The 50840-nt window shown below is 73.1% G+C and carries 54 protein-coding genes (1 of these 54 cut by a window edge); 24 read left to right on the top strand and 30 right to left on the bottom strand.

Annotated features, from left to right (window positions below; translation table 11 throughout):
* Positions 1 to 84: 84 nt before the first annotated feature.
* A complete protein-coding gene (locus ABZ459_RS37560; protein ID WP_357980864.1) occupies positions 85 to 189 on the bottom strand; it encodes a hypothetical protein in 105 nt (34 codons plus the stop codon).
* A 76-nt stretch (positions 190 to 265) separates the two neighbouring features.
* Between ABZ459_RS37560 and ABZ459_RS37555 the strand changes: the two genes are divergently transcribed.
* The gene (locus ABZ459_RS37555; RefSeq protein WP_357980861.1) at positions 266 to 1213 is read left to right on the top strand and encodes a HupE/UreJ family protein; all 948 of its coding nucleotides are present in this window, start codon (positions 266 to 268) and stop codon (positions 1211 to 1213) included.
* Here ABZ459_RS37555 and ABZ459_RS37550 read toward each other — a convergent pair.
* The gene (locus ABZ459_RS37550; RefSeq protein WP_357980855.1) at positions 1170 to 2144 is read right to left on the bottom strand and encodes a hypothetical protein; all 975 of its coding nucleotides are present in this window, start codon (positions 2142 to 2144) and stop codon (positions 1170 to 1172) included. The genes ABZ459_RS37555 and ABZ459_RS37550 overlap by 44 nt on opposite strands.
* Positions 2145 to 2234: 90 nt before the next feature.
* Between ABZ459_RS37550 and ABZ459_RS37545 the strand changes: the two genes are divergently transcribed.
* Both ABZ459_RS37545 and ABZ459_RS37540 read left to right on the top strand, forming a co-directional pair.
* Complete coding sequence (locus tag ABZ459_RS37545; protein ID WP_357980852.1) at positions 2235 to 2687, top strand: MarR family transcriptional regulator; 453 nt, start codon at positions 2235 to 2237, stop codon at positions 2685 to 2687.
* Positions 2684 to 3433, top strand: coding sequence for an SDR family oxidoreductase (locus ABZ459_RS37540; RefSeq protein WP_357980849.1), 750 nt, complete (start codon positions 2684 to 2686; stop codon positions 3431 to 3433). The genes ABZ459_RS37545 and ABZ459_RS37540 overlap by 4 nt, the downstream gene beginning before the upstream one ends.
* 14 nt (positions 3434 to 3447) lie before the next feature.
* On the opposite strand, the gene ABZ459_RS37535 is transcribed toward ABZ459_RS37540, so the two are convergent.
* Positions 3448 to 3912 (bottom strand): ATP-binding protein, encoded by a 465-nt coding sequence (locus ABZ459_RS37535; RefSeq protein WP_357980846.1) that lies wholly within the window; start codon positions 3910 to 3912, stop codon positions 3448 to 3450.
* Positions 3913 to 3994: 82 nt separating this feature from the next.
* On the opposite strand from ABZ459_RS37535, the gene ABZ459_RS37530 reads away from it, so the two are divergent.
* Both ABZ459_RS37530 and ABZ459_RS37525 read left to right on the top strand, forming a co-directional pair.
* Positions 3995 to 4333 (top strand): hypothetical protein, encoded by a 339-nt coding sequence (locus tag ABZ459_RS37530; protein ID WP_357980843.1) that lies wholly within the window; start codon positions 3995 to 3997, stop codon positions 4331 to 4333.
* Positions 4326 to 4856 (top strand): TetR/AcrR family transcriptional regulator, encoded by a 531-nt coding sequence (locus ABZ459_RS37525; protein WP_357980840.1) that lies wholly within the window; start codon positions 4326 to 4328, stop codon positions 4854 to 4856. The genes ABZ459_RS37530 and ABZ459_RS37525 overlap by 8 nt, the downstream gene beginning before the upstream one ends.
* 23 nt (positions 4857 to 4879) lie before the next feature.
* Here the strand turns inward: ABZ459_RS37525 and ABZ459_RS37520 are convergent, their stop codons facing one another.
* Complete coding sequence (locus ABZ459_RS37520) at positions 4880 to 5425, bottom strand: helix-turn-helix domain-containing protein (RefSeq protein ID WP_357980836.1); 546 nt, start codon at positions 5423 to 5425, stop codon at positions 4880 to 4882.
* Between the two features lie 92 nt (positions 5426 to 5517).
* Here ABZ459_RS37520 and ABZ459_RS37515 point away from each other — a divergent pair, with 92 nt between their 5' ends.
* Entirely contained in the window at positions 5518 to 6441 is a 924-nt protein-coding gene (locus ABZ459_RS37515; protein ID WP_357980833.1) for a TIGR03620 family F420-dependent LLM class oxidoreductase, read from the top strand.
* Between the two features lie 94 nt (positions 6442 to 6535).
* On the opposite strand, the gene ABZ459_RS37510 is transcribed toward ABZ459_RS37515, so the two are convergent.
* The gene (locus ABZ459_RS37510; protein WP_357980830.1) at positions 6536 to 7105 is read right to left on the bottom strand and encodes a DUF1707 domain-containing protein; all 570 of its coding nucleotides are present in this window, start codon (positions 7103 to 7105) and stop codon (positions 6536 to 6538) included.
* A 61-nt stretch (positions 7106 to 7166) separates the two neighbouring features.
* On the bottom strand, positions 7167 to 8048 hold the full coding sequence (locus ABZ459_RS37505) for a hypothetical protein (RefSeq protein WP_357980827.1): 882 nt from the start codon (positions 8046 to 8048) through the stop codon (positions 7167 to 7169).
* Positions 8049 to 8135: 87 nt separating this feature from the next.
* Between ABZ459_RS37505 and ABZ459_RS37500 the strand changes: the two genes are divergently transcribed.
* Positions 8136 to 8312 (top strand): DUF6203 family protein, encoded by a 177-nt coding sequence (locus ABZ459_RS37500; RefSeq protein ID WP_357980824.1) that lies wholly within the window; start codon positions 8136 to 8138, stop codon positions 8310 to 8312.
* On the opposite strand, the gene ABZ459_RS37495 is transcribed toward ABZ459_RS37500, so the two are convergent.
* The 3 genes from ABZ459_RS37495 to ABZ459_RS37485 are packed head-to-tail and all read right to left on the bottom strand — an operon-like array spanning position 8309 to position 11278.
* Entirely contained in the window at positions 8309 to 9007 is a 699-nt protein-coding gene (locus tag ABZ459_RS37495; protein ID WP_357980821.1) for a phosphatase PAP2 family protein, read from the bottom strand. The two genes, ABZ459_RS37500 and ABZ459_RS37495, sit on opposite strands and share 4 nt — an antisense overlap.
* A complete protein-coding gene (locus tag ABZ459_RS37490; RefSeq protein ID WP_357980818.1) occupies positions 8994 to 9719 on the bottom strand; it encodes a phosphatase PAP2 family protein in 726 nt (241 codons plus the stop codon). The genes ABZ459_RS37495 and ABZ459_RS37490 overlap by 14 nt, the downstream gene beginning before the upstream one ends.
* Positions 9719 to 11278 (bottom strand): phospholipase D family protein, encoded by a 1560-nt coding sequence (locus ABZ459_RS37485; protein ID WP_357980815.1) that lies wholly within the window; start codon positions 11276 to 11278, stop codon positions 9719 to 9721. The genes ABZ459_RS37490 and ABZ459_RS37485 overlap by 1 nt, the downstream gene beginning before the upstream one ends.
* A gap of 64 nt (positions 11279 to 11342) precedes the next feature.
* On the opposite strand from ABZ459_RS37485, the gene ABZ459_RS37480 reads away from it, so the two are divergent.
* On the top strand, positions 11343 to 12221 hold the full coding sequence (locus tag ABZ459_RS37480) for a diacylglycerol kinase family protein (RefSeq protein WP_357980812.1): 879 nt from the start codon (positions 11343 to 11345) through the stop codon (positions 12219 to 12221).
* Here ABZ459_RS37480 and ABZ459_RS37475 read toward each other — a convergent pair.
* The gene (locus tag ABZ459_RS37475; RefSeq protein ID WP_357980809.1) at positions 12218 to 13546 is read right to left on the bottom strand and encodes an MFS transporter; all 1329 of its coding nucleotides are present in this window, start codon (positions 13544 to 13546) and stop codon (positions 12218 to 12220) included. The genes ABZ459_RS37480 and ABZ459_RS37475 overlap by 4 nt on opposite strands.
* 135 nt (positions 13547 to 13681) lie before the next feature.
* Here ABZ459_RS37475 and ABZ459_RS37470 point away from each other — a divergent pair, with 135 nt between their 5' ends.
* Complete coding sequence (locus tag ABZ459_RS37470) at positions 13682 to 15181, top strand: cobyric acid synthase (RefSeq protein WP_357980806.1); 1500 nt, start codon at positions 13682 to 13684, stop codon at positions 15179 to 15181.
* Here the strand turns inward: ABZ459_RS37470 and ABZ459_RS37465 are convergent.
* Together ABZ459_RS37465 and ABZ459_RS37460 are read right to left on the bottom strand one after the other, a co-directional pair.
* A complete protein-coding gene (locus ABZ459_RS37465) occupies positions 15151 to 16200 on the bottom strand; it encodes a 1-acyl-sn-glycerol-3-phosphate acyltransferase (RefSeq protein ID WP_357980804.1) in 1050 nt (349 codons plus the stop codon). The genes ABZ459_RS37470 and ABZ459_RS37465 overlap by 31 nt on opposite strands.
* A gap of 40 nt (positions 16201 to 16240) precedes the next feature.
* Positions 16241 to 17062 carry a patatin-like phospholipase family protein gene (locus ABZ459_RS37460; protein ID WP_357980801.1) on the bottom strand — a complete coding sequence of 274 codons (822 nt, stop codon included), beginning with the start codon at positions 17060 to 17062 and terminating at the stop codon, positions 16241 to 16243.
* A gap of 99 nt (positions 17063 to 17161) precedes the next feature.
* On the opposite strand from ABZ459_RS37460, the gene ABZ459_RS37455 reads away from it, so the two are divergent.
* The 3 genes from ABZ459_RS37455 to ABZ459_RS37445 are packed head-to-tail and all read left to right on the top strand — an operon-like array spanning position 17162 to position 19855.
* Positions 17162 to 18073: an ABC transporter ATP-binding protein gene (locus tag ABZ459_RS37455; protein ID WP_357980798.1), complete on the top strand. Its 912-nt coding sequence runs from the start codon at positions 17162 to 17164 to the stop codon at positions 18071 to 18073.
* On the top strand, positions 18051 to 18842 hold the full coding sequence (locus tag ABZ459_RS37450; protein ID WP_357980795.1) for an ABC transporter permease subunit: 792 nt from the start codon (positions 18051 to 18053) through the stop codon (positions 18840 to 18842). Before ABZ459_RS37455 ends, ABZ459_RS37450 begins: the two co-directional genes overlap by 23 nt.
* The gene (locus tag ABZ459_RS37445; RefSeq protein ID WP_357980792.1) at positions 18842 to 19855 is read left to right on the top strand and encodes a helix-turn-helix domain-containing protein; all 1014 of its coding nucleotides are present in this window, start codon (positions 18842 to 18844) and stop codon (positions 19853 to 19855) included. The genes ABZ459_RS37450 and ABZ459_RS37445 overlap by 1 nt, the downstream gene beginning before the upstream one ends.
* On the opposite strand, the gene ABZ459_RS37440 is transcribed toward ABZ459_RS37445, so the two are convergent.
* From ABZ459_RS37440 to ABZ459_RS37425, 4 genes are all read right to left on the bottom strand, one after another.
* Positions 19846 to 20466: a LysE family translocator gene (locus tag ABZ459_RS37440; protein ID WP_357980789.1), complete on the bottom strand. Its 621-nt coding sequence runs from the start codon at positions 20464 to 20466 to the stop codon at positions 19846 to 19848. The two genes, ABZ459_RS37445 and ABZ459_RS37440, sit on opposite strands and share 10 nt — an antisense overlap.
* Before the next feature lie 17 nt (positions 20467 to 20483).
* On the bottom strand, positions 20484 to 21431 hold the full coding sequence (locus ABZ459_RS37435; RefSeq protein WP_357980787.1) for a quinone oxidoreductase: 948 nt from the start codon (positions 21429 to 21431) through the stop codon (positions 20484 to 20486).
* 176 nt (positions 21432 to 21607) lie between these two features.
* Entirely contained in the window at positions 21608 to 22546 is a 939-nt protein-coding gene (locus ABZ459_RS37430; RefSeq protein WP_357980784.1) for a virginiamycin B lyase, read from the bottom strand.
* The gene (locus ABZ459_RS37425) at positions 22540 to 24192 is read right to left on the bottom strand and encodes an ABC-F family ATP-binding cassette domain-containing protein (RefSeq protein ID WP_357980781.1); all 1653 of its coding nucleotides are present in this window, start codon (positions 24190 to 24192) and stop codon (positions 22540 to 22542) included. Before ABZ459_RS37425 ends, ABZ459_RS37430 begins: the two co-directional genes overlap by 7 nt.
* 170 nt (positions 24193 to 24362) lie before the next feature.
* Between ABZ459_RS37425 and ABZ459_RS37420 the strand changes: the two genes are divergently transcribed.
* The gene (locus ABZ459_RS37420) at positions 24363 to 24899 is read left to right on the top strand and encodes a TetR/AcrR family transcriptional regulator (protein WP_357980779.1); all 537 of its coding nucleotides are present in this window, start codon (positions 24363 to 24365) and stop codon (positions 24897 to 24899) included.
* A 203-nt stretch (positions 24900 to 25102) separates the two neighbouring features.
* Here ABZ459_RS37420 and ABZ459_RS37415 read toward each other — a convergent pair whose 3' ends face one another.
* Genes ABZ459_RS37415 through ABZ459_RS37380 form a run of 8 tightly spaced genes read right to left on the bottom strand, consistent with a single transcriptional unit; the run spans position 25103 to position 32452 of the window.
* Positions 25103 to 25252 (bottom strand): hypothetical protein, encoded by a 150-nt coding sequence (locus ABZ459_RS37415; RefSeq protein ID WP_352360647.1) that lies wholly within the window; start codon positions 25250 to 25252, stop codon positions 25103 to 25105.
* A 46-nt stretch (positions 25253 to 25298) separates the two neighbouring features.
* Positions 25299 to 26924 (bottom strand): serine/threonine-protein kinase, encoded by a 1626-nt coding sequence (locus ABZ459_RS37410; protein WP_357980776.1) that lies wholly within the window; start codon positions 26922 to 26924, stop codon positions 25299 to 25301.
* A 25-nt stretch (positions 26925 to 26949) separates the two neighbouring features.
* Positions 26950 to 27900: a hypothetical protein gene (locus ABZ459_RS37405; RefSeq protein ID WP_357980773.1), complete on the bottom strand. Its 951-nt coding sequence runs from the start codon at positions 27898 to 27900 to the stop codon at positions 26950 to 26952.
* Positions 27901 to 27954: 54 nt separating this feature from the next.
* Complete coding sequence (locus ABZ459_RS37400; RefSeq protein WP_357980769.1) at positions 27955 to 28575, bottom strand: HAD family phosphatase; 621 nt, start codon at positions 28573 to 28575, stop codon at positions 27955 to 27957.
* Complete coding sequence (locus ABZ459_RS37395; protein ID WP_357980766.1) at positions 28568 to 29638, bottom strand: ABC transporter ATP-binding protein; 1071 nt, start codon at positions 29636 to 29638, stop codon at positions 28568 to 28570. The genes ABZ459_RS37400 and ABZ459_RS37395 overlap by 8 nt, the downstream gene beginning before the upstream one ends.
* On the bottom strand, positions 29635 to 30489 hold the full coding sequence (locus ABZ459_RS37390; RefSeq protein ID WP_357980763.1) for an ABC transporter permease subunit: 855 nt from the start codon (positions 30487 to 30489) through the stop codon (positions 29635 to 29637). Before ABZ459_RS37390 ends, ABZ459_RS37395 begins: the two co-directional genes overlap by 4 nt.
* Positions 30477 to 31301: an ABC transporter permease gene (locus ABZ459_RS37385; protein ID WP_357980760.1), complete on the bottom strand. Its 825-nt coding sequence runs from the start codon at positions 31299 to 31301 to the stop codon at positions 30477 to 30479. The genes ABZ459_RS37390 and ABZ459_RS37385 overlap by 13 nt, the downstream gene beginning before the upstream one ends.
* Positions 31298 to 32452, bottom strand: a complete 1155-nt coding sequence (locus ABZ459_RS37380) for an ABC transporter substrate-binding protein (protein WP_357980757.1) — start codon at positions 32450 to 32452, stop codon at positions 31298 to 31300. Before ABZ459_RS37380 ends, ABZ459_RS37385 begins: the two co-directional genes overlap by 4 nt.
* A 112-nt stretch (positions 32453 to 32564) precedes the next feature.
* Between ABZ459_RS37380 and ABZ459_RS37375 the strand changes: the two genes are divergently transcribed.
* The 3 genes from ABZ459_RS37375 to dnaE all read left to right on the top strand — a co-directional run bounded on the left by ABZ459_RS37375 (position 32565) and on the right by dnaE (position 37310).
* On the top strand, positions 32565 to 33311 hold the full coding sequence (locus ABZ459_RS37375) for a GntR family transcriptional regulator (RefSeq protein ID WP_357980754.1): 747 nt from the start codon (positions 32565 to 32567) through the stop codon (positions 33309 to 33311).
* 79 nt (positions 33312 to 33390) lie between these two features.
* Positions 33391 to 33657: a DUF6504 family protein gene (locus ABZ459_RS37370; RefSeq protein WP_357980751.1), complete on the top strand. Its 267-nt coding sequence runs from the start codon at positions 33391 to 33393 to the stop codon at positions 33655 to 33657.
* Complete coding sequence (dnaE, locus tag ABZ459_RS37365) at positions 33657 to 37310, top strand: DNA polymerase III subunit alpha (protein ID WP_357980748.1); 3654 nt, start codon at positions 33657 to 33659, stop codon at positions 37308 to 37310. Before ABZ459_RS37370 ends, dnaE begins: the two co-directional genes overlap by 1 nt.
* A 26-nt stretch (positions 37311 to 37336) precedes the next feature.
* Here the strand turns inward: dnaE and ABZ459_RS37360 are convergent, their stop codons facing one another.
* Together ABZ459_RS37360 and ABZ459_RS37355 are read right to left on the bottom strand one after the other, a co-directional pair.
* The gene (locus tag ABZ459_RS37360; protein ID WP_357980745.1) at positions 37337 to 38008 is read right to left on the bottom strand and encodes a DUF4328 domain-containing protein; all 672 of its coding nucleotides are present in this window, start codon (positions 38006 to 38008) and stop codon (positions 37337 to 37339) included.
* A gap of 115 nt (positions 38009 to 38123) precedes the next feature.
* Positions 38124 to 38771, bottom strand: coding sequence for a response regulator transcription factor (locus ABZ459_RS37355; protein WP_352323489.1), 648 nt, complete (start codon positions 38769 to 38771; stop codon positions 38124 to 38126).
* A gap of 91 nt (positions 38772 to 38862) precedes the next feature.
* On the opposite strand from ABZ459_RS37355, the gene ABZ459_RS37350 reads away from it, so the two are divergent.
* The gene (locus ABZ459_RS37350) at positions 38863 to 39540 is read left to right on the top strand and encodes an ABC transporter ATP-binding protein (protein WP_357980742.1); all 678 of its coding nucleotides are present in this window, start codon (positions 38863 to 38865) and stop codon (positions 39538 to 39540) included.
* The gene (locus ABZ459_RS37345) at positions 39537 to 41474 is read left to right on the top strand and encodes an FtsX-like permease family protein (protein WP_357980739.1); all 1938 of its coding nucleotides are present in this window, start codon (positions 39537 to 39539) and stop codon (positions 41472 to 41474) included. Before ABZ459_RS37350 ends, ABZ459_RS37345 begins: the two co-directional genes overlap by 4 nt.
* A gap of 34 nt (positions 41475 to 41508) precedes the next feature.
* Here ABZ459_RS37345 and ABZ459_RS37340 read toward each other — a convergent pair whose 3' ends face one another.
* Positions 41509 to 42510 carry an LLM class F420-dependent oxidoreductase gene (locus ABZ459_RS37340; RefSeq protein WP_357980736.1) on the bottom strand — a complete coding sequence of 334 codons (1002 nt, stop codon included), beginning with the start codon at positions 42508 to 42510 and terminating at the stop codon, positions 41509 to 41511.
* Between the two features lie 74 nt (positions 42511 to 42584).
* Here ABZ459_RS37340 and ABZ459_RS37335 point away from each other — a divergent pair, with 74 nt between their 5' ends.
* On the top strand, positions 42585 to 44015 hold the full coding sequence (locus tag ABZ459_RS37335; protein ID WP_357980733.1) for a sulfatase: 1431 nt from the start codon (positions 42585 to 42587) through the stop codon (positions 44013 to 44015).
* Here ABZ459_RS37335 and ABZ459_RS37330 read toward each other — a convergent pair.
* Positions 44009 to 44698, bottom strand: a complete 690-nt coding sequence (locus tag ABZ459_RS37330; protein WP_357980731.1) for a FadR/GntR family transcriptional regulator — start codon at positions 44696 to 44698, stop codon at positions 44009 to 44011. The genes ABZ459_RS37335 and ABZ459_RS37330 overlap by 7 nt on opposite strands.
* 84 nt (positions 44699 to 44782) lie before the next feature.
* Here ABZ459_RS37330 and ABZ459_RS37325 point away from each other — a divergent pair, with 84 nt between their 5' ends.
* The 3 genes from ABZ459_RS37325 to ABZ459_RS37315 are packed head-to-tail and all read left to right on the top strand — an operon-like array spanning position 44783 to position 47482.
* A complete protein-coding gene (locus ABZ459_RS37325; protein ID WP_357980728.1) occupies positions 44783 to 45514 on the top strand; it encodes a (Fe-S)-binding protein in 732 nt (243 codons plus the stop codon).
* Positions 45511 to 46908 carry a lactate utilization protein B gene (locus tag ABZ459_RS37320; protein ID WP_357980725.1) on the top strand — a complete coding sequence of 466 codons (1398 nt, stop codon included), beginning with the start codon at positions 45511 to 45513 and terminating at the stop codon, positions 46906 to 46908. The genes ABZ459_RS37325 and ABZ459_RS37320 overlap by 4 nt, the downstream gene beginning before the upstream one ends.
* Positions 46895 to 47482 carry an LUD domain-containing protein gene (locus tag ABZ459_RS37315; protein WP_357980723.1) on the top strand — a complete coding sequence of 196 codons (588 nt, stop codon included), beginning with the start codon at positions 46895 to 46897 and terminating at the stop codon, positions 47480 to 47482. Before ABZ459_RS37320 ends, ABZ459_RS37315 begins: the two co-directional genes overlap by 14 nt.
* 21 nt (positions 47483 to 47503) lie before the next feature.
* On the opposite strand, the gene ABZ459_RS37310 is transcribed toward ABZ459_RS37315, so the two are convergent.
* Positions 47504 to 48514: a Vms1/Ankzf1 family peptidyl-tRNA hydrolase gene (locus ABZ459_RS37310; protein ID WP_357980720.1), complete on the bottom strand. Its 1011-nt coding sequence runs from the start codon at positions 48512 to 48514 to the stop codon at positions 47504 to 47506.
* Between the two features lie 3 nt (positions 48515 to 48517).
* Positions 48518 to 48925, bottom strand: a complete 408-nt coding sequence (locus ABZ459_RS37305) for a DUF2795 domain-containing protein (RefSeq protein ID WP_357980717.1) — start codon at positions 48923 to 48925, stop codon at positions 48518 to 48520.
* Positions 48926 to 49001: 76 nt separating this feature from the next.
* Between ABZ459_RS37305 and ABZ459_RS37300 the strand changes: the two genes are divergently transcribed.
* Complete coding sequence (locus tag ABZ459_RS37300) at positions 49002 to 50090, top strand: GNAT family N-acetyltransferase (protein WP_357980714.1); 1089 nt, start codon at positions 49002 to 49004, stop codon at positions 50088 to 50090.
* A gap of 81 nt (positions 50091 to 50171) precedes the next feature.
* Positions 50172 to 50840, top strand: the 5' portion of a protein-coding gene (locus tag ABZ459_RS37295) for an SAM-dependent methyltransferase (RefSeq protein ID WP_357980712.1). The gene runs 507 nt beyond the window's last position; 669 of the gene's 1176 nt are visible here — the first part of the coding sequence; it begins with the start codon at positions 50172 to 50174; its stop codon lies off the right edge, out of view.

Raw genomic sequence — 50840 nt, 5'->3', positions numbered from 1 at the left:
ACCACCGCTCACCCCCCCCCCCGCCGCCCCGGCCCCGCGCCGGGGGCGGCCCTCCCCCCCGACCCTGGAGAGACCGGACATGCCTCACCGGCGCTGGCGCTGGCCGTACGCCGTCGTCCTGGCCGTCATCCTCTGCGCAGCGCTGGCCGACCTGCTGCACCCCGCCCCCGCGGCGGCGCACGACGCCACCACGAAGGCCCACGCCGAGGTGACCGGCACCGCCACCGACGTCAGGGTCGTGCTCGACCTGGAGTACGACCTGCTGATGAAGTCCGCCTGGCTCTACGCCGAGGCGTACGAGGCCAAGGAGCGCGCCGAGCAGCTGCGGCAGCTCGCGGTCAACCGCGACGCCGTGTTCGGCTACGTCACCCGCCGCTTCGCCGTCGCCCGCGCCGACCGGCCGTGCGTCCCCCGGCAGGTGGGCGGGGCGGATGTGCACCCGCGCGGCAAGGCCGCCTTCGCGACGCTGACCCTCGCCTACGCCTGCCCGGCGGTGGACGGCGGCGAGCACACGATCTCCAGCGCCCTGTTCCCCGACGCCGAGACGTTCGTCCACAGCACCCGGACGCTCCTGCGCTACGACCTCGCCGGCGAGCGGGGCTCGGCCGTCCTGACCGCCGCGAGCCCGACCCTGCGCCTGGCCGAACGCGCGGCGGCCGGCCAGATCGGGGAGTTCTTCCTGCTCGGCGTCGAGCACCTCGTGCTCGGGCTGGACCACGTCTTCTTCCTGCTCACCCTGATCATCGGCGCCCGCGGCGCGCGTGACGTCGTGGTCACCGCCTCCGCCTTCACGGTCGCCCACAGCATCACGTTCCTGCTGGCCGCCATGGGCGTGGTGAACGTGCCGGCGGCGGTGGTCGAGCCGGTCATCGCCGCCTCGATCGTCGTCGTCGCGCTCGCGAACCTGCTGGGCCGTGACCGGCCGGGCGCCTGGCGGCTGCCCGTCGTCTTCGCCTTCGGCCTGATGCACGGGCTCGGGTTCGCGGGCGCGCTCGACATCCGCGAGAGCGGGTCGTGGGAGCTGCTGCTGTCGCTGCTGAGCTTCAACGTCGGGATCGAGGTGACCCAGCTCGCGATCATCGCCGTGCTCTTCCCGCTGCTGGTGCTGCTGCGGCGGACGGCCGCGGCCCGCTGGACGGTGGCCGCGGTGTCGCTGTCCATCGTGGCGGTCAGCCTGTACTGGTTCCTCGACCGGATCCCGCTCCCGCTCTGAGCGCCCACAGGCGGCCGGCTCCCCAGGCGAGCAGGGCCAGCACGCCGACCAGCAGGTATTCGATGGCCGGGATCCTGATCGCCTCGTTCGTGCCGGCCAGGTCGCCGCGCACGGCGTACACGGCGATCAGGGCCACCGCGTAGCAGCCGGTCAGCGCCCAGCGGGCGGCGCGGGACAGGCCCAGGCCGTGCATCTGGGTGATCACGAAGACGCCGAGGAAACCGAACAGGAACATCGGCCACAATCCGTCCGGGCCCGAGGTCATGACGGCCACCAGGGTGCCGTGGACCACGACGGCCAGCTCCAGCGTCACCGTCCAGTAGCGGTTGGTGTGCGCCCTGGTGAGGAAGAGGCTGCCCTGGAGCAGCAGCAGGAACATGTAGAAGAAGCCGATCAGGTGGCCGGGCGTGGACTCGGCCGGGTGGTACCAGAAGGTGTAGACCGCCGCCCAGCTGAACAGGTAGCCGTGGTACCGGCGGGCGAAGTCGACGATCTCCCGCCTGATGGGCGCCGGCCGGCTGAGGAACAGGCCGCGCCGCCGGTTCTCCATGATCAGGACGACGACCAGCAGAAGGACGACCGAGCCCTGGGAGCTGTAGATCGACACGTCCTGGGCCAGGCCGTCGTAGAACAGATGGGTCTGCACGGTGTGCAGGGCGACGAACCCGGCGTTCACCGCCAGCGCGACGACGTTCACCGGGTGGAGACCGGCGGAGTAGCGGCGGACCCGGGTCTGGGCGTGGTGGATGAGCCACCAGAACACGAGCTGGTGGGCGGCGTAACCGGCCCAGGCCGACAGCCTGGTCCACACGGTGGGCTCGGGCAGTTTCCAGTAGTACCAGGACGCGCCCTGGTCGGGCAGCAGCACGACGTCGTCCAGCCACCGGCCCAGGAACCAGATCAGGCCGGTCAGGACGGCGCTCGCGACCACCCCAGCGACGAGTACCGTCTCAGGACGGATCGCGGCTAACGTTTTCTTTCTACGATGGAATACTTCCACCATAGAAATATAAGGGGTGACATGACGGCCTACGACCTGATGGTCCTCATCCGCCGGCTCAACGTGGAGAGCGACCGGTTCGTGGAGGGCTTCGCGGTCGGGCACCGGCTGCACAGGACCGACATGAACGCCCTGGTGGTCATCCTCGACGCCCACCTCGCCGGCCGGCCGCTCTCGCCCGGCGGGCTGGGGGCCGCGCTGAACCTCTCCGCCCCCGCCACGACGGCCCTCCTCGGTCGGCTGGAGCAGGCCGGCCACATCGTACGGCGGCGCGACGCGGGCGACCGCCGCAAGGTCGAGGTCGTCATGAACGAGCAGGCCGTCGAGCTGGCGGGCGCCTTCTTCGCCCCGCTCGTCCGGCGCCTCACCGCGGCGATCGACGCGTTCACCCCGGCCGAGCGGGAGGTCGTCGGCAGGTTCCTCGCGGACGCGATCGAGGCGACCGTGGCGGCCAGGAAGGAGCACGAGGCGTGAGCGCGTCCCGCTCGATCGTGATCACCGGCGGCACCCGCGGGCTCGGCCTCGGCCTCGCCCGCTCGCTGACCGCCCTCGGCCACCGGGTCACCGTGTGCGGCACTGACCCGGACCGCGTGGCCGCGGCGGGGGCCGAGCTCGGCGTGCCCGCCGTCGTGGCCGACGTCGCCGACCGCGCCCGCCTCCAGGACCTCTGGGACGAGGCCGTACGGCGGCACGGCCGGGTGGACATCTGGGTCAACAACGCCGGGATCTCCCACGACCGCCTCCCGCTGTGGCGGCTGCCCGCCGCCGAGGCCCGCGCGGTGACCGAGGTCAACCTGCTGGGCACGGTCAACGGCTGCGCGGTGGCGGTGGCGGGCATGGCGGCGCAGGACGGCGGCGGCCACGTCTGGAACATGGAGGGGCTGGGCGGCGACGGCCGGACGGTGCCCGGACTCGCCGTCTACGGCGCCACCAAGCGGGCCGTGACGTACCTGACCAGGGCGCTGGCCAAGGAGGCCCCCGACGGGGTGACGGCGGGCCTGCTCAGCCCCGGCATGGTGGTCACCGACCTGCTGACGCACGGCTACTCGGACGCCGAACGGGAGCGGTCGGCCCGCATCTTCGCGATCCTCGCCGACCCGGTGGAGACGGTGGCGCCGTGGCTGGCCGAGCGGGTGGTCGGCCGGGCCAGGAACGGCGCCCACGTACGCTGGCTGACCCCCGCCAAGATCGCCTACCGCTTCGCCACCCGCCGCCCCTGACGCCCGGCGTCGGTTCAGCCGTCCTGTCTGCGGACGAGGAAGCCGCCGCGGCCGTCGAACTCCACCGCGTACACGGCGTCGAAGCCGTCGGAGGCGCGCGGCCGGCGCAGCCGTCTGAGCGTGGCGAAGACGCCCACCTCGGGGACCCTGGCCCGGCCCGTGCGCTCGGCGTTGCGCTGGAGCGAGCCCTTGACGTTGGGCGGGAACCAGTAGGCCACCACCCGCGCGCCGTGCTCCCGGCCGGCCACGATGAGCGGCTGCCACTCCTCGGGCGAGGCGTTGGTGTTGTCCACGGCCACGTTCCGGTCCTCCTCCAGCGCCTCGCGGATCAGCCGGAGCTGGCGGTGCTGGCGGCGGCGCGCGTTGGGGAAGTCGTCCTTGCTCACGTGCGCGTGCGTGGCGGCCAGGCAGCGCCGGTAGAAGGTGGACTTGCCGGAGGCCTGCAGGCCGATGAGCACGGCCACCTCCCGATCGATCATGGTTCCACCCTATTTGGTCCTGGACAGGCTAACGTCGTTAGCCTAGAGTGTGGCTAACGGCGTTAGCTTCCAGGAGGGCATCATGACCGCAGTGACCGTCAGGCGAGTGGCCGGCCGTTCCGGGTGGGCCGCTCTGGCCGCCTTCTGCCTCGCGTTCCTCGTCTTCGAGGTGGCCAAGCACGGGGGCGCCACGCCGGTCAGCTCGGCGTTGTTCGTGCTGGCGCCGTACGCGACCAGGTTCGGCGGGCCGGCGGTGCTGCACGACCTCGCCCACCGTCCGTGGATCCCGCTGGCCGTGCTGGTCGGTTACTCGGTCTCGCCGCTGGGCTGGGTGCCGGTCTTCACGGCGGGGCTGGCCTGGATGACGTACGTCGCCGTCGCCCGTCTCCTCGGTCACGGTCCGAGGAGCGCGCGTGGCTGAGCTGTCGCCGCGCGCGGGGCAGATCGTCGCGGCGGCGCGGGAGCTGGTCGAGGCGGGCGGGGCGGACGCGCTGACCATGCGGGCGCTGGCCGCGCGGCTCGGAATCCGCGCGCCGTCGCTCTACAAGCACTTTCCCGACAAGTCCGCCGTGGAGGCCGAACTCATCGCCATCGCCCTCGCCGAACTGGCCACCGCCCTGGAACGCGCCGAGCGCGACGGCCGCGGAGGCGGGCTGGCGGTGCTCGGGCGGGCCTATCGGGCGTACGCGCTGGGCCAGCCGCACCTGTACCGGTTGATGAGCGCGGGGCCGCTGCCGCGTGACCTGCTGCCCGCCGGGGTGGAGGAGCGGGCGGCGCTGCCGCTGGTCCGGCTCGTGCGGGGCGAGGCCGCCGCCCGCGCGGTCTGGGGGCTGGCCCACGGCCTGGTCATGCTCGAACTCGACGGCCGCTTCCCGCCCGGAGCCGACATCGAGGCCGCCTGGACCGCCGGGATGTCCGCGTTCACCACCGCCGCGGCCCGCTGAGCGGCCGTGTCCCCTGAAGGAGTTCAGGGGCGGGGGTGCAGGCCGTCCAGGGTGAGGGTGAGGAGGCGGTCGGCGCGGGCCGGGTCGGGGGTGGCCTGGGCGATGCCCGCCGCCAGCTCGACCAGGTCGGCGACCTCGACGTCCGCGCGCACGGCCCCCGCCTCCTGTGCGGGCAGCAGCAGCCGCGCGGCGGCGGCGCGCAACGTCGCCCAGCAGTCGACCCCCGCGCCGTCCTGGGTGAGCATCACCCGCGCCCCGAGCCCCCGGTCGGTCATGGCGTGCGCGACCAGCGACCGCAGCCAGGCCACCAGCGCCTCGCCGGGCGGCAGCGCCTGGCCCGCCTCCTCCGCCCGCGCGCACAACCGGGCCAGCCGCCCCTCGAACACGGCCGCGAGCAGCGCCTCGCGGGTGGGGAAGTGCCGGTAGAGCGTGCCCGCCCCGACGCCGGCCCGTCTGGCGATCTCGTTGAGCGAGGCGTCGGGCCCCTCCTCGGCGACCACGGCGATGGCCGCCGCCACCAGTTGCTCGTAGTTGCGGCGCGCGTCGGCGCGCATGGCCCGTGCCGGCACTGGACACTCCCGCGGGTTGAATCGGAGAACGTCTCCGATTATAGTCCCCGACGTAACCGGAGAAGTTCTCCGTATAGACGGGATGGTGACCCATGACCGACGACGTCCACCACGACGACGGACCCCGCCTGGGCAAGGTGGGCCTGTGGACGTTCGCCCTCGACGCCCGCCCCGCCGGGGAGGCGCGCGAGGCCGCGGCCGAGATCGAGGAGCTGGGGTACGGCGCGCTGTGGTTCGGCGAGGGGTTCGGCCGCGACTCGGTGAGCCAGTCGTGGCTGCTGCTCTCGGCGACCAGGCGGATCACCGTGGCCGCCGGCATCGCCAACATCGCCCTGCGCGACCCGATCACCATGGCCGCCGCCGAACGGGCGCTCAACGAGGCCCACCCCGGCCGGTACCTGCTCGGCCTCGGCGGCCACCGCATCAGCGACGAGCCGATCCAGATGGACGGCTACGCGATCCCGAGCCTGGGCCGGGCGGTGACCACGATGGGCGGCTACCTCGACGCCATGAACGCCGTCCCGCTGGACTCGGCGCCCCCGGCGCACGCGCCGCGCCGCGTGCTGGCCGCGCTCGGCCCGAAGATGCTGGACCTGGCGGCCCGGCGGACGCTCGGCGCCCACACGTACTTCGTGCCCGTCGAGCACACCGCGCGGGCCAGGGAGGCGATGGGGCCCGGCCCGTTGCTGGCCGTCGAGCAGGCCGTCGTGCTGCACCGCGACCCGGCCAGGGCCCGCGAGGTGGCCGCGGAGCACGTCTCCTTCTACCGAACCGGGGCGCCCCACCAGGCCGCCAGCCTGCGCAGGCTCGGCTTCGGTGAGGACGAGATCGAGCACGGCAGCGACAGGCTGGTGGACGCGATCGTGGCCCACGGCGACGCGGCGGCGATCGAGAAGCGCGTACGCGCCCACCTCGACGCGGGCGCCGACCACGTGTGCCTCCAGGTCCTCACCGGCAACCCGGGCGACCTGCCCCTCCCCGAGTGGCGCGAACTCGCCGCCCTGACCTCTCTGTGACGACCATGCCCGGCACGGGCGGCGGCGGCCCGAGGGGGTTCCCAGAACCGGGCAGACGGCGGGAGAGGGGGGGCAGATGATCAACGCGAGGTGATCAGCCCTCAAGTCGTCGAGGTCGGTAGCGGATCCAGATGTCGCCTCGGCTGTGGCCGGAGAGGCGGAGCACCGTCGCGTCGGCGGCGGGCGGTTCGACCGGTTTGTTGTGGACCCGGCCGAGCCCGGGGGAGACGACCTCGTCGGCGCGCACCCGCCAGCCGTGCGGGACCTTCAGATGCAGGTCGCCGAACCACGAGGTGATCGTCACCCGCACCTCCACCTCGGGATGGGGGCACTCGGCGGCGAGGAAGTCGAGCTTCGCGGTGCCCCAGACGCCGAGCCGGACGTCGATGCGCGGCGGCACCACCCACCGCCCCGCCCGGCTCACCCGCCAGTGCTCGGTGTGCATCCGCAGCACGTCGGAGGCGGCGGAGGGAGCGGGGGAGAGGACGGGCAGGTCGGCGACGAGGGCGCCGAGCTCGCCGACCGTCCTGGCGGCGTACGTGCGGTCGATGCGTTCGCGTAACTCGTCGAGGCTGATGCGGCCTTCGGCGACCGCCTGCCGCAGCCTGTCGGCCACCTGGTCGCGGTCGTGGTCGCCGGCCCGGATGTCGGCGTCGTCCGTCATGGCGACCACTCTAAGGATCATCGGGCGCGCGGGCCATGCGCGCGCGGGCTCAGTCTCCGGCTCAGTCTGCGGCGGCCCGGTAGCCGGTGGCGCGGAACAGGAACGACGCCCACGACCGGTAGGGCCGCCACGACTCGGCGAGCCTGCGGTAGGCGCCCGCGGGGGCGTCCTCGGGCAGCCCGTACGCCTCGCGCAGGATGCCGAACAGCCGGGGTTCGTCGCCGGGGAACGCGTCGGGCGCGCCGGCTCCGCGGATCAGGATCAGCCCGGCCGAGAACGGCCCCACGCCGGGCAGCGCGCGCAGTTCGGCCAGGGCGTCCTCGGGGGTGAGCGAGCGCAGGTGCTCGGTGGTGAGCACGCCGTCGAGCGCCGCCCGCGCCAGGCCGCGCAGCCACTCCTCCTTCTGCGCCGGCAGGCCGAGACCGCCCGCGTCCACCAGGCTCACGGGCGGCGGGAACGCCTGGTACGCCTGCCCGTCCACGGTGACGGCCGCGCCGTACCGGTCGGCGATGCGCTGCTTGATGCGCGAGGCGACGATCATCGACGAGCGCTGCACGATCACCGCCCAGCAGGCCGCCTCCCACGGGCTCCAGAAGCACACCGGCCGCAGCCCAGGGCGGTCCCGCTGCACGTCGCCGAGCACCGGGTCGGCCGCGCCCAGTTCGGCGAAGCCGGTGGCGTCCACGTCGAGGGAGAAGATGCGCGCGACCTCGCCGCGGATCGCCGGGCCGGGGGCGCGGGTGGTGGTGACGGCGACGCCGCCGGGGGCGGCGGTGACGCTCACCCCGATCGGCAGCCAGTCGGACTCGGCGCAGTAGGCGAAGCGCAGCGTCCGGCCGTCGGAGGGCAGCGCGCTGGTGGCCGGCCAGTCCTCGACGAAGCGCAGCGTGGCGCCGAAGTCGAACGGGCCCTTCGCGGTGAGCGTGAATCCGTGCGTGGTCATGGGCCGTATGGTAGGCGCCGCGGCGGCATGGTCCCTGGTGGGGCCGGGCTTCCGCATCACGGGGCCCGGCGGGGGCAGCGGGCGGGCATGAAGAAGTTCCTGAAGATCTTCGTGGCGCGCTGGCTGGCCCGCACCCCCTGGGGGCTGGCGATCCTGGCCGCCGGCTACCTGCTCGGGCGGCGGAGGAAGCAGGCCGGGCGGCCCGCCGGACGGCCGACCGGCCGCCGGCGGGCGCGCCGCGGGCCCGCGTACCACCGCCGTTAGTCCCCTACGGAGGCCGGACGCCGGCGGCCGCCCTCCACGGCCGCCGGCCGTCTGTCCCAGGTCCGGTAGAGGATGGACCGCGCGGCCACCACCACGCAGAACACCCCGAGCAGCAGCCCCCACGTCACGTCCGAGAAGAAGTGCATGCCGCGGTAGAGCCGGGAGAAGGCGACGATCAGCGGCGCCGCGATCCCGATCGTCCAGATCACCACCTGCAGGGCCCGGTTGCGCACGTGCGTCGTCAGCACCAGCGCCAGCCCGCAGTAGAACGCGACGGCGGCGCTGACGTGCCCCGAGGGGAAGCTGGAGGTGGGCGGCGCGGGGTCGAGGTGGGGCACCGGCGGACGGCTGCGGCCGACGGGCTCGGTGGTGGCCAGGAAGACCAGCGACTGGCCCCAGACCGCCGCGATCATGAAGATCGACTCCCGCCAGCGCTTGTAGACCAGCCGGAACAGGATCACCGCCACCGCCGTGAACGCCACGACGTACGGCGTGTCCGACAGGCTGGTGCCGTAGTCGGTGAGCGTGTTCCACAGCGACGTGCGGATGGAGGCGAAGTCCTTGCTCACGGCCACGTCACCGGGCTGGGGGACGCCGACGATGAGCAGCCCCATGCCGTACGTGACGGCGCCCATCAGCACCAGAGGTAACACCAGCGACAACGCGTAGTACCGGACATGCTCAGCTCTGCTCATCGGGCACCTTCACCGGTTCGGGTTCCATACCTTCGGTCAGCGGCGCGGTGGGCCGGCGGCCCGTGTCGCGCCGCCACGTCTCGAATGCCGCGGCGGTCGCGGCGATCACCGCCACGCCCAGCACGACCCCCGCCACGACGTCGCTCACCCAGTGCACGCCGAGGGCGATCCTGGTGAAGCCCACCGAGACCACCACGAAACAGGCCAGCACCCAGGCGAGCCGGCGCCCCCACCGGGGCAACATCGGCAGCAGGAGCAGGGTGACGACGCCGGCCCCGAGCGTCACGTTGACCGCGTGGCCGGAGGGGAAGGAGTCGCCGGGCGCCAGCGCGACGGGGTCGGGCAGGTGCGGTCGCACCCGCGCGACGAGGATCTTGAGGCCGAGCCCGATCAGGCCGCCCGCGGTCACGGTCGTGATCGCCCACAGGGCCAGCCTGCGCCTGCCGTGCATCAGCAGCCAGACCGTGAACGCCGCCACCGCGACGCGCCACGGCCACGGCCCGAACAGGTCGGTCCAGACGATGAGCACCCTGGTCACGCCGGGATGGGCGAGCGCGTACTCGTGCAGTTCGTGGGCCACCCCGGCGTCCAGCCGGTTGAGCGGCATCTTGGCCACGACGAGCAGCAGGGAGAACGGGATCATGATGAGCGCGACGGCGAACGCCGCGACCGTCATCCGCGGTCCCAGCCTGTCGAGCAGGAACGTCTTCATCAGAACCTCCGCGATCTCCGCAGCTCCGGCGGCCGGCCGTCGGGGTCGACGGCGAACCGGTAGAGCGGCATGGCCATCGCCCTGCGCACCCGGGACAGCGTGGGGGCCGGGTGGGGGCGTAACCGGCCGGACGGGCGCGGGCCCCGGCAGCCGGCCGAGTGCCAGCCCTCCAGCCGGGCCGCCGACTCGGCGAACGCGTCGAACGCGGCGACCGGGTCGCACAGCTCGTCCCGGCCGGACTCCGACTCCTCGTCCAGATGCTCGGCCATGAGCGCCAGCCGCAGGTCGCGGGCGAACCTCAGGGCGCCGTGCGGCGGCCTCGGGTCCTCCCGCTCGTCCAGGACGGCGCAGCTCAGCTCCGAGTCGTAGGTCCACGAGCGCAGGTTGACGTTGTCCGACCCGACCGACGCCCACACGTCGTCCACCACGCACACCTTGGCGTGCACGTAGACGGGGGTGCCCTGGTGGTTCTCCAGGTCGTAGATCGCGACCCGGTCGCCGCCGGCCCTCATCAGCCGGTCCAGCGCCTCGACCCGGCCGATCAGGCTCGCCGGGCCGGCCAGCCAGCCGTCCTGGTCGGGGTGGCGGGGCACCACGATGATCATGCGGAGCTCCGGCTCGCGCTCCAGCGCCTGGGCGAACGGCTCGATCACGTCCGTGGACCACAGGTACTGGTCCTCCAGGTACACCAGCGACCGGGCCCTGCCGAGCACCTTGTGATAGGCGTGCGCGATGCTGCGCTCGCCGTCCGGCGCGAACGGGTACGCGCTGTGCCGGGCGGGGTAGGTGCGCAGGAGCTGCACGTGGTGCGTGCCGGCGGGCGGGGGCGGCGGGCCCGGCTCGGGCAGCGGGGGAGCGTCGTCCAGCTTGCTGAAGTGGTCGCGCAGGCGGCGCAGCGGGTCCCTGGTCTCGGGGGCCGGGTCCTCCCAGCGTTCGCAGAAGGTCTTCTCCACCTCGGCGACCGCCGGCCCGTGGATGGCGAGCTGGATGTCGTGCCAGGGCGGGCGGGGGCCGTACACGTCGGGCATCGGGCAGGACTGCGGGTCGCCCAGGTGCTCGGCGTCGTCGCGGCGGCTGTGGCACAGGTCGATGCCGCCGACGAAGGCCACGTCCGCCGAGGGGTCGCGGTCGTGGCGGAGGATGACGAACTTCTGGTGGTGCGAGCCGCCCGGTTTGGTCCGGGTGTCCAGCAGCGCCTGCCCGTGCGCGTTCTCGATCTTCTCGCCCAGGTGCCGGTTCTCGGCCGCGCTGAACCGCAGGCGGTCCAGGTGGGAGCGCCAGATGAGGCCCCTGACGACGGCGCCGCGCTCGGCCGCGGCCCCGAGGGCGGTGCCCACCGTGGGGCCGTCGTCGGTCAGCCGCTCGTCGGGGTCGCCCCGCCAGTCGGCGAACAGCAGCAGGTCGTCCTTGCGCAGTGCGTCCAGACAGGTCTTCAGCTCGGCGAAGTACGTGGCGCCGTGGATCAGCGGCCGTACGTCGTTGCCGCTGGACCACGCGTCGAGGCCGGTCGCCCGGTTGTCGCGTTCCTCCTCGGTGAGGAACCAGTCCTGGATGCGCATTCGGCCACCGCTACCCGCACGAAACCCATTAATAACCCGGTAAAGGCCGGGTAGTGAGGGAGGAGTGTCCCTCACTATCGCGGTTGTCGCACATCAGAAGAAGATCCTCGGCGCCGGCCTGGACCGGCTGCGCGTGCTGCTCACCGAGCGGGACGTCGGCGAGCTGATCTGGCACGAGGTGCCCAAGAGCAAGAAGGCGCCCAAGAAGGTGCGCAAGGCGCTCAAGGCGGGTGCGGAGCTGGTGTTCGTCTGGGGCGGTGACGGCATGGTGCAACGCTGCGCCGACGCCATGGCCGGCTCCGGCGTGCCGATGGCGATCCTGCCCGCCGGGACGGCCAACCTGTTCGCCGGCAACCTGGGCATCCCCACCGACCTGGAGGAGTCCGTACGGATCGGCTTCGAGGGCCGCCGTGCCGAGCTGGACCTCGGGGTGCTCAACGGCGAGCACTTCGCGGTCATGGCCGGCGCCGGGTTCGAGGCCGAGATGATCGCCGAGGCCGACGGCAAGGCCAAGCGGAAGTTCGGCAAGCTGAGCTACGTCAAGGCCGCCGTCCGGCACGTCGGCGGGCCCCTGGTGCCGATGACGGTCAAGGTCGACGGGTCCACCTGGTTCGAGGGCGAGGCGAGCTGCCTGCTGCTCGGCAACGTGGGCACGATCGCCGGCGGGGTCGAGGCGTTCGACGACGCCCGGCCCGACGACGGCTGGCTGGAGGTCGGGCTCTCCACGGCCAAGGGGCCGATCCAGTGGGCCCGGGTGATGGGCAAGATGGCCGCCGGACGGTCGGAGGACTCGCCGTTCGTGCGCATCACCCGGGCGCGCAAGGTGTCGGCCCGGTTCGGGTCGCCGATGACGTACGAGCTGGACGGCGGCGACCGCGAGGCCACCACCAAGATCAAGGCGAAGGTGGCCCCGGGCGCGCTGACCGTCTGCCTGCCGTCCTAGCCGGCGCGGGCGGCGTCCATGACCCGCCCGGCGTCGCGCTCGAAGGAGGCGCGGGCGCCGAGCGTCACCAGGCCGCCCACGATCATGGGGACGACCAGCAGATACATGCCGCCGATCAGCGAGCCGAACCGGTCGGAGGCGATGCCGACGACGAGCGAGCCGAACGCCCCGGCCGCCGTGATGAGCAGCTGCAGGACGGCGAAGCCGAGACCGCGCGCGGCGGCCGGGACGACGTCGGCCAGGCAGGCCGTCATGTTCGGGATCGCGATCGACATGAGCGAGCAGGCCAGCAGGACCAGCGCGGTCATCGGGCCGATCGAGTCCATGGCCAGCGCGCCGGCCAGGACGGCCGCGCCCGCCGTGATGCCGCCGCCGCCGGCCAGCAGCCTGCCGCCCTTGCGGGTGCCGTGCCACCTGCGGCCCAGCCAGGAGCCGACCAGGGTGCCGGCCAGCGTCCCGGCGATGGTGATCAGGCCGCTCAGCGAGCCGGCGGCGCCGACGCCGACGCCGTACTCGCGGACCATGAGCGTGGGCAGCCAGTAGAAGATCCCGGCCAGGCCGAGGGTGAGCAGGCCCAGCCCGACGCAGACGAACAGCAGCGTCGGGATGCGGATGACCTGCCCGAACTGCTGCCAGAAGGGCGCCTTGGGGGACGCGGTGCCCTGGGACGATCCGGCGCTTTCCACGGGGGCCCCGGCGACCATCCGGTCCAGGTCGCCGCGGCCCGGCTCGCGCAGGAACCAGACGAGCACCGCCGTGAGCACGCCGGGCACCACCATGACCAGGAACGCGGTGCGCCAGGAGAACACCTCGGCCAGCACGCCGCCCAGCAGCGTGCCGATGCCGCCGAGGTAGGTCGTGACGCGGGTCAGCCCGTACGCCTTGGCCCGGCTGACCGGCGGGTAGTAGTCGGCCAGCAGGCTGCCGGCCGCCGGGTTGTCGATGTTCTCGGCCGCCGCGAGCAGCACCCGCATCAGGTAGAACATCACGAAGCCGGTGGCCAGGCCCGAGCCGAGCGTGGCGACGGCCCACAGCAGGACGACCACCGCGATGATCCGCGTACGGCTGAACCGGTCGGCCAGGAAGCCCGCGGGCAGGGAGACGATCGCGGCGGCCAGCGCCGCGGCGGTCGGGATCGAGCCCGCGGCGGTGTCGCTGAAGCCCCACTCCTTCTGGACGAGCGGCAGCACCCCCGACAGCAGGTTGTACTCCATGCGGTCCACGAGCCCGACGACGAAGAGCACGACCAGCGGCGCCCAGCCGAACGGCGCCCTGGTCCGCGCGTCGATGACGCCGGTACGCGGCGAACCCAACGTCCTGACCATGCCCACCCTTCCAGTAGGAAAATCTAGAATGCTGTTCTAGGCGAACGTTCTAGCCAGAGTGGCAGAAGTCACACGATTCGTAAATGGGCGTTTTCTGGGAAATTTCGCAGTTTGGGGCTCATGTACGGTGATCGCATGAACACTGCGCAGGTCACCGGCGCGATGCTGGTCGCCGGCACCACCTCCGACGCGGGCAAGAGCGTCGTGACCGCCGGGATCTGCCGCTGGCTGGCCCGCCAGGGCGTGCGCGTGGCGCCCTTCAAGGCCCAGAACATGTCGCTCAACTCCTACGTCACCGCCGGCGGCGCCGAGATCGGCCGCGCCCAGGCCATGCAGGCCCAGGCCGCCGGGCTGGAACCGGTCGCCGACATGAACCCCGTCCTGCTCAAGCCGGGCAGCGACCGCCGCAGCCAGGTCGTGCTCCTGGGCGAGCCCGTCGCCGACGTGGACGCCATGGAGTACGGCGCGCTGAAGGACCTCCTGCGGACCACCGCCCTGGCGTCCCTGGACCGGCTGCGCGCCCAGTACGACGTGGTGATCTGCGAGGGCGCCGGCAGCCCCGCGGAGATCAACCTGCGCCGCGGCGACATCGCGAACATGGGCCTGGCCAGGGCCGCCGGGCTGCCCGTCGTCGTGGTCGGCGACATCGACAGGGGCGGCGTGTTCGCCGCCTTCCACGGCACGGTCGCGCTGCTGGACGCGGCCGACCAGGCGCTCGTCTCGGGGTTCGTGGTGAACAAGTTCCGGGGCGCCCGCGAGCTGCTCGAACCCGGCCTCGACATGCTCAGGAAGCTCACCGGCCGGTCGGTGTACGGCGTGCTGCCCTGGCTCGACGGCCTCTGGCTGGACGTCGAGGACTCACTCGCGCTGGACTCCCGCCGGGTCGTGACCGGCCGGCCGCTGGGCAGGCAGACGTTGCGCGTGGCGGTCGTCCGGCTGCCCCGGATCTCCAACTTCACCGACCTGGACGCGCTGGCCGCCGAGCCCGGCGTGGTGGTGCGCTTCGTGACCGACCCGGTCGAGCTGGACGACGCCGACCTGGTGGTGCTGCCGGGCTCGCGGGCCACGGTCGAGGACCTGGCCTGGCTGCGGCGCACCGGCCTGGCCGACGCCCTGCTCGCGCGGCGCGGGCCCGTCCTCGGGATCTGCGGCGGGTTCCAGATGCTCGGCCGGGAGATCGTGGACGAGGTCGAGTCGCGGGCGGGCCGGGTGGACGGGCTCGGGCTGCTGCCGGTCCGCGTCGAGTTCGCGCCGGACAAGCGGCTCGCCCGGCCGGTCGGAAGGGCCTACGGGCAGCCGGTCAGCGCGTACGAGATCCACCACGGGCGGGCGACGGTCGAGGGCGGCGAGCCCTTCCTGGACGGCTGCCGCGCCGGCGACGTGTGGGGCACCACCTGGCACGGCGCCCTGGAGAACGACGCCTTCCGCCGGGCCTTCCTGGCCGACGTGGCCGAACGGGCCGGGCGTGCCTTCGTCCCCGCCCCGGACACCGACTTCGGCCGCCTGCGCGAGGCCCGCCTGGACGCCCTGGGCGACCTGATCGAGCAGCACCTGGACACCGACGCCCTGCTGGGGCTCCTGCGCGACGGCCCCGCCCCCGTGCCCTACCTGCCGCCGGGCGCCCCCTCGGCCTGATCCCGCGGGGAACGTTCGCGCTGGGCGGTGATCCAGGCGTCGATCTCCTCCCAGTGGGAGTACAGCCAGCGGACCTGGCTCTCCCGGTCGTCCCTGGGCACCTCGGCCGCCGGTACCCGCCACCACCTGGCCGTGATCCGCGCCGCGTACGGCAGCCTGCGCCACACGTCGCCGATCGTGACGAGGTCGTCCAGGCCGGTGTGCGCGACGAAGACCACGTCGGCCTCCGGGCAGGCGGTGATCGCGGCGATGGCCCCGTTCGGCCGGGGCGGCAGCAGGTGGGTCATGCCACGCGCCCGCTCCGCCTCCTCGGCCAGCCCCTTGTCCTCCAGCCGGCGGATCGCCAGCCGCCGCCGGCGCGGGGTGAAGTTGCCGCCCTCGGGGAAGATCACCAGCGCGTCGCGGTCGTCCATGGTCGCCGACAGCCGCCGGATCTCCTCGATCACCCGCTCGCGGCCGGACCGCCGTGGCACGAAGGCGTTCGGCAGGCGGTTGACCACGACGTCGAGCGACGGGTCGTACTGGAGGGCGGCCTTCATGACGATCCGCGGGTGCCGCCGGTACACCGACAGCAGGTGATAGATCAGCAGGAAGGAGTCGCCCGGCCCGGCGTGCCGGGAGAGCACCACGATCGGGCGGCTCAGCCGGGCGGCGCGCTCCTGCGGGGTCGGCGCGGGCTCCTCGACGTCCACGGTCAGCCGGAAGATGCGCACCGCCGCCCCGTACACCTTGGCCAGGAACCAGCGGATCAGCGCGTAGTGCCGCTCCTGGTGCCGGGCCCGCCCGAACGCCCCCGACACCCACAGCCCGAGGCAGGCGATGAGCACCGCCGACTCCAGCGTCAGCCAGGCCGCGCCGAACCAGACGAACCGCAACCCCCTGCGCTGCGGCGGCGGCAGCCGCAAGGACGCCCCGAACGTGATCAGCAGCCACAACGGCAGCGTCACCAGCACCACCACGGTGACCACGACGACGAGCGGTGCCAGGACGATCCGGCGCACGATACGCGGTGGGAACAACGGCGCCTCCCCGAGGTCTGCCTTCCCTGAGGTCCTACCTTCATCCTCCTCTTGTCCGCAGGTAGCGGGAAGAAGCCTGGTACGCCCGCTCGATGTAGGTGGAGATCTGGGACAGGTCGCGGTAGCGCAGGTTCGACAGCGGCGCGGCGACCCCGGCGGGCAGCACGTGCACCTCCACCCCGGGCGGCAACGTGGCCATCTCCTCGGCGAACCGGTAGCGGCGCGCGATCTCGAACGCCACCATCCCCACCTCCCAGAACCGCCGGGGTGCGGTCAGCGGGCGCTCGATCCGGCCGACGTGCAGCACGTAGACCCGCCTGGCCCCGAGCTGCACGGCCCGGCCGACGGGGATGCTGTGCACCAGCCCGCCGTCGAAGAAGTGCTCCCCGCCGATCTGCACGGGCGGCAGCAGCCCCGGCACCGCGCACGACGCCAGCACCGCCTCCACCAGCGGCCCGCTGGCGAACCAGTGGGCCGCGGCCCGCTCGACCGAGGCCGCCACGCACTGGAACGGCACCTCCAGCTCCTCGATCAGCTCCGTGCGCACCGTCCCGGCCAGCACCTCCCGCAGGGGACCGTTGGGATGCAGGTGGGTGCCGGTCCTGGCCAGCGTGGACAGCCGGGTCACCCACGACCCGGCGAACGCCGTACGCACGACGTCGGACCGCCACAACGAGGTCAGCCGGTCGACCGCCCGCGCGGGGTCGGCGGCGATGAGTGCGCCGTTGAGCGCGCCCACCGACGTTCCGACGACCACGTCGGGCCGGATGCCGAAGTCGTCGAGCGCCTGAAGCATGCCCACCTCGTGAGCACCGAGCACGCCACCGCCACCGAGCACGAACGCCGTCTCCACGTTCCTCACCCTGCCCATTCTCGTTGCCGTGTCCCGGCAGAAAACCGCCCGTGACGCTGCCGACTTCGGCCAGTGACCCCGGCGCCGCCCCGGCGGGACGATTCCGGCATGACAGCAGTGGTTCAGGCCGAAGGGCTGACCAAGTACTACGGCGGGCGGCGCGGGCTCGAAGACCTCACGCTGGAGATCCGGCCCGGCGAGATCTTCGGCTACCTCGGGCCCAACGGCGCCGGCAAGACCACCACGATCAGGCTGCTCCTCGACGTGATCAGGCCCACCCGCGGCACGGTCCGCGTGTTCGGCCACGACCCGCGCGCCGCCGCCACCCGCGCCCGCATCGGCTACCTGCCCGGCGAGCTGGCCCTCGAAGGCCGCGACCGGGCCCGCGACTACCTGGGCTTCCTCGGCCGCGTGCGCGGCGGGGTGCCGGGCAGCCGCATCGAGGAGCTGGCCGAACGGTTCGACGCCGACCTGTCGGTGCCGATGCGCAAGCTCTCCAAGGGCAACAAGCAGAAGGTCGGGCTGATCCAGGCGTTCATGCACGAGCCGGAGTTCCTCATCCTCGACGAGCCGACCAGCGGGCTCGACCCGCTCGTCCAGCAGGAGTTCCTGGCCATGGTCCGGGAGGTGCGGGCGTCCGGCCGGACCGTGCTCATGTCCTCGCACGTGCTGGCCGAGGTGGAGAGCGTCTCCGACCGGGTCGGCATCGTCCGCGCGGGCCGCCTGGTGACCGTGGAGAACGTGGCCGCGCTGCGCGAGAAGGCCGTACGCCGGATGGAGCTGCACTTCGACGCCCCGGTTCCGCCGTCGGCGTTCGAGGGCCTGCCGGGGGTGCGCGACCTGCGCGTGGAGGGCGCCAGCGTCCGGTGCACGATCGACGGCCGTCCGGACGCCCTGGTCAAGGCCGCCGCCCGGTTCACCGTCGTGCACCTGGTCAGCGCCGAGCCCGACCTCGAAGAGATCTTCCTGACCTACTACAGCGAGGAGGAACGGCACCATGATCGCCAAGAGTCTGCGTGACCACCGCCGGGCCCTCATCTGGTGGACCGTCGGCATCAGCGCGTTCATGGCCCTCTACATCAGCATCTTCCGGAGCGTCAGCCAGGACCCGAGGACGTTCAACCAGCAGGCCCTGGCCAAGTACCCCGGCCCGCTCAGGGACCTCATGGGCGGCATGCCCGACCTGGCCCTCGGCGTCAACTTCCTGCAGACGGTCGTCTACCAGCTCTTCGTCCCGATGTTGTTCGTCGTGCTCGCCACCATGCTGGCCAACCGGGCGATCGCCCAGCCGGAGGAGGCAGGGACGCTGGAGCTCGTCGTCACGCTGCCGGTGGACCGCAAGCGGCTGGTGCTCCAGCGGTTCTGCGCGCTGGCGATCGCGCTGCTGGCGGTGTTCGCCGTGACGCTGGCCGTGGCGTGGGCGGCCGGGGGCGCGGCGGAGCTCGGAGTGCCGTTCGACCGCGTCCTGGCCGCGCACGTCGGGGTGCTGCTGCTCGCGCTGTTCTTCGGCACCGTGGCCCTGACCGTGGGCGCCGTGACCGGCCGCAGGATGATCGCCTCGTCCGTCGTCGGCGTGTGGGTGGCGGCCGGGTACATCGTCGTCACGCTCGGCCGCGGTGTGGCGGCCATCGCCTGGCTGAAGTGGCTCTCGCCGTTCCACTACTACGCCGAGGGCCGGCCGCTCTATGAGGGCCTGCCGGTCGGGGACTACCTTGTGCTGGCGGGAGCGACGGCAGTGCTCGCGCTCACCGCGATCCTGTCCTTCGACAGGCGTGACGTAGGAGTGTGATGGTGCTCTCCAGGATGCCCGCCGACCTGCTCGGCGGGCATCGTCAGGTGCTGGCCGGGGCCGCCGCGGGCCGCCCGCCCTCGCGGGAGGCGCTCGACGCCTGCCGCGCCGACGGCACCCGCGCCGCCGAGCAGGGCGTCCCGCTGCGGACGCTGGTCGACGGCGCGCTCGCCGCCGCCGAGGGGCTGCCGGACGTGCTGCCCGCGCTGCGCAGGGCCGTCTCGGCGCTCATGGAGGGGTACGAGCTGGCCCAGCTCGCCGCCCTCAGGGGCGAGGAGACGGCCCGCAGGGAGTTCGTGGACGACCTGCTCCAGGGACGGGCCGAGCGGCTGGCCGAACGGGCCGAGCACTTCGGCCTCCGGCTGGCCGAGTCGTACGTGGTGGCCGCCGCCCGCGGGCTGCGCGACGGGGACCAGGACCGCATCGAGCGCGATCTGGTCGCCCGGTTCGGCTCGCACAACGTGCTGGTGGCCGTCCGCGAAGGGCTGCTGGTGTGCGTCGTGCCCGCCACGCTGCCCGCCGCCGTGGGGGAGTTCACCCATCACGTACGCGCCCGCTTCCCGGCCGGGTGGCGGGTCGGCGTGGGACGGCCGCACCGCGGGCCGGGCGGCGTCGTGACCTCCTTCAGGGAGGCGGCCGGCGCACTGGAGCTGGCCGACGCGCTGCGGCTCACGCTCGACGTGGTCAAGGCCGCCGACCTGCTGGTCTTCCCCGTGCTGCTGCGCGACCGCGGCGCGATCGAGGACCTGGTGACCAGCGTGCTCAGCCCGCTGCTGCACGCCAGGGGCGGGCACGAGCCGCTGGTCGAGACGCTGGAGGCGGTCTTCGCCGCGCACGGCAACCAGGCGGCGGCGGCCCGCAGGCTGCGGATCAGCCCGCGGGCGGTGACGTACCGGCTGGAACGCATCCGCCGGCTGACCGGCTTCTCGCCCGACGACCCCACCCAGCGCTTCACCCTGGAGACCGCGGTCCTGGGCGCGCGCCTGCTGGACTGGCCGTGGGATCAGTCGTGAAGGGCGAGCCGGAGCCCGAACCCGACGATGACCACGCCGGTCACCCGGTCGAGGATCCGCCGCACACGGGCCGACCGCAGGACGTCGCTCATCAGCGAGGCGAACCCGATCAGCACCGCGCTCCACGCCAGCCCCTCGGCCACGTGCACCCCGGCCAGCAGCAGCCCCATCGCCGCGTGCGGCGCGCCGGCCGGGATGAAGTGCGGCAACATCGCCACGTAGAACGCCCCGACCTTGGGGTTGAGCAGGTTCGTGAGCAGGCCGCGCCGGAACCCCTTGCCGAAGCCGAACGCCCGCTGCCCGTCCTCCTCCTCGCCGGCCCGCGCCCTGGCGAGGAGCATGCGCAACCCCATCCACACCAGGTACGCCGCCCCCGCCCAGCGCAGCACGTCGTAGGCGAACCGCGAGGCCGCCAGCAGCGCCGACAGCCCCGCCGCGGTGAGCACGCCCCAGACCAGCGTGCCGAGCTGGATGCCCAGCACCACCCCCCAGGCCGCCCGCCTGCCTGTGAGCAGCGACGTGCGCAGGGTGAGAGCCGTGTCGAGCCCCGGCGTGATCGTCAGGAGCGCGACGACGGCAGCGAACGACCAGACTGCCGCATTGATGTCCACAAGGGGCGAGCGTAGCGCTAGGGAATCAACAGCAACTTTCCGGTCGTACGCCGGGCGGCCAGGTCCTCGTGGGCCCGTCGCGCCTCGGCCAGCGGGTAGCGCTCGGACACGTTGATCCTGAGCTGCCCGGAGGAGATCCAGCCGAACAGGTCGGCGGCCCGCCAGAGCAGCTCCTCGCGCTCGGCGACGTAATGGACGAGCGTGGGCCTGGTCAGGAAGAGCGAGCCGGCGCGGTTGAGCACCTGCGGATCGAACGGCGGGACCGGGCCGCTGGCCGCGCCGTAGAGGGCCATGAGCCCGCGCGGGCGCAGCGCCTCCAGGCCGCCGTCGAACGTCGTCCTGCCGACGCCGTCGTAGACGACGTGGATCCTGCCGCGCAATGCCTCGGCGAACTCGTCGTAGCCCAGCACCTCGTCGGCCCCGGCCGCGCGGGCCAGCTTCTCCTTCTCCGGCGTGGAGACCGTGCTGTAGACCTTGGCGCCGCGCAGCTTGGCGACCTGGATCAGCAACTGGCCCATGCCGCCGGCGCCGGCGTGCACCAGCACCTGGTCACCCTCCTTGACCTCGTACGTCGAGTGGGTGAGGTAGTGGGCGGTCATGCCCTGGAGCATCGCCGCCGCCGCCAGCTCGGCGGACACGCCGTCGGGCACCGGCACCAGCCGGTCGGCCGGCACCACGGCCTTCTCCGCGTAGCTCCCCAGCACACCGGCCCAGGCCACGGTGTCGCCGACGGCCAACCCCTCCACCCCGGCGCCGAGGGCCGAGACCACGCCGGCCCCCTCGGACCCGATCGGGGTCGGCACCGGGAGCGGGTAGGCGCCGGAACGGTGGTAGATGTCGATGAAGTTGACCCCGCCGGCCGCGACGTCGACCACGACCTCCCCGTCACCCGGCGCCGGATCGGGACGCTCGACGTATTCGAGAACCTCTGGACCGCCCTGGGCGGAGACGATGATGGCATGCATCCCCCCAGTCAACTCCGCCCCAGCCCCCCACCGCCACCCCGCCCCCACCGCGCCGCCGAGGGGATCCGGAGGCCGTCAGTACCTGCCACGGTCGCCGGAGCCCCGCCGCTCGCGGCTCATCGGCCAGGTGCGGCCGTCACCGATCGGGTGTGGTCGTCACCGGTTGGGGGCGGTCGTCACTGGTCGGGGGTGGGCGAGGGGGGCAGGATGCGGGCCAGGGCGCCGGCTTCCAGGGCTACCCAGATCGCTCCGTCGGCACCGACCGTCAGCCCGTGCGGCTCGCTGCCGCCGGCGGCGCCCGGCCCGCCCTGCCCGGCGGTCGCGGACGACGGCACCGAGGACGACGGCACCGGCACCGAGGGCAGCGGGTGCTCCTCGATCGCGCCGTCGACCGTGATGCGGCCGAGGCGCCCGGCAGCCCACTCGGTGAACCAGAGCGCGCCGTCGGGACCGGCCACGATGGCGTGCGGACGGCAGGCCCGATCGGGCAGCGGAAACTCGGTGATCTTCCCGGCCGGATCGATCCGGCCGACCTGCCCCGCGCCGATCTCCACGAACCACACCGCCCCGTCGGGCCCGAGCGTGATGCCCACGGGGGCGGCCCCTTCGGTGGGCAGCGGATGCACGGTGACCTCCCCGGACAGCGAGATCCGGCCGACGGCGTGGCCCTGGTTGATCGAGAACCAGAGCGCGTCGTCGCCGCCCACCGTGATGAAGGCGGGCATGCCGCCCTCCACCGGCACGTCGAAGTCGGAGCGCTCGCTGTCGGCGCCGATGCGCCCGATGCGTCCGCTGCCCATCTGGGTGAACCACATCGCCCCGTCTGGCCCGGCGACGATCCCGTACGGCGAGTCGGCCGCGTACGCGGTGACCTGGCCGTCGCCGGTGATGCGGCAGACCCGGCCGCCCTTGCCCTCGGTGAACCACATCGCGCCGTCGTGGCCGGGCACGATCACGCCGGGCTGCCCGTCGGCCGGGTCGAGCTGGTGGATCACCGGGTCGTGCCCCGGCACCAGCCTGCCGACGCGGCCCTGGTGGACGAGCGTGAACCAGAGCGCGCCGTCGGCGGCGGTGGCCACGCCGTAGGGCGAGCCTGCGGAAATCATGGTCAACATATGTGTCCCCCTGTCAGTCGGATCTCGGTGCCCGTGAAACGGCGCCTCAGCGCGCGGTCGTGCGTGACCATGACCACCGCCCCCCGGTAGGCGGCGAGCGCGTGGTCGAGCTCGTCGGCCAGGACGGGGGACAGATGGTTGGTCGGCTCGTCGAGCAGCAGCAGGTCGTGCTCCCCGATGAGCAGCCTGGCCAGCGACAGCCGGCGCCGCTGGCCGACCGAGAGCTCGCCCACCCGCCGGCCGAGCACGTGCGCGGGGAACAGGCCGGTGTCCAGCAGGGCCGCGCGCCGCTCGTCGGCGTAGCCGTCGTGCCCGAACGCGGCGAGCACGGCCAGGCCGGGGTCGAGGTCGTCGTCCTGGGCGAGGTGGCCGGCCCGGCACCCGGCGCGCTCGGCCAGGACCCGCAGCAACGTGGACTTGCCCGCCCCGTTGGGCCCGCTCACCAGCACCCGCTCGCCCGCCCGGACGGTCAGCGACCCGACGTGGAGCCGGTCGCCGACGTGGACGTCACGCAGCTCCACCAGGACCGCAGGCGTGGCCGGACCGTCGCCCACCGGACCGTCGCCCACCGGACCGTGGCTCATCGGACCGTGGCCCATCGGACCGTCGCCTACCGAAGCGTCGCCCGCCGGAGCGGGAGTGCGGAAGACCGCCCGGAAGCGGAGCGGGGTCGGTGGGCGGGGGACCGGGTCGTCCTCCAGGCGACGCAGGCGTTCGTGGGCGTTGCGCACGCGGGTGGCCACCGAGCTCTGGACGCGGCCCGCGTTGCGGTCGTAGGCCATCTTGTTGTTGTCCTTCATGGCCCGCCCGGCCGCCACGCGGTGGGCGGTGGTGGCGGCGTGCTCGCGCACCTGCCGGATCTCCTCGCGCCAGGCCGTGTACGCCTGCTCCCACCGCGCCCGCGCTGCCGCCTTGGCGGCCAGGTAGCCGCTGTACCCGCCGCCGAACCGGGTGACGGCGCCCTCCTCGACCTCCAGGACGGCGGTGGCCACCCGGTCGAGGAAGACCCGGTCGTGGGAGACCACGACCACCGGGCCGCGGTGCCCGCGCAGCCGCTCTTCGAGCCAGGTCAGCGCGGGCTCGTCGAGGTGGTTGGTCGGCTCGTCGAGCAGCAGCGTGGCGGGGTCGGCGGCCAGCACGCAGGCCAGGCCCAGCCGGGCGCGCTCGCCGCCCGACAGGCTCGACAACACCCGGTCGCGGGCGACGTGCGCCAGGCCGAGGCCGTGGAGGGCCTTGTCGATGCGCGCGTCGGCCTGGTATCCGCCGCGGGCCTCGTAGGCGGTCAGCAGCTCGCCGTATTCGCCCATGACGTCGTCGGTGAGCGCCGACTCCAGCTCGCGCAGCCTTCGCTCCATGGCCCGCAGGCCGGCGAGCGCGTGGTCGACCGCCTGCTGGACGGTGTGACCGGGCGGCAGGCCGAGCGTCTGGCCGAGGTGGCCGACGTCACCGGAGACATCGGTAGCGACGTCACCGGCGACTTCGCCTGGGACCCGCCCTGGGGCGCCGCCGGTGACGGTGATCTCGCCGTCGTCGGACTGTTCGACGCCCGCCAGTAGCCGGAGCAGGGTGGACTTGCCGGAGCCGTTCTCGCCGACGACGCCCACGCGCTCGCCGGGGCCCACGGACAGGGACACGTCGGTGAGCACGGAGCGGTCGCCGTACGACTTGCTGAGCCCTCGAACGTTGATCAGGATGGAACTCCAATCGCAACTGTTGTAGCGTTAGTTTGGCACAGGTGAAGCCGCAAACGCAACTGGAGTAGTTTTTGGAACCTAACAGACGTCCGGGAGGGCGCAGCGCGCGAGTTCGCGACGCCGTGCGCCAGGCGACCCTGGCCGAGCTGGCGGCCCATGGCTTCCGCGGCCTGACGGTCGAGAACGTGGCCGAGCGGTCGGGCGTGCACAAGACCACCGTCTACCGGCGGTGGGGCAGTGTGGAGGGCCTGATCTCCGACGCCCTGGAGCTGGCCAAGGACGAGCCGTGGCCGATCCCCGACACCGGCAGCGTCGAGGGCGACCTGCGGGCGATCGTCCAGCTCGTCCGGGGCGGGTTCGCCGACCCGGAGATGGGGCCGGTGTCGTCGGCGTTCGTGGCGGCGGCCGTCCAGAACCCGGAGGCGGCGCGGGCCCTGCACGAGTTCTTCACCGCCCGGCACGACCAGTCGGCCGAGGTGGTGCGGCGCGCGATTGCCCGCGGCGAGCTGCCCGACGTCGTCGACGTGCAGGAGGTGATCAGGGTGGCCGTCGCCCCGGTCTACTACCGGCTGTTCGTCGCGCACGAGCCGGTGAGCGAGCGGGACGCCGACCGCGCCGCCGACGCCGCCCTGGCCGCCGCCCGCGCCGGGATCCTCTGAGAACCCCGATCAGAGCGGCGGCCGCGAAGAAGCGGCCGCGAAGAAGCGGCCGCAGAGAGGCCACCGACGGAAGCGGCCACCGACGGAAGCGGCCACGGAGAGGCGGCCACGGTGAGGCGGCCACGGTGAGGCGGCCGACGGAAGCGGTCGCGACGAGGTGGCCGATGGAAGCGGCCGCCCGGAAGAGGCGGTCGCGGGGCTCGTCAGTGGCGCCGGGTGCGGAACCGGTCGAGGAAACGCCGGGCCTTCTCCTGGTTCTGCGGGTCTCGGGCCATGCGCTTGGCCTTCTCGACGGTCTGCCTGCCTTCAGGGCTGCGCAGGTACGCGCGCACCCGGTCCATGAGCTTCGCCATCCACACCCCCTACCCCGATGGCCGCCGGGAACGCGGGCCCGCCCGTCTAAGGCTCCTTCTGCCCCCGCAGCTCGAAGTCGTCGAACGTCATCTTCAGCAACGACTGGGTGTCCTTGGGCGTACGCGCGAACACCCCGACGTACCCGTTGCCGAGCCCGTTGGGGTCGTCGGCCTGCTGCACCCGCTTGTCGTTCACCCACATCGTCAGCCGCACCCCGGCGCCGCGCTGCTCGCACGAGGCCACGATGCGCATCCGTCCCTCCGGCTTGGCCACCTTGGCGGGCTGGGTCAGCGTGCCGCCCGCGCCGTCGTACACGCGGCGGATCCGCGCGTTCCCCTCGGTGTCGAGGCCGAACTCGTAGTAGGTGTCGTCATCGTCGGAGTTGTGGCAGTAGAGGCCGTACTCGCCGTTGCCCGCGTACTCCCCGACCTCGGCGGTGACGCCGACGACCACCGACGACGGCAACATCGGCGTGGGCGTGGCCGAGGGGTCGGGGGTGTTGGTGGGCGTGGCGACGAGGAACGGGATGGGGGCCTTGGCCCGCTGCTCCTCGCGGCCGTCTGCCACGTCGAGGCCGTACGTGCCGTCCGTGCGGTAGCCCTTGCTGCCCGTGGCGTCGGGGTCGTACGTGCCGAGCCAGCCGCCGGAGGTCTGCGTGAAGTCCTCGCGGTACAGGACGCCCAGGTCGTCGGGCGGCCCGCCCGGGGTGAGCATCGCCCAGGCGGCCACCGAGCCGGCCACGAGCACCGCCGCGGCGGCCGCGCCGATCCCGAGCAGCCTGCCGCGCCGCTTCGCCGCCGTGGGCCTGGCCTCGGTGAACGGGGTGGTGGCGTGCTGCCAGGCCACCTGCACGGTGTGCGCGGCCTGCTCGGGCGCGGCCGAGCGGCCCACGAGGTGGTCGAGGAGCTGCTGCGCGGTGGGCCGCGCGGCCGAATCCTTGCGCAGCGCGGCCCCGACCAGCTCGCGCAGGCCGGGATCGACGTCGTCGAGGCCGGGCTCGGCGTTGAGCACCTGGTAGACGATGGCGGGCAGCGTGTCGCCGCCGAACGGCGCCCGCCCGCTCGCCGCGAACGCGACCAGGCAGCCCCACGAGAACACGTCGCAGGCGGGCGAGACCGGCTCGCCGCGCAGCACCTCGGGGGCCATGTACCGGGGCGTGCCGACCAGCTCGCCGGTGCCGGTGACGCCGCCCAGCGTGTCGAGCGCTCGCGCGATGCCGAAGTCGATCACGCGCGGCCCGACGGGGGACAGCAGCACGTTCGACGGCTTGAGGTCTCGGTGGACCACCCCGGCGCCGTGGATGGCGGTGAGCGCGGTGGCCACGCTGACGGCCAGCGCGTCGAGGCTCGACCCGCGCAGCGGCCCCGACTGGCGTACGGCCTCCTCCAGATTGGGGCCGGGCACGTACTCGGTGACCACGTAGAGCAGGTCGCCGTCGAGCGCGGCCTCGAGCACCGCGGCGGTGCAGAACCTGCGGACGCGGCGAGCGGCGTCGGCCTCCCGGCGGAAGCGCATCCGGAACTGCTCGTGCTGACTGAGCTCCGGATTGATCACCTTGATGGCGACCCGCTGCCCGGCGGGATCCTCGGCGAGATGGACCGTGCCCATGCCGCCCCGCCCGAGCACGCTCAGCAGCCGGTAGCGCCCGATCTGGGATATATCACCGCTCACGGCGGCCCAGCTTACCGATTCGCGGCTATCCGCCGCAGAACTCGCACGCGATGCGCGTACGCCGCGCGTACGACCAGGCCGCCACGGCCATCCCGGCGCCCCACACCACGTACCCGGGCACGGCCACCCAGAAGAACGCCTCGGGCAGATCGCCCCCGGAGAACGGCACGCCCCCGCTGAGCCGTTCGGCGGCCATCTGCCCGAGCGCCACCCCGAAGTAGGCCAGCAGTCCGCCGGACACCCCCACCCCCGGCCACAACACCAGCCGGCGCGGCACCGGACGCCCGGCCAGCCACGGCACCCATCCCGGCCACACCCGCCCGAACCGGTGGACGAGCGCCAGCGGCAGCAGCGTCCCGGCGAGCAGGAACCCCACCTCGAACGCCACCACCCCGGCACGGTACGGCACGACGTCGAACCCGACGGCCGCCTGCGCCGCGATCCGCGCCAGGCAGCCGGCCACGGAGACGTAGGCCGCGGCGAAGGCCCACCCCGGCGTACGGGCGAGCACCCGGGACGACCGCCGCCCGCACGCCGCGCAGGCCCCCGCGGCCCGCCGCCGGTAGGCCGCCGCGGACCGCCAGAGCAGCACCCCCGAGCCCACGCAGGCCGCCTTGCTGAGCGCCCCCGCCCACGAGAACGGGATGCCGAGCCCCGGCACGACCATGGACACCACGTCGAGCAGCAGCAGCGCCCCCGACACGATGAGCGCGCCGCCCACCGCCCACGCCAGCGCCGGCGGCGCCCACCCCAGCGGGCCGTCGGGGCGCACGGCCATCATGACGACCAGCGCCGCCGCGGCCGCCGCGCACAGGCCCACCGCCGCCCAGCCGGTGAACACGATCAGGTCGGACCCGATCGGCGACATGCGCTCCGGCATGTGGCCGAGCTCCCAGTAGACGCGCAGGCCGCCGTAGAGGACGACCAGCGCGAGCGCGACGGCGGGCGTCCTGACAATTTTCATCTCCGGGCTCATGACCGGAATCCTGCCGACACCCGCGGGCCCGTCCCTCCCCTGCGGGAGGCGGGCTCATCCCCCGTGCGGGGGAGCGCCGCGCAGCCCGGCCCGCACCTGGGCCAGCCCGCGTACCGGGTCCACCACCAGCACGCGGCAGCCCGCGGCGGTGGCCGCGGCGACGCCCGCCGGGCTGTCCTCGACGGCCACGCACCGCGCCGGCGCCACCCGCAGCCTGCGGGCCGCCTCCAGGTACGGGTCCGGGTGCGGCTTGCCCCGGGCGGTGTCCTCGTCGGCGATCACCAGGTCGAACGCGTGCCCGAGCCTCGGCAGCACCAGCTCCACGATGCTGCGGGGGGAGGCGGTCACCAGTGCGGTCGGGACGCCCGCCGCGGCCAGCTCGGCCAGCAGCTCCGGCGCCCCCGGCACGACCGTCAGCCCCGTCCTGACGCGCTCGGCGAACGCTTCCGTGAGCGCGCTCGCCACCCCGTCCGCGCTCACCCCGCCGGCCCCGTCCACCAGGTACGCGGCCGTGTCGCCCACCGTGCGGCCCGTCACGTGCGGCGCGTCGGCGGCCGTCAGCGCACGGCCCAGCGACCCGGCCACCGACGCCGCGGCCTGCCACCAGAGCCCTTCGGTGTCCACCAGCGTGCCGTCCATGTCGAACAGGACCGCGTCGGCCGGCCTCTCAGGCATCGGCCGACAACACCGGCGCCGGCGCCGTCACCGTACGGGCGGCCACCAGCACCGGGCGCTCCACCAGCCGGACCGTGACGCGGGCCCCCGCCCCCAGCCGGGCCGCCTCGTGCCCCGGCACGTCGGCCAGCACCTCGCCGCCCTCCAGCGACAGCCGCAGCCGCACCGAGGCCCCCCGGAAGGACGCGGCCAGCACCTCGGCGCCGCCGTCCGGGTCGGGCGTGACCCGGACGGCCTCGGGCCGGATCAGCACGTCCACGTCGGGCTCGGCGGGCGCCGGGCCGTCCACGGGAAGGAGCTGGCCGAGCACGGTGACGCCGTCCCCGGACAGCCGCCCGGCCAGGTGGTTCATGGCTCCGACGAACTCGGCGACGAACGGAGTGGCCGGCCGGTCGTAGACCTCGGCGGGCGGCCCGCACTGCTCCAGCCGTCCCTCGCGCAGCACCGCGACCCGGTCGGCGATGGACAGGGCCTCCTCCTGGTCGTGGGTGACGAAGACGGTGGTGATGCCGAGGTCGAGCTGCAACCGGCGGATCTCCTCGCGCAACGTCACCCGCACCTTGGCGTCGAGCGCCGACAGCGGCTCGTCGAGCAGCAGCACGCGCGGTTCGAGCGCGAGCGCGCGGGCCAGGGCGACGCGCTGCTGCTGGCCGCCGGAGAGCTGGTGCGGGAAACGGTCGGCGTGCGTGGGGAGGCCGACGAGTTCGAGCAGCTCGGCGGCCCTGGCGTGCCGGACGGCCGCGGGAGCCTTGCGTACGCGCAGGCCGAAGGCCACGTTGTCGCGGGCGTTGAGGTTGGGGAAGAGCGAGTAGGACTGGAAGACCATCCCGGCGTCGCGCTTGTTGGCGGGCACGTTCGTGATGTCCTTGCCGTCCAGCAGCACCGCGCCGGAGTCGGGCCGCTCGAACCCGGCCACGCAGCGCAGCGCCGTCGTCTTGCCGCAGCCCGACGGCCCCAGCAGCGCCACGAACTCGCCGGGGGCGATGGTCAGGTCGAACCCGTCGAGCGCGACCGTCCTGCCGAACACCCGGCGCAGCCCGCGGAACTCCACCGCAGCGGTCATGATTTCTTCCTTCCACTGAAGACGGTGGAGACGGCGAGCAGCAACACCCAGATGAGCAGCAGGCTGAGGATGGAGACGGCGACGGACAGCTGCCCCTTGGAGCCGGACACGGTCACGATCCAGACCGCGAACGGCTCGTAGCCGAGCAGGCTGGCCACCGTGTACTCGCCCAGCACCAGCGCGAGCGTCAGGAACGACGCGCTGGCCAGGGCCGAGCGCAGGTTCGGCACCACGACCCGCAGCAGCACGTGCGGCCAGGACGCGCCCAGGTTCCGGGCGGCCTCGACCAGCGTGCGCACGTCCATGGTGCGCAGCCCGGCGTCCAGCGAGCGGTAGACGAACGGCAGCACCAGCACGACGTACGCGAGCACGAGCACGACGGGGAACCCCGGGTCCTGGATCGCGATCAGCGTGCCCCAGAACGGCGTCGGCGCCAGGATGTCGGCCCCGTCACGCAACGACGTCGTCAGCCCGGCCACGAACGTGATCGGCGGCACCACCAGCGGCAGCGTGCACAGCACCTCCATCACCGGCCGCAGCCGCGGCGCGAACAGCCGTACGGCCAGCATCGCCGGCAACGCCAGCAGCAGGACCAGCACGATCGTCGCGGCGGCCAGCGACAGCGACAGCAGCAGCGAACGCGCGAAGCCCTCGGCCGTCAGCAGCTCGCCGTAGGCGGAGAACGACACCCCGGTGGCCGGGTTGTGGACCGTGTACCAGAGCGAGGCCCCGAGCGGGATCAGGAAGTAGGCCGCGGCCAGGGCGAACACCAGGCCGCGCCACCAGCGGGGCCGGGCGGGCGGTTTCGCCGCCGCCGCGGCGACGGGCTCCAGCCCGGTCAGCGCAGCCATCGGGAGCTCCTCCTCTGCAGCGGCAGGTAGATCGCCATCACCAGCCCGGCCACCACGATCATGTCGAGACTGAGCGCCAGCGCGATGTTCTCGTAGCCGACCAGCACGTCACCGGTCAGCGCGCTGGCGATCTTCAGGGTGACCAGCGGCACGACGGTGCCCACCATGGCGTTCGCGGTCGCGTACGCCGAGAACGCCGACCCGAACAGCAGCACCACCCCGCCCAGCATCGCGGGCGCGAGCACCGGCAGCGCGACGAGGCGCCAGTAGTGCCAGGCGGTCGCGCCGCTGTTGGCGGCGGCCTCGCGCCACTGGGGCCGCAGCCCGTCCAGCGCGGGCGCCATGACCAGCACCATCAGCGGGATCGCGAAGTACAGGTAGACGATCACCAGCCCCCAGAACGTGTACAACGACCCCGAGGGCAGCCCCACCAGGCCGCTGATCACGCCCGAGTTGCCCAGCGTGGCGATCCAGAAGAACGCCAGCGGCACCCCGCCGAAGTTGGCCAGCACGCCCGAGGCGGTCAGCACGGCCTCGCGCAGCAGCGTGAAGCGCGAGGTCACCACGGCGTAGGCGAGGAACGTGCCGAGGACGGCCCCGGCCAGCGCCACCACGGCCGACAGCTTGACGCTCCCGGCCATGGCGACGAGGTAGCCGCCCTGGAGGCTCTGCGCGACGTTGGCCAGGCTCGGCCGTCCCTGGACGGTGAAGGCCCCCGCCACCAGTGCGACCGCCGGGACCCCGAAGACGAGGGCGAAGAAGGCCAGCAGGGGCAGGGCGCCGGCCCAGCCCCTGGAACGCGGGCGGGTCATCCCGAGATCGCGGCGTCCCAGCCGCTGGCCAGCTTGGCCTTGGCCGCGTCGACCTGCTCGGGCGTGGGGAACTCGGGCGTGCCCTCGACCTGGGGCAGCTTCGCGGCCAGCACCTTGTCCACCGTGCCGTCGGAGGTCATGGACGGCAGCAGCACCGGACGGGCGAAGCCCTTGAGGTAGAGGTTCTGGCCCTCGGCGCTGTAGAGGTACTCCTGCCACAGCCTGGCCGCCGCCGGATGCGGGGCGTCCTTGTTGACGGCCTGGGCGTACATCTGGAAGTACTTGCCGTCGGTCGGCACGTTCACCTTCCAGTCGAGGCCCTTGGCGGCCATCTGGGGGGCGTAGGCGGCGTTGTTGTAGTCCCAGTCGATGCTGATCTGGGTCTCGCCCTTCTCGATGGTCGCCGGGGTCGTCTCGACCGGGTTGTAGTTGCCGGCGTCCTTGAGCTTCTTGAAGAAGTCGATGCCGGGCTGGATGTCGTCGAAGGAGCCGCCGTTCGCGATGGCCGCGGCGTACACGCCGGCGAAGGCCGAGCCCGACTTGGTCGGGTTGCCGTTCATCGCGACCTTGCCCTTGTACTCGGGCTTGAGCAGGTCGGCGTAGCTGGTCGGGCAGTTGGCGATCTTCTTGGCGTCGCAGCCGATCGAGACGTAGCCGCCGTAGTCGTTGGTCCAGAGCCCCGTCGGCTCCTTCTGACCCTCGGGGATCTTGTCGAACGACTGCACCTTGTACGGCGCGAACAGCCCTTCCTTGGCGCCGCTGATCGCGAACGACTGGCCGAGGTCGAGCACGTCGGGGGCGCGGTCCTGGCCCTTGCGGGTCTTGACGGCGTTGATCTCGTCCGCGCTGGCCGCGTCGGGCGTCTCGCTCTCGATCTTGATGCCGTACTTGGCCTCGAACGACTTGATGATCTCGCCGTAGTTGGCCCAGTCGGGCGGGAGCGCGATGACGTGGAGGTTGCCCTCCTTCTTGGCGGCCTCGACGAGCTTGTCGAAGCCGCCGAAGTCGGCGGCGGAGGCGGCGGTCGCCGCGTTCGCCCCGCCTTCGGCCGTCTTGGTGGTCTGCTGGCTGCTCGGGGCGGCGCCACACGCCGCGGTGACAACGGTAAGGGCCGCGATGACGCCGGCCGTACGGGCGCGAGGTGTGAACACGTCGCCTCCACTCTCCGGGGGGTGTGGAAAGAACTTAAGGGAACTTGTACAAACAAGCGAGCACCAGTAAGTCGCATAAACATTGCTCTTTCGTGAATGGAGAAGGTCGCGAATGGTTGCGCGCTATGAACGGATAGCCGCTGAGCTGCGTGATGACATCCTGGCGGGCGCGTACCCGGTCGGCTCCCAGCTCCCGAGCGAGGCCGAGCTGGCCGCCCGGCACGGGGCGGCGCGCGGGACCGTGCGGCAGGCGGTGGCCGTGCTGGTCGCCGAGGGGCTGGTGGGGTCGAGGCAGGGCGCCAGGCGCATCGTGCTCGGCAACGCGCGCAGCCAGAGCTTCGCCGAGCTGCACAGCTTCGCCCAGTGGGCCAGGGCCAACGGCTACCGCATCGGCGGCCAGGTGATCTCCCAGCGCCGCCGGGCCGCCACCGCGCCCGAGTCCGCCAGGTTCGGCGGGGGCGAGGTGCTGGAGGTGCTGCGCCTGCGCTCGCTGGAGGGCGAGCCCGTCCTGGTCGAGCGGACCGTCTACGCCGAGTGGGTGGCCCCCGCCGTCGAGGCGCTGCCCGCCGACTGCGCGTCCGTCACCGAGGCCCTGTACGACTCCGTCGGCCTGATCTTCGCCTACGGCGAGCACCTCATCGACGCCGTGCCCGCCGGCGCCGGGGACGCCCGGCTGCTGGGCGTGCGGCGCGGCAGCCCGCTCCTGCGCCAGCGCCGCGTCACCACCACGCACGAGGGCCGCCCGGTGGAGTCCTCCGACGACCGGTACCGGGCGGGCAGCGTCACCTTCAGCATCCGCAACTCGATCGGCGCCAACCCCCTGACGCGGCGGGCGGGCGACTTGCGCTTCGGGCCGTAAGAACATATGTTCGATACATAAGCGCCCGTCTTCCCCCGGGTGGCTCAGCAAAGGAACCAGAGCCGCGGGGAGAAGCGTCTTGAGCAGACTCTATGGCGATCCGATAGAGGTGTGGACCAGAGACGGCGAGCCGACCCAGTTCGTCTGGCGCGACCGGCTCTATCTCGTCCGCGACGTGCTCGACCACTGGGTCGTGGCGCGCGAGTGGTGGAAGACCGGCGAGGGCGATCCCGGCGAGCGCCGCTTCTGGCGGGTGGAGGCGAGCCCGGGGCGCCAGGTCGGCTCGTACGAGCTGCGCTACGACACCGCCGGCGACGGCTGGCTGCTGCTGCGGGCGTGGGACTGATGGCGCCCCCGTTCCCGCACCTCGACGTGGCCTCGGCCTACTCCATGAGGTACGGCACCGCCTTCCCGCACGCCCTGGTGGAACGGGCCGCCGAACACGGCATGGACATCCTCGCGCTGACCGACCGCGACGGGCTCTACGGCGCGGTCAAGCACGTCCAGGCGTGCGCGGACGCCGGGATCGCCCCCGTGGTCGGCGTGAACCTGGCGCTCGACGTCCCGGCCGTCACGCCCGCGCCGGGCCTGCGCGCGCCGCGGCCCGCGACCGGGCCCAGGAGCGGGCCCGGCGCCGAGGACCGGGTCACCGTGCTGGCCCGCTCCGGCGGCTGGTCGCGGCTGTGCCGCCTGGTCACCGCCGCGCACGCCGCCGGCGAGCGCGGCGCGCCCAAGGTGACCCGCGAGCTGGTCGGCGCCTGGGCCGGGGCGGCGGGCGGCGACCACGGGTTCGGCGCCGAGGACGGGCTCGTGGTGCTGCTCGGGCCACGCTCCGACGTCGGCCGCGCGATCGCCGAACGCCGCGACGAGCAGGCCAGGACGCTGCTCGGCCGGTGGCGCGCCGCCGTCCCCGGCGTGGTGATCGAACTGGTCGACCAGTACGGCTTCCGCGACGCCACCACGGCCGTCCGCATGCTCGGCCTGGCCGAGTCCGCCGGCGTGCCGGCCGTGCTGACCAACGCCGCCCGCTACCTCGACCCGGCCGACCACCAGGTCGGCGACGTGCTCGACGCGGCCCGCCGGCTCGTCCCGCTGCACCCCAGGCACCTGGAGAGCAGCACCTCGCACGCCTACCTCAAGAGCACCAAGGAGATGTGGCAGGTGGCGGCCAAGGTCTGCGGCGCCGACCGGGAGCGGGTGGCCCGGCTGCTGTTCACCACCAGGCGCCTGGCCGAGGCGTGCTCGATGGACCCGCTGCGGCTGCTCGCGCTCAGGAACGACCCGCCCGACCTGAACCTGCCCGAGGTCGGCAGCGACCCGGTGCCGCTGCTGCGCAACCGCGTCGAGGACGGCCTGGTCAGGCGCGGCCTCGACCGCTCGGCGGAGGCCAGGGAACGCCTGCGGGCCGAGCTGGACGTCATCGAGCGCAAGCGCCTGTCCGGGTACTTCATCGCCGTGGCCGGCATCACCGACATGATCCGCGGCATGGACATCCGCTGTGCCGTCCGCGGCTCGGGCGCCGGCAGCCTGGTCAACTACCTCATCGGCATCGGCGAGGTGAACCCGCTCGACCACGGCCTGCTCATGGAGCGTTTCCTGTCGGAGGGCCGCGTCGGCCTGCCCGACATCGACGTGGACGTGGAGTCGGCCCGCCGGCTCGACTGCTACAAGGCCATCTTCGAACGCTACGGCGAGGCCCGGGTGGCCTGCGTGTCCATGATGGAGACCTACCGGGCGCGCAGCGCCATCAGGGACGTCGCCGGCGCGATGGGCCTGCCGCCGCACGAGATCGACGCCATCGCCAAGGCGTTCCCGCACATCAGGGCCAGGCAGATCACCGCGTCCCTGGCCGACCTGCCCGAGCTGCGCGAGAGCCGGCTCGGCGAGGCCGGGCTCGACCGGGTGTTCCGGCTGGCCGAGAAGCTCGACGGCCTGCCCAGGCACATCGCGCTGCACCCGTGCGGCGTGCTGGTCGGCAACTCGGGCCTGCGCGACAGGACGCCGGTGGAACGCAGCCTGCTGGAGTTCCCGATGTCCCAGTTCGACAAGGACGACGTGGAGGAGGCCGGCCTGCTCAAGCTGGACGTGCTGGGCGTGCGGATGCAGTCGGCCATGGCGTACGCGCTGAGCGAGGTCAAACGCGTGGACGACATCGAGGTCAGGCTGGACGAGCAGGCCGGCGACGACCCCGGCGTCGAGTACGTCCCGCACGACGACCGGGAGACCTACGACATGATCTGCGCCAGCCGCACGCTCGGCTGCTTCCAGATCGAGTCGCCGGGCCAGCGGGAGCTGGTGGCCAAGCTGGAGCCGCGCCGGATGCACGACCTGATCGTGGACATCTCCCTGTTCCGGCCGGGGCCGGTCAACTCCGACATGGTCACCCCGTACCTGGAGGCCAGGCACGGGTGGCGGCAGCCGTACTACCCGCACGCCCGGCTGCGCGAGGCGCTGAAGGAGACGCACGGCGTGGTCGTCTTCCACGAGCAGGTGCTGAAGATCATCTCGGTGATGACGGGACGCGACCTGTCCTTCGCCGAGACGCTGCGGCGCACCCTCGGCACGCCGGAGGGCCGGGAGCGGGTGCGCAAGGCGTTCGTGCCGCTGGCCAGGGCCAACGGGTTCGGTGACGCGGCGGTGGAGCGGGCCTGGAAGGTGCTCGACGCGTTCGGCGCCTTCGGGTTCTGCAAGGCGCACGCGGCGGCGTTCGCGCTGCCCACCTACCAGTCGGCCTGGCTCAAGCGGCACCACACGGCGGCGTTCTTCGCCGGGGTGCTCACCCACGACCCCGGCATGTACCCGTCGCGGGTCATCATCGACGAGGCCCGGCAGTGCGGGGTCGAGATCCTGCCGCTCGACGTCAACGGGTCCGGCAAGGACTGGCGGGTGGAACGGCTCGGCCCGCGCCCGCCGCTGCGGCTGCGGGTGAGCCCGTCGGAGCTGGGGGAGGAGCGGCGTCCGGTGCGGCAGGAGTTCAGGATCGGGGAGATCGGCCGCGGTTACGCGCTGCGGGTGCCGTTCTCGGCGATCAAGGGGGTGAGCGAGGCCGAGGTCGAGCGCATGGTGGCCGGGCAGCCGTACACGTCACTGGCCGACTTCTGGGACCGGGCCAGGCCCTCGCGCCCGACCATCGAGCGCATCGTCCAGGTCGGCGGGCTCGACGCGCTGCACGGCCTGCGTCCCGGCGGCCCTCGCTGGCGTCCGGGCGAGCTGACCCGGCGCGACCTGATCGCCCAGGTGGGGGCGCTGGAGCGGGCGTCGTCGATCGGCGTGCGCTCGGCCGCGCCCCGGTCCAGGCGCTACACCGCGGCGCCGCCGCGTCCCAGGGCCGAGCAGCCGTCCACGCAGCTGCCGCTCGGCTTCGGCGAGCACCTGCCGCCCGGCGAGCTGCCCGAGATGACGGAGACGGAGATGGTCGAGGCCGAGCTGGAGATCCTCGGCATCGACGTCAGCCGGCACGTCATCAGCTTCCACGACGAGCTGCTCGACGCGCTCGGGGTGGTGCGCTCCAAAGACCTGCTCGCCCAGCGCAACGGCGCGGAGGTGCTGGTCGCCGGGGTGAAGGTGGCCACCCAGACGCCCGCCGTGCGTTCGGGGCAGCGGGTCATCTTCACCACTCTCGACGACTCGACGGGGCCGGTCGACCTGACGTTCTTCGAGTCGGTGCAGGGCAGGTGCGCGGCGACGGTGTTCGGCTCGTGGCTCATGCTGGCCAGGGGAGTGGTCCGCCGTACGGGGGCCCGCGCGGTCTCCATGCGCGCCGTCGACTGCTGGAACCTCACCGACCTGGACGCGCTGTGGCGCGCGGAGGGCGTCGAGGCCGTCCGCGCCCTGCTCGACCGGGCCCCCGAAGAGCGGCCCGGCGTCGGCGGACGCAGGATCGAGTACGCCAACGGCTTCCGGCTCTCGCCCTACTCCGACCTCGGCCCCGCCATCGCCACCCCGCCCCGGCAACTCTGGCACGCCAGCCCCGGCAGCTCCGGCCCGACGGCGGCCTGACCCTGTGCCCGGCCCCCCGGCGGTCGCTAGCCGGTGTGGCCGAACGGGGCCGAGCCCTGGGCGGGCCGGGTGGTCAGCCGGGTCACGACCTCGGGGCCGGGCGCGGACTCGGCGACCGCCTCGCGCAGCCGCCCGGCCACGTCGAGCCGCTGGACGCGGGTGACCTCGCGGACGGTGGCGGCGCACAGCAGGGCCGCCACCGCCGCGCCGCCCAGCTCCAGCACCCCCACCCCGGTCAGCCCGTCGGAGGAGGACTCCAGCGGGAGGCGGACCGTGACCAGCGTCAGCATGGCCAGCCAGCTCAGCCACCACGCCGCCAGCAGCACGAGCCACCGCCCGCGCCGCCCGGCCGGCGGCTTGGCCCGCCGCCACACGTCGTCGACCAGCAGCGCGGGCGCCACCAGGTTGACGACGGGGATCAGCCAGGCGGCCGCGACCGGCCCGGTGGGGCTGGAACGGTCCTTCACCTGACGGGCCCGCACGATCCAGGTGACGTAGGCGGCCCCGGCGGCGACGGAGGTGCCCGCGACCAGCATCATCAGCACCGCGAACATCGTCACCGCCCCCACGACCGCCTCCGCCTGCGCCCCCTGGGGACGGCCGCCGAACGCGGCGAGCTGGACGGCGAGATGACGGCCGCGGGACTGCTCGAAGACCACGAGGGCGCCCAGGGAGAGGACCTGCGCGGCAAGCGTCACATATACGGCGGAAGCTGCTTTGGTTGGCGGTGCCTGGGCGTAGCGCACGATGTTCTCCCCCCGGGCCATGCGCTGAGGTTCTGACTCACTTGTATCCCGTGAGCACCGCTGTTAATCAGCTCACCACGCCGGATTCCCACGCCCAAGCCGCAATTCCCACTCGATTGCGGACACCGAGTTTCGCCTGGATGCTGCCCAGGTGCGTCTTCACCGTCGACAGCGACACGAACAGCTCGGCGGCCACCTCCTGGTTGGTGCGTCCCCTGGCGACCAGGCGCACGACGTCGAGCTCGCGGTCGGTCAGCGGGCCGTTCGGCGGCTCGGCCGCCCGCCTGGGCTGGGTCAGGTGCTGCAGCAGCCGTACGGTGACCGACGGCGACACCAGTGCGTCGCCCCCGGCGGCGGCCCTGACCGCCTCGATGAGCAGCGTGGGGCCGCTGTCCTTGAGCAGGAAGCCGGTGGCCCCGGCGCGCAGCGCGCCGTAGACGTACTCGTCGAGGTCGAAGGTGGTGACGATGACCACCCGCATCGGGTTCTCCACGCCCGGCCCGGCCAGCACGCGGGTCACCTCCAGCCCGTCGAGCTTGGGCATCCTGATGTCGAGCAGGCACACGTCAGGCCGTAGCCGCCTGGCCTCGGCCACGGCCTCGGCGCCGTCGGCCACGGCGGCCACGACCTCCATGTCCGGTTGAGCGTCCAAGATCATTTGGAAGCCGGTGCGCACCAGCTGCTGGTCGTCGGCGATGAGAACCCGAATAGTCACGGCTCAACTCTAAGGATCAGCCGTTCGGCCGAGGCCGAAATGGACGCACGGCCGATCCGCCGCCACCCTCCGCCGCGGAAGGGTGGAGGCCATGAACGACGTGCTTGTTGGACGAGCCCTGGCCAAGCGGTTCGGGCAGACGGTCGCCCTGGGCGGCGTGGACATCACGGTACGGGCGGCAGAGGCCGTGGCCATCATGGGCCCGAGCGGTTCCGGCAAGTCGACCCTCCTCCACTGCCTGGCCGGGATCATGAAGCCGGACGACGGCGAGGTCCACCTGATGGGCCAGCGCATCGACGCCATGGGCGAGCGCCAGCGCAGCGCCCTGCGCCGCACCCGCTTCGGCTTCGTCTTCCAGTTCGGCCAGCTCCTGCCGGAGCTGCCCGCCGAGGAGAACGTGGCGCTCCCGCTCATGCTGGGCGGAGTGCCGCGCGCCCAGGCCGTACGGCAGGCCCGCGAGTGGTTCCCGCTGCTCGGCCTGCACCAGATGGAGACCCGGCGGCCCGGCGAGCTGTCCGGCGGCCAGGCCCAGCGCGTGGCCATCGCCAGGGCGCTGGTGAGCAAGCCCGCCGTCGTCTTCGCCGACGAGCCGACCGGTGCGCTCGACCAGCAGACCGGCCAGGACACCATGCGCCTGCTCACCGAGGCGACCAGGCACAACGGGGCCTGCCTGATCGTCGTCACGCACGACCCCAACGTGGCCGCCTGGTGCGACCGCACGGTCGAGGTCCGCGACGGCCGCCTGCTCGCCCACGGGGTGACCGCGTGAACCTCGACCTGACCTGGCGGCTGCTCAAGGGCGGCGGCCGCAGGGGCATGCTGGGCACCTGGCTCACCTTCGGCGCGGTCGCGGTGGCCACAGGGCTGCTGCTGTTCGCCGTCGCCGCGAACGTCGCCTTCGACGCCAGGGCCGACCGCAGCGCCTGGCGCAACCCCGTGGCGGCGGCCCAGAAGGACGCGGTGGCCGTCGAGGCGACCCGCTTCGACTACGTGGGCGACCAGACGATCACCGTCGTCGACCTGGCCGCGCTCAAGCCGGGGGCGCCCGCCCCGCCCGGCATGCCGCGCTTCCCGGCCCCCGGCGAGGTGTGGCTGTCGCCTGCCCTGTCCGAGCTGGCCGCCAGGTTGCCCGCCGACCGGCTGGCCAAGCGCTACCCGGCGCCGAAGGGCGTGCTGGGCGACGAGGCGCTGGTCCAGCCCGAGGAACTCGTCGCGGTGGTCGGCCACGCGCCGGACTCGCCCGCGATGACCGCCGAGCGCAGCGACGACTGGATCCTCGGCAAGCCGCCGGTCAAGGTCGCGACCCTGGCCGGCACCCCCAGCGAGGACGCCGAGGCGTACCAGGTGCTGGCGCTGATCGCCAGCGTGCTCATGGTGGTGCCGCTGCTGGTGTTCGGCGGCGCCGCGGCCAGGCTCACCGTCGCCCGGCGCGACCAGCGGCTGGCCGCGCTCAGGCTGATCGGCGCGACGCCGGGCCAGGTGGTCGGCATGACGGTGGCCGAGGCCGTGCTGGTGGCCTTCGCCGGGGCCCTGGCCGGGGCCGTCGCGTTCGGGGCGGCCGTGCCGCTGCTGGCGCGCATCCCGATCCAGGGCGGCACCTGGTTCGTCGCCGACCTGTTCCCGAACCTGCTGGTCCTGGCCGGCGTGCTGGTCGCGGTGCCGCTGCTGGTGGGGCTGTCGGCGGTGGTCGGGTTGCGCCGGGTCGTGGTCAGCCCGCTCGGCGTGGCCAAGCGGGAGACGCCGCCCGGCATGCGGTTCGTCCGCGTGCTCGCGCTGCTCGCGGTGCTGGCCGTGTTCCCGCTGCTCACCAGGGGGACCAGCGTGGCGCTCGTGGCCGTGGCGCTCGGGCTGGCGTTCCTGTGCCTGAACCTGGCCGGACCGTGGGTGGTCGGCCTCATCGGCAAGGTCGCGGCCGGGACCGCGCGCCGGCCCGCGCGGCTGCTGGCGGCCCGCAGGCTGGTGGACGATCCGCGCTCGGCCTGGCGGACCGTCAGCGGCGTGGCCCTGACCGGCTTCGTGGCCGGATTCCTCGGCCTGCTCAGCCCCGGCGCGTTCGGCGGGGACGCCGGGCCCGCCCAGCTCAGCGTCGTGGCGCCGGTGGGCGAGGCGTCGAAGGTGGCCGACCAGGCCCGCGACCGGCTCGGGCGGGCGGGCATCACGGCCACGGTGAAGACCGTCAAGCACACCGTGGTCGCGGCGCTCGGCAGCGGCGCCGACGACGTCGTGGTCGACCGGGCGCGCACCGCGCTGAGCGACCTCGTGCCGGGGCGCACCCCGACGACGAAGGCCGACGACCAGCGCTTCGGCCTGCTGCTCCTGGCCGACGTGCGGGTGGGCACGATCGTGGTGCTGTCGGTGTCGTTCCTGGTGGCGATCGCCAGCGCGGGCATCACCGCGGCGTCGTCGGTGCTGGACCGGCGGCAGACGTACGCGCTGCTGCGGCTGGCGGGCACGCCCCTGGAGGTCCTGGACCGGGCCCGGCGGGCCGAGACGCTGATCCCGATGGCCGTGATGGGCGGCGGCGCGATCCTGGTGGGCGCGTTCTGCGCGATGCCGTTCATGATCGGCGGAGTGAGCACGAGCGGCGTGGTCACGCTGCTGGTCTGCGTGGGCGCCGGCTTCGCGGGCGTGATCGGCGCGGGCGCGCTGAGCAGGCCGCTGCTGCGCTCGGTGACCGACGACCCGGCGCCCCGGCCGGACTAGCCGCCCGGCCGGGTACGACTCAGTCCGACACGGGTCAGCCCAGCACGAGGTCGCGGACCGTGCGCAGCGACTGCTCGTCGCGCGGTCCCATCACCAGCAGGCTGGTGACCGGGCTCTTGTGCCACAGTTCGAGCCGTTCCCTGATCCGGCCGGGCGGGCCGACGAGCGAGATGCCGTCGGCCAGCTCGTCGGGGATCGCCCGGAACGCCTCGTCCTTGCGGCCGGCCAGGTAAAGCGCCTGGATGTGCTCGGCCGCCTCGGCGAAGCCCATGCGGCCGATGATGTCGGCGTGGAAGTTGCGCTGCTTGGCGCCCATGCCGCCGATGTAGAGCGTGAGCATCATCTTGACGCCGTCGAGGGCGGCCCTGACGTCGTCGGAGATGACGACCATCACCATGGCGGCGATCTCGAAGCCGGGGTCGCGGCCCGCCAGCGCGTCGCCGTACATCTCCTCGATCCTGCCGGGGAAGGCGAACAGCGGCAGCCAGCCCTGCGCCACCTCGGCGGCCAGGGCGACGTTCTTGGGGCCCTCCGCGCCGAGGTAGACGGGGATGTCGCGGCGCAGCGGGTGGGTGATGAGCTTGAGCGGCTTGCCCAGGCCGCCCGCCAGGGGCAGCGGGTAGTGGTCGCCGTCGCTGGTCACGGGCTCCTCGCGGCGCCACACGCGGCGCATGATCTCGACGTACTCGCGGGTCCTGGCCAGGGGCCTGGCGAACGGCTGCCCGTACCAGCCCTCGACGACCTGCGGGCCGGAGGCGCCGATGCCGAGCAGCAGCCGACCGCCCGTCAGGTGGTCGAGCGTCATCGCGGTCATCGCGGTCGTGACCGGCGGGCGGGCCGAGATCTGCGCCACCGACGTGCCCAGCTTGATCCGGCTCGTACGCGCCCCGTACCAGGCCAGCGGGGTGAACACGTCGCTGCCGTACGCCTCGGCGGTCCACACCGAGTCGTAGCCGAGGCGTTCGGCGGCGAGGACGGTCTCCGTGGCGTCGTCGGCGTCGCGCTGCCAGTAGCCGAGGTTCAGGCCGAGCTTCATACGCACCTCCGGAATAAAGTTCCATTACCGAGGCCGCAGTGTCAATGCGTGATCTGCCGGGGAGATCAGACATTGTGCTCAAGAGTCTCTGCCGTCTCTTCTGCCTGCTGCTCCTGCTGTCGCCGGCGGCCGAGCCGACGCTCGCCGTGAGTGCCTCGCGGCCGAACATCGTGTTCGTGATGGCCGACGACCTGGAGAGCGGCACGCTGCCCTACTTCCCGGCCATCAACTCCGAGCTGGTGGCGAAGGGCACCTCCTTCAGCCGCTTCTTCGTGACGAACTCCTGGTGCTGCCCCTCGCGCACGTCGATCCTGCGCTCCCAGTACGTCCACAGCCACGGCGTTCTGACCAACACCGCCCCCGAAGGGGGGTTCGACCGCTTCCATTCCCTTGATCTGGAACGTTCCACGATCGGCACCTGGATGCAGCAGGCCGGCTATCGCACCGCGTTGATGGGCAAGTTCCTCAACCACTATCCCGGCGCCACCGCCGACGCCGCCTACGTGCCGCCCGGCTGGGACGAATGGGACGTCCCGGTCCGCAAGCTCTACGAGGAGTACGGCTACCGCCTCAACGAGAACGGCGACCTGTACGACTACGGCTGGTCGGAGGAGGACTACCTGTCCGACGTGCTGGCCGACAAGGCACGTGACTTCATCACCGGCGCCGACGAGCCGTTCTTCCTCTATCTGACGCCCATCGGCCCGCACAACCCGGCCAACCCGGCGGTCCGGCACGTCGATGACCTTCCCGAGGTCACCGCGCCGCGCACGCCGTCGTTCAACCAGGCCGACGTGAGCAAGGAGCCGCTGTGGCTGAGCTCCCTGCCCTCGCTGACGCAGGAGGACATCGACCGGGTCGACGAGCGCCACCGCAGGAGGCTGCGGTCGATGCTGGGGGTCGACGACCTGGTCCGCTCGGTGATCGAGGCGCTGCAGGCGTCCGGCAAGCTCGACAACACCTACATCATCTTCACCTCCGACAACGGCTTCCATCTCGGCACGCACCGGCTCACCCAGGGCAAGACGACGCCGTTCGAGGAGGCGATCAAGGTTCCGTTCGTGGTGCGCGGGCCGGGGATCCGGCCGGGGGCCACGATCGGACAGCTCGGCGCGACCGTCGACATCGCGCCGACGATCGCCGAGCTGGGCGGGGCCGCCGTGCCGTCGTTCAGCGAGGGGCGCTCGCTGGTGCCGCTGCTGCGCGGCAGCCCGCCCGCCCAGTGGCGCAAGAACGTGCTGGTCGAGTTCAACAGGCCGGTCAACCGGTCGTCGGCGGCCCAGACCCCGGTGCCCTCCTACCAGGCGCTGCGCACCGAGCGCTACACCTACGTCAGGTACGACACGGGGGAGCGGCAGCTCTACGACCTGGCCGCCGACCCGTACCAGCTCGACAACCTCGCGGCCACCGCCGACCCGGCGCTGCTGGCCGGCCTCGACGCCCGGCTCCAGGCGATGCGGGCCTGCTCGGGGGCGGGCTGCCGGGAGGCCGACGCGCATCAGTGACCGGGGAACAGGGCGGGGTAGGCGTGCGCCAGGTGGTCGGTCACCGCCTGCTGGGCCTCCTCCGGGTCGCCCGCCGCGATGGCCGCGCGGATGCGCTCGTGGTCGGCGTGCAGCACGGACGGGTCGCCGAGGCGTTCGACCGCTTCGATGGCGTTCCTGCGCATCGCGTCCCGGAGTGAGCGCATGATGGCGGCGATGAGCCGGTTGCCCGAGGCGTCCGCGATCGCGCAGTGGAAAGCCGTGTCGTGCTCCACGAACTCCTCGGCCGTGGCCGCCCGGTTCATGCCCTCGATCGCGGCGGCCAGCTCCGCGACGCCGGCCGCCGGGGAGCCCGTCGCCGCCGCGTGCGCGGCCGACCAGCGTTCGATCATCAGCCGGGCGTCGACGACCTCGCGCTGCTCCAGGGTGGCCAGGCCCAGGTTGAGCCGGAGCAGGTCGGTGAGCGCCGTGTCGGGCCGCGAGGTCAGCACGGCTCCCGCGTCCGGGCCTCGTCCCACCTGCGAGGACACCACGCCCAGGGTCTCCAGGACGCGCAGCGCCTCCCGTACGGACGAGCGGCCGACGCCCAGTTGCTCGGCGAGCTGGCGTTCGCCGGGCAGCCGGTCGCCCACGGTCAGGCCGTCCTCGGCGATGCGCCGTTCGATCTGGGCGAGCACGTCCTCGAACGCCCGTGTGCGTTTCACCGATGCCTCCCCGGTGCTGGCCCGGAACAGTGTGGTTAGGTATGGTCTGACCATACAGTGGTCGGACCATTCGTTGGGAGAGTCGTGCGAGTCGCCCTGTTCATCACGTGCGTGAACGACACGCTCTTCCCGGGCACCGGCAAGGCCGTCGTGTCGCTGCTGCGCAGGCTGGGCTGCGACGTGGACTTCCCCGTCGCCCAGACGTGCTGCGGGCAGATGCACGTCAACACCGGTTACCGGGCGGAGGGCGTGCGGCTGGCCAGGAAGTTCACCGAGGTGTTCGCCGGGTACGACGCCGTCGTGGCGCCGTCCGGGTCGTGCGCGGCCATGGTGCGCGAGCAGTACCCGAAGCTGGTGCGGCCGGGCAGCAGGGGCGCGGCGGCCGTGGCCGAGGTCGTGCCCAGGGTGTACGAGCTGAGCGAGTTCCTGCTGGACGTCCTGAAAGTCGACGACGTTGGCGCATATTTCCCGCACCGGGTGACATATCACCCGACGTGCCATTCGCTGCGCGGGCTGCACCTGGGCGACCGGCCCACCCGGCTGCTGCGGAAGGTCCGAGGTCTGGAGCTCGTGCCGCTGCCCGGCGCGGAGGAGTGCTGCGGCTTCGGCGGCACGTTCGCGGTCAAGAACCCGGCGGTGTCGGCCGCCATGGGGGCCGACAAGGTGCGCGGCATCCTCGACACGGGCGCCGAGGTGATCTGCGCGGCCGACAACTCGTGCCTGATGCACATCGGCGGCACCCTGAGCCGCCAGAAGACGGGAGTCAGGACGATGCACCTGGCGGAGATCCTCGCAGCCACGGAGGAGACCCGATGAGCGCGACATTCCTCGGCATGCCTGGAAATTTCCCGAAAAATGCGGCGAAAGCCGTTGAGGACTCGCAACTGCGGTTCAACCTCCGGAAAGCCACCCACACCATTCGCGGCAAGCGCGCCGGCGTCGTCGGCGAGCTGCCCGACTGGGCCGAGCTGCGCGCGGCCGGCAAGGCCGTCAAGGATCACACGCTCCGCCACCTCGACCGCTACCTCCTCCAGCTGGAGGAGGCCGTCCGGCGGGCGGGCGGCACCGTCCACTGGGCCAGGGACGCCGACGAGGCCAACCGCATCGTCGGCGACCTGGTCGCGGCCACCGGCGAGACCGAGGTGGTCAAGGTCAAGTCGATGGCCACCCAGGAGATCGGGCTCAACGAGGCGCTGGCCCGGCGCGGCATCACCGCGTACGAGACGGACCTGGCCGAGCTGATCGTGCAGCTCGGGGACGACTTCCCCAGCCACATCCTGGTCCCCGCGATCCACCGCAACCGCTCGGAGATCCGCGACATCTTCCTCGACCGCATGCCCGGCGTGCCCGACGGCCTCACCGACGAGCCGCCCGCCCTGGCCGAGGCCGCCCGGCTGCACCTGCGCGAACGTTTCCTCAGGAGCAAGGTCGCCGTCTCCGGGGCGAACTTCATGATCGCCGAGACCGGCACGCTGGTCGTGCTGGAGTCGGAGGGCAACGGCCGCATGTGCCTGACCCTCCCCGAGACGCTCATCAGCGTCGTCGGCATCGAGAAGCTCCTGCCGACCTGGCGGGATCTGGAGGTCTTCCTCCAGCTTCTTCCGCGCAGCTCCACAGGTGAGCGGATGAATCCGTACACCAGCACGTGGACCGGCGCCACCGAGGGCCAGGACTTCCACCTGGTGCTGCTCGACAACGGCCGCACCGACGTGCTCGCCGACGAGGTGGGCCGCCAGGCGCTGCGCTGCATCCGCTGCTCGGCCTGCCTGAACGTGTGCCCGGTCTACGAACGCGCGGGCGGCCACGCGTACGGCTCGGTCTATCCAGGGCCGATCGGGGCCATCCTCACCCCGCAGCTCAGGGGCATGTCCTCCGACCTGGACGCCTCACTGCCGTTCGCCTCCAGCCTGTGCGGGGCGTGCCTGGAGGTCTGCCCGGTGGCCATCGACATCCCCGAGGTGCTGGTGGACCTGCGGGCCAAGGCGCCGCACGCGGCGGCCGAGCGCGCGGGCATGAAGGCCGCCGGCTGGGTGCTGGCCGACCAGGCCCGGCTGGCCAGGGCGCAGCGGCTGGCCGGCCGGCTGCGCCGGCTGGTGCCGAGGCGGCGGCTGCCCGGCCCGCTGGCGGCCTGGACCGACACCCGGGACGTGCCCGACATCCCGGAAGAATCCTTCAGAGAGTGGTGGGAGCGGAACGATGGGCGCGCGTGAGGAGATCCTGGCCAAGGTCAGGAAGGCGGTCGCGGACGCGCCCGAGGTGGAGGTCGCCCGGCACTACCGGACCCGCCCGGACGTGGACGACGTGGTGGGCCTGTTCGCCGAGCGGGTGCGCGACTACCGGGCCGTCGTGCACGTGCTGCCCGACGCGGACGTGCCCGGCAAGCTGGCCGAGCTGGCCGCCGGCCGCCGCATGATCGTCCCGGACGGCTTCGCCTGGGCGGCGCCGAGCAGCCCGGAAGCCGGGGCCGACCGGCGCTGGGACACGCTCGACGCCGCCGACGGGGTGATCACCGCCTGCGCGGTGGCCGTCGCCGAGACCGGGACCATCGTCCTCGACCACGGGCCCGGCCAGGGCGCCAGGGCGCAGACGCTGGTCCCCGACCACCACGTGTGCGTGGTGCGCGCCGACCAGATCGTGGCGGGCGTGCCCGAGGCGGTGGCCAGGCTCGACCCGGCCCGTCCGCTCACCTGGATCAGCGGCCCGTCGGCGACCAGCGACATCGAGCTGAACCGGGTCGAGGGCGTGCACGGCCCCCGGACCCTCGAAGTGATCATCAGCACCTGAACGCCGGCACGTCCAGGGTCGTCAGTACCTGAGGACGGCCGCCACGTCCTGCACGTCGTCGGTGAACCACAGTTCGGCGTCGGTCATGGCGGCGGCCCGGACCACGGCCGAGTCCGCGCGCTCCTCGACGGGCTGCTCGACGCCCCAGCGCCGCAGCTCGCCCTGGTCGGTGGAGAGCTGGGTGCCGCCTTCACCGGTCCACACGGTCCGGTCGAGCTGGGCGGGCATGAGCACCGCGTGCACCCTGCCCTCGCGCAGGGCGTGCGCGACCTGGGACAGGCCCGCCGGGCCCGATGACTCGCGGTGGCGGTCGAGCAGCTCGGCGCGGCGGCGTTCGAGCCAGTCGTCCAGCGCGCGCTCGACGTCGGCCTCGAACTGGCCGTGGTCGGCGCGGCTGCCGTGCTCGACCATCATCACCCGGTCGGCGGACTTGGTGCTGAGATGTTGCAGCAGGTAGGAGCGCGACTTCGGCTCGCCGGCCACGATGATCAGCTCGGCGCCGATCCTGCGTACCTGCTCGTCGATCTCGCGGGCGACGGCGACCGCGTTCTTCTCCCACGTCTCCTCGGCGCCCCGCTCGTACCGCTTCTGCGACCAGCCGCCCTGGGCGGTCTTCTGCAGCGGCCAGTCGGCCGCCGCCACGGTGGTCGTGCGCGGCGCGCCGCCGCCGAACACCGACAGCTCGGCCCCGGCGTGGTCCACGATGACCCGCAGGTGCGGCACGTTCTCGCCGCGCTGCCTCAGCATCGGCGTGACGTGCGGAAGCGGCGACACGGTCGCCAGCTCGTACGGCGCCCGCGCCAGCGGCTCGGCCAGCACCACCGCGCCGTGCGTGGCGAACAGCGCCTGGCCGGGCGCCGGCCGGTTGGCGGCCACCTCCAGGGCGTCGATGGTCGCGGGGTCGGTCCCGTCGAGCTGGTCACGCACGCTGTGCCAGTGCGTCTCCCGCTGCGGCTCGGTGAGCGCGCCCAGATAGACCGAGGCGTACGGGCCGCGCCGCTCGTACAGGGGCCTGATGAAGTCGAGACGCACAGGTCACCACCTCCGCTCTTCGATGCCGAGGCCCAGGGCCTTGGCCACGTCGGCGATGTTCACAAACCGGCGGTCGGGAAGGGATCGCACCATGTCGGCCACCTGGTCGGGGGCGTCCACGTCCTCGGCGTGCTGGACCAGGTCGTCCTTGGAGGCGGGCCAAGGGGTGTCGCTGAGCCATTTGGCCAGGTCGCTGCGGATGTCGACGCCGCGCTGGGTGATGCCCTGGGGGGTGCCGGGCTCGTGTCCCGGGGGGTACGACTGCCCTGACTCCTCGCCGGGCCCGGGCATGGACTCGGTCTCCTTCCACTCCTCGGCGTGCGTGCTGCCGCCGCCGCGGACCATGCCCTCGGTCTCGTGCTTCTGCTGATCGTCCAGGCGCGGACCGTGCTTGTCGCTCCCACGTTCCATAGTTCCCTCACTCCTCTCAAAGCGGCCCCTACCCCCGCTTTCGTGGGCAAACATCGTGAGTGTGTAGGGTGCGCACGTGTTCGATCCCGATGCGCGCATCGCCGCCGGACGGCTCGTGCTGCGGCCGTTCGACCCCCGTGACGCCGCCCGTGTGCGGTCGGTGGTGGAGACGGTGGAACCCGGCGACCGTTTCCTCCCGCCGGGCGCGCCCGTCCACGCCTCCGGCGTCGGCCAGTGGCTCGCGCACGGCGTGCACGAGCTGTATCGCTCGCAGCAGGGCCTGCACCTGGCCATGACCGAGGCCGACGACCGCATCGTGGGCGCCATCAGCCTGTTCAGGACGTCGTGGACGGCGGGCACGACCGAGGTCGGCTACGGCGTCCACCCGATGTACCGGGGCCGCGGCTACGCCACCGAGGCCGTACGCGCCCTGACCGCCTGGGTGTTCGCCACCACCGCCCTGCGCAGGGTGGACCTCACCGCGAACCTGGACAACCCGGCCTCCCTGCGCGTCGCGCTGAAAGCGGGCTTCACCTGGGAAGGCGTGCTGCGCGCCGCCGTGCTGGAGGAGGACGGCCCGCACGACCTGGTCGTCCTCGGCCTGCTGCGGGAGGACTCCGGCGAGCCGGCGCCCGCCCTGCCGAAGACCGAGCTGCGCACGCCCCGGCTGCTGCTGCGGCAGCCCGTCCCCGCCGACGTGCCCGGCCTGGCCGCCACCGGCGCCGACCCGCTCACCCAGGCCAGGACCGGCGTCCCCCGCGACTACACCGAGGAACACGCCCGCGCGTTCGTCGACATCTGCGAACGGATGCGGATGAGGGGCGCGGGCATCGCGTTCACCGCGGAGGAGTTCACCACCACCCGTTTCGTGGCCAACGTGGACCTCAGGGACCTCGACTGGCGCAACCGTACGGCCGAGGTCGGCTACATGACCGCGCCGTGGGCCCGCGGCCGGGGCTACGCGGGCGAGGCCGTGACCGCCATCGCGCGCTGGCTGTTCGAGCGCCACGGCTTCCGCCGGCTGCAACTGCGGGCCGCGGTGTCGAACCCGGCCTCGCAACGCGTGGCGGAGAAGGCCGGCTTCGCCCGCGAGGGCGTGGCCCGCGCCGCGCTCGACGGCGAGGACCTGGTCGTCTACAGCCTGCTCCCGTCCGACCTGGCCTGAGGGCACAGCGGACTGGCCCCGCCGACCCATGGTGAAACCCGGCGGGAACCGTCACCCTGGGGATGAGGACGGTGAGGCTGAATGATCACGGTTGTCGGCTGGGACGGGGTCGAGCTGCCGGCCGGGGCCGCGGGCAGGCTGCGTGAGGCGGAGCTCGTCGTGGGCCCCGCCGCCATTCTCGGCCGGCTCGGCGTCGACGGACGGGCCGCGAACGACGGCGACGTGCTCCAGGCCCTCGACGGCCATCTCGGGCAGGACCGGGGCCCGGCCGTCGTGGTCGCCGAGGGCGATCCCGGCTTCTTCGGCGTCGTCCGCGCACTACGGGCGCACGGCCTTCGCCCGGACGTCCTGCCGGCCACCTCGCTGATCAGCCGCGCCTTCGCCTGCGCCGGGCTCAACTGGGAGGACGCCCTCGTCGTCGCCCCCTCCGGCCCCGGCCGGCTCGCCCGCGTGGTGAACGCCTGCCGCGCCCACCCCAAGGTCGCGCTGCTCGTCGCGCCCGGCGTCGGTCCCGCCGAGATCGCCAGGGAGCTGGCGCCGACCACGCCGCGCGCCCTGATCGTCTTCGAGGACCTCGGCGGCCCAGGACAGCGCGTCACGCACAGCCGCATGGGCGAGGCCACCACCCGGCCGTGGAAGGACCCCGACGTGGTCCTCGTCATCGACCCGCTGCACCGGCCCGGACAGCCGGGCTGGGTGGCCGGCGCGCAGCCGGGCCCGGCGGAGTGGGCGCTGCCGTGGGAGAACGGG

It is taken from the genome of Nonomuraea sp. NPDC005692, from assembly GCF_040631115.1.
In the GTDB taxonomy this organism is placed as follows: Bacteria; Actinomycetota; Actinomycetes; order Streptosporangiales; family Streptosporangiaceae; genus Nonomuraea.
Note: the sequence above shows the minus strand (reverse complement) of the source record. Positions and strands in the feature narration are given on the sequence as shown.

What these genes read in the sequence shown, in the direction of transcription:
- ABZ459_RS37555 (WP_357980861.1), top strand. Translation starts at nt 266, where the DNA reads ATGAAGTCCGCCTGGCTCTACGCCGAGGCGTACGAGGCCAAGGAGCGC.
- ABZ459_RS37545 (WP_357980852.1), top strand. Translation starts at nt 2,235, where the DNA reads ATGACGGCCTACGACCTGATGGTCCTCATCCGCCGGCTCAACGTGGAG.
- ABZ459_RS37535 (WP_357980846.1), bottom strand. Translation starts at nt 3,912, where the DNA reads ATGATCGATCGGGAGGTGGCCGTGCTCATCGGCCTGCAGGCCTCCGGC.
- ABZ459_RS37530 (WP_357980843.1), top strand. Translation starts at nt 3,995, where the DNA reads ATGACCGCAGTGACCGTCAGGCGAGTGGCCGGCCGTTCCGGGTGGGCC.
- ABZ459_RS37515 (WP_357980833.1), top strand. Translation starts at nt 5,518, where the DNA reads ATGACCGACGACGTCCACCACGACGACGGACCCCGCCTGGGCAAGGTG.
- ABZ459_RS37510 (WP_357980830.1), bottom strand. Translation starts at nt 7,105, where the DNA reads ATGACGGACGACGCCGACATCCGGGCCGGCGACCACGACCGCGACCAG.
- ABZ459_RS37505 (WP_357980827.1), bottom strand. Translation starts at nt 8,048, where the DNA reads ATGACCACGCACGGATTCACGCTCACCGCGAAGGGCCCGTTCGACTTC.
- ABZ459_RS37500 (WP_357980824.1), top strand. Translation starts at nt 8,136, where the DNA reads ATGAAGAAGTTCCTGAAGATCTTCGTGGCGCGCTGGCTGGCCCGCACC.
- ABZ459_RS37495 (WP_357980821.1), bottom strand. Translation starts at nt 9,007, where the DNA reads ATGAGCAGAGCTGAGCATGTCCGGTACTACGCGTTGTCGCTGGTGTTA.
- ABZ459_RS37490 (WP_357980818.1), bottom strand. Translation starts at nt 9,719, where the DNA reads ATGAAGACGTTCCTGCTCGACAGGCTGGGACCGCGGATGACGGTCGCG.
- ABZ459_RS37485 (WP_357980815.1), bottom strand. Translation starts at nt 11,278, where the DNA reads ATGCGCATCCAGGACTGGTTCCTCACCGAGGAGGAACGCGACAACCGG.
- ABZ459_RS37475 (WP_357980809.1), bottom strand. Translation starts at nt 13,546, where the DNA reads ATGGTCAGGACGTTGGGTTCGCCGCGTACCGGCGTCATCGACGCGCGG.
- ABZ459_RS37470 (WP_357980806.1), top strand. Translation starts at nt 13,682, where the DNA reads ATGAACACTGCGCAGGTCACCGGCGCGATGCTGGTCGCCGGCACCACC.
- ABZ459_RS37455 (WP_357980798.1), top strand. Translation starts at nt 17,162, where the DNA reads ATGACAGCAGTGGTTCAGGCCGAAGGGCTGACCAAGTACTACGGCGGG.
- ABZ459_RS37450 (WP_357980795.1), top strand. Translation starts at nt 18,051, where the DNA reads ATGATCGCCAAGAGTCTGCGTGACCACCGCCGGGCCCTCATCTGGTGG.
- ABZ459_RS37445 (WP_357980792.1), top strand. Translation starts at nt 18,842, where the DNA reads ATGGTGCTCTCCAGGATGCCCGCCGACCTGCTCGGCGGGCATCGTCAG.
- ABZ459_RS37435 (WP_357980787.1), bottom strand. Translation starts at nt 21,431, where the DNA reads ATGCATGCCATCATCGTCTCCGCCCAGGGCGGTCCAGAGGTTCTCGAA.
- ABZ459_RS37430 (WP_357980784.1), bottom strand. Translation starts at nt 22,546, where the DNA reads ATGTTGACCATGATTTCCGCAGGCTCGCCCTACGGCGTGGCCACCGCC.
- ABZ459_RS37415 (WP_352360647.1), bottom strand. Translation starts at nt 25,252, where the DNA reads ATGGCGAAGCTCATGGACCGGGTGCGCGCGTACCTGCGCAGCCCTGAA.
- ABZ459_RS37405 (WP_357980773.1), bottom strand. Translation starts at nt 27,900, where the DNA reads ATGAGCCCGGAGATGAAAATTGTCAGGACGCCCGCCGTCGCGCTCGCG.
- ABZ459_RS37400 (WP_357980769.1), bottom strand. Translation starts at nt 28,575, where the DNA reads ATGCCTGAGAGGCCGGCCGACGCGGTCCTGTTCGACATGGACGGCACG.
- ABZ459_RS37395 (WP_357980766.1), bottom strand. Translation starts at nt 29,638, where the DNA reads ATGACCGCTGCGGTGGAGTTCCGCGGGCTGCGCCGGGTGTTCGGCAGG.
- ABZ459_RS37390 (WP_357980763.1), bottom strand. Translation starts at nt 30,489, where the DNA reads ATGGCTGCGCTGACCGGGCTGGAGCCCGTCGCCGCGGCGGCGGCGAAA.
- ABZ459_RS37385 (WP_357980760.1), bottom strand. Translation starts at nt 31,301, where the DNA reads ATGACCCGCCCGCGTTCCAGGGGCTGGGCCGGCGCCCTGCCCCTGCTG.
- ABZ459_RS37375 (WP_357980754.1), top strand. Translation starts at nt 32,565, where the DNA reads ATGGTTGCGCGCTATGAACGGATAGCCGCTGAGCTGCGTGATGACATC.
- dnaE (WP_357980748.1), top strand. Translation starts at nt 33,657, where the DNA reads ATGGCGCCCCCGTTCCCGCACCTCGACGTGGCCTCGGCCTACTCCATG.
- ABZ459_RS37350 (WP_357980742.1), top strand. Translation starts at nt 38,863, where the DNA reads ATGAACGACGTGCTTGTTGGACGAGCCCTGGCCAAGCGGTTCGGGCAG.
- ABZ459_RS37340 (WP_357980736.1), bottom strand. Translation starts at nt 42,510, where the DNA reads ATGAAGCTCGGCCTGAACCTCGGCTACTGGCAGCGCGACGCCGACGAC.
- ABZ459_RS37320 (WP_357980725.1), top strand. Translation starts at nt 45,511, where the DNA reads ATGAGCGCGACATTCCTCGGCATGCCTGGAAATTTCCCGAAAAATGCG.
- ABZ459_RS37315 (WP_357980723.1), top strand. Translation starts at nt 46,895, where the DNA reads ATGGGCGCGCGTGAGGAGATCCTGGCCAAGGTCAGGAAGGCGGTCGCG.
- ABZ459_RS37305 (WP_357980717.1), bottom strand. Translation starts at nt 48,925, where the DNA reads ATGGAACGTGGGAGCGACAAGCACGGTCCGCGCCTGGACGATCAGCAG.